This is a genomic window from Ohessyouella blattaphilus, from assembly GCF_024721265.1.
Taxonomy (GTDB): domain Bacteria; phylum Bacillota; class Clostridia; order Lachnospirales; family Lachnospiraceae; genus Aequitasia; species Aequitasia blattaphilus_A.
The window spans coordinates 1-57,671 of sequence record NZ_JAMXOC010000021.1 but is presented as its reverse complement, the minus strand read 5'-3'; the positions used below and the strand labels follow the sequence as shown (position 1 = coordinate 57,671).

Sequence of the window (57,671 nt, the reverse complement as noted above, 5' to 3'; positions counted from 1 at the left end):
ATTTGCGAACAAGTAAAGGGTTAACCCAAGAATTTGTGGCAAATAGTATGGGCGTTAGCCGCCAAAAATATGCACGAATTGAAAATGGTATTAACGATGTCACCTTAGATAATCTTCAGAAAATTAGCACCATTTTAGACGTTACAGTCAGTGATATCACCTGTGTTTTAGAGAAAAGGCAAGCAGTTTCGTATCGGAATGCAAGTTCTAAAGCGGATTCTGTAAACGAGGTTTTAGAAATGATTGATATTTTCTATGCCAATAAACGCGCATACATGAAGGTGACTAACCAAGAGTAATGGGGGTAAAATGTTAGATCAAAAGAAAAAAACAATCGAAATGTGTGCAGACAGGGAACGAGAGCAGTATATAAAGAACGCATACGGAATCGTCAATATTTTTCGTGATTGTAGAGATAGAGGTTATAAGTTAATCCGCTATCCTATTGGTGAGGAGAATGTTTTAGGGTTTGCTCAGTTACGAGACGGCGATAAGATAATATTCTCAAATTCTTCATCAAGACTTTCAAGGGAAATATTTACTGTTGCACATGAGCTGGGACATCACGTGTTGCATCTGAGTGAGGACAAAAGTGAAATCATTGATGACAATTTTGATGGTACAAGTGACGAGGAAGAAGAAGCAAATCATTTTGCGATTTCGTTTTTAGCTCCTAAGGACTTGGTTAGAAAGTATGTGGAATATGAGATGCCAAATAGCCAATCTGCATGGGCAGCATTAGACATTGCGAAGATGATGATTGCTTTTAATCTAAGTTTCGAAGCGTGCTTGAATCGTTTGCAAAATTTAAGTTTATTAGATAGTGTAAATCGTCACCGTTTGACACTAGAGAAATCTGCAAATAGTGTATCTAATTATGTTAGGATATTAGATGATTCTTGTAATATAAATAAAGCTAGCGAAGTGATTGCCATACCGGACGAGTTTTTAAAATGGGTGCTATATAATTATGAAAATCGTGTGATTCCACAGGAAACTCTTGAAAAGTCATTAAACTTCTTAAAACTTAAGCCCAGTGATGTCGGAATTGATACGACTAAAAAAATTGCAGAAGATTTGAATTTGGATGATTTGCTGGGGAGGTTGGATGATTGAAGGCGTCTTTAGATACGAATGTGATTATTCATTTATATCGTGCAGGCGAAAAAGAGCTCCTATTTTCATATTTTCCTCAAAAGCTATATGTGTATAGCCAGATACGTGACGTAGAAATGACAAATCACGGTAGGGATATTCTTGAAGAATTTGATACTGATGTTAGAGAAGGAAAAATAAATGTGGTAACGGATGAAGGCTTAAAGGAGCGAGGTGTCTTGTGTCTATTTAGAGAATACGTAAAGGAGAATCGTAGCCTTTATTCACCACAAGACTTAGGGGAAGTTTATGCGATTTCGCTAGCGCAAACATTAGGAATCTGGTCTCTTATTACAGACGACATCAAACAAGGCGGTCCATATACATCGTTGTTGCAATTCATGGATAATGAGATTGTGCCATTAAACTACGTTGATCTTTTGATATTGCTTTATCTAAGAGGGGACTTTAGCGCGAGTGTAACAAAAGCTAAATTTGATGTGATTAATAACACTTCAGATTTGAAATGGAGCATGAAATCTCACATTGCTCGCTTTATAAACCGTTTTGTAGTGAGTCCATTTCAAGCTTCAGAAAAAGAATGGATGAATGAATACGTCAAAACGTATAATATTAATAAGAAAGCAAAATTTAATGAATTACGCTCGTTGTTAAGTGAGGATTAAATTAGGCTATTTGGTCAACTGCATTATAGTTGACTAAATAGCCTTTTGTAATTACGTTCTTATATTAACTTCATGAAGCTCATAATCTTCTTTAGTTCAGGATCCCAGAAGTCCCAGTTATGTTCACCAGGTAGGCTTTGCCACTGGTAATCGAGATGATTACCAAGGGTTTCAAACTTATCTTTAAGCTGGCAGTTTAGCGAATATAATGGGTCTTGCTCGCCGCAGCTGTGATAAATCCGTGGAAACTTGGCACCTGAACTGGCCAAATGATCTATTAGATTGTAGACGTGGTTATCAGAAGCGAGAAACTCTTCTTCTGAACCAAAAATCCAAGAGGTGTTCGTCATAAAGTCTGGAACAGTAAACATCTTTCCGCTGAGACGAAATGCTTCAATCAGACGCGAATTTAGAGGAAATTGCATTTGAGTCAGGGTTTCCTAACAAAAAGTCATTTATTCAGCAATTTAAAGCGACCTATCAATTAACGCCCCATCAATATCGATTGATGAGGCGTAAAGAGGGAAGGGAGGGTTAGATTATTTCAATTTCTTCATTTCAATTAAAAGGAAATGAGCATCTTTTTCAGCTTCAATAGTAATCGCTTCTTCCGTAATCTCCATACCGTCCCGAGATTTCATCGGGATGCCATTTACGGTAGCGTTACCTTCAACTAAAGCAAGATAAGCTTGACGTCCTTTTTCGACAGTAAAGGACTGGCTATTACCAGCGCTTACTTCTGTTGCATATACATGAACGTCCTGGTGAATCTGAATTGGGAATTCACTGTTGCCATCACCAGAGGCGATCTTCATCCATTTATCCTTACGGTCGTTCCAGTCGAAGCGGAAGTCGCCATAGTTAGGGGTATGACCATTTTTATCCGGGAAAATCCAAATCTGGAAGAAGTGGAGCATATCTTTACCGTGGTTATATTCACTATGAGTGACACCGGTACCGGCACTCATATACTGCACTTGTCCTCTCGTTAAAGTCTGTTCACTTCCCATGCTGTCCTTGTGAGAAAGCTCACCATCTACTACGTAAGAAATAATCTCCATATCCTGATGAGGATGGGTATCAAAGCCTGTTCCGGGCATTACCAAGTCATCATTCATAACCCGAAGTACACCAAACTGGATGTTATCAGGATTATAATATCCGGCAAATGAAAAGTGGAAGTGGCTATTTAGCCATCCTAAGTCACTGGTTCCAAAATTGTCACTATCTAAGTATCTAAGCATATAAATCACTCCTTAATTTGTATTGTGTTTTTGTTATACTTATATTATAATACCAATAATTAAAAAAGCAACTAGGCACAATAAAGTAGCCTAGGTACCTTTTAGTAACTAACGGGATTTACCCCTGTGAATATTAGAGGAATGGAAAAGGAAGGAATTGACAATGGGTGTATGTGAGAATAAAGAGGCAACCTGTCCTATAGAGGTGACAGTGCAGATTATCGGGAACAAATGGCGACCGCTAATTATTTACTATCTTTTAGACGGTGAAAAACGCTTCAATGAGCTGAAGCGCTTGTTAAAGAATGTGAGTCAGAAAGTGTTAACCGATAACCTACGGATATTAGAGGAACAAGGGATTGTGATTCGTACGGTTTATCCCGAAGTGCCAGTGCGGGTAGAGTATAAGCTTTCCGAAAGCGGCATGGGCTTATCAAAGGTGATTGGCGAGATGCAGTGCTGGGCATCGGAGTACCAAGGGTGAAGCAGACAAATCTAAGCATAAAAAGTCGGGAAAGTCTCCCTCTAAAAGCAGATAATAGTGACACACATCAGGAGGTGAAAAGCGTGAGATGGACAGAATGTATCAGTGATGCAATCGGTTATATCGAAGAGCACATAACGGAAGAAATCACCATTGCCGAAATTGCTGGAGCGGTGAATCTTTCACCTTTCTATTTTCAGAAGGGCTTCGCAATGCTGTGTGACTTTACGGTGGCGGACTATATCAGAAGTCGCCGGCTAGCTCTTGCCGGCAGCGAGCTTATGGCGACAGATGCGAAGATTATCGAAATTGCTCTCAAATACGGTTACGATTCACCAGATAGTTTCACGAAGGCATTCACTCGCTTTCACGGAAGTACGCCATCTGCTGTGCGAAAAGGCGGTGCAAGTATTAAATCATTTGCGCCCCTTACTATTAAATTTGCACTAGAAGGAGGCTATTCAATGGATTATAAGATTGTAGAAAAAGGGGAATTTGCGGTAGTAGGGTTAATGCGGACATTTAAGTACGAAGAAGCGCAGACAGAAGTGCCGAAGCTCTGGGGAGAGTTCCAGCAGATGGCAGCAGGAAAAGAGATCTGCTCGCTATACGGCATCAATATGGATGAGTCCATGGCTGGTAACGAGTTTCAGTACCTAATTGCCGATAATTATAACCCGGCAAAAGATACCCCTGAGGGCTTCGAGACAAAGGTGATTCCTTCGTTTACCTGGGCCGTATTCCCTTGTAAGGGAGCGATGCCACGAGTTATGCAGGAGCTTAATAAGAAGATCTACTCGGAGTGGTTACCTAATTGTAAGGACTACGAAATTGCCGCGGGGTACTGTATTGAAATGTATGAGGACCCGGCAAAGTACGCAAAGGGCGTGCAGGATGAGAACTACTACAGCGAGCTGTGGATTCCGGTAAAGAAGAAAGCATAAGCGAATAGGGAAAGTGTAAGCGAGGAGCCTTAAGGGCTCCTTGTTTTGCGATACCTGTTTGTTTGTATTGTGGAAAATATGTTAATTATGGTAAAATCAATTCACAAAACGAATGGAACGGGGGATGGTTTTGTCAAAAAAGAGATCGGAATATATGTTGGTGGTGCTCTTGGTGTTCTTTGCCTTGCTGTGTTTGGGACTTTGGCAAGTGCAGAATATGAATCGCCAGGTGTTAGTTGAGTCTGATACGGGAACGTTTGATTTGCGTGAGCTTAATCTTGAAAGGCAGATGGCACAAATTTCTCGTACAGTAGAATACGTACCTGGGGCGTTTCTATCGCCAGAAGAGTTTGCCAAAAGCGAAAATATTCAAGTGGGGAATGTGCCAGAGGAGACAGGCATTTGTACGATGCGGATTCGGGTTTTGGTACCTGATAATCAGCAGTACGGGATTAGCGGCTATTCGGTTAATTATGCTAGCTCCTTATATCTGAATGGAAAGTGGCTCTTCGATGAAGGGAAGATTGGCTTAACAGCTGAAGAGGAAGAGGCCAGTGAGTCTTTCCGCTTGTTTAGTGCTGAACCTCATGACGGGGTGATTGAAATCCTTATTCAGACTAGTAGCTATGCAAATATTGATTCTTCTAGTGGGATGAGTTGGAAAATTGGTGATTACGAATACATGCGTACCAGCTATGTCCGCCAAACGCTGACAGCAGTGGTGGTAATGGCTTGGGATGTTATTTTGATGCTTATTGGTCTCCTGCTATTATTGGTCTTGCCTAGTTATAGGGTGAATGGTTGGCTTGCGCTTTTGGCAGTGGTATGGGGGATTCGGACAAGCCTAACGAGTACAAAACCGCTACTAACCCTGATGCCCTTCTTAGAATGGTCCTTGGTGTATAAGCTAGAGATTATTACGGGACCTTTGACGCTACTTTTGCTTGTGCTGATATATACGGAAGCTTTTCCGGGGACTATCCCTAAGTGGCTACGTCTAACGGAGATAGGTATTTGCGTGGTCGGCGTGGTGGCAGTTATCGTTCTTCCTTGGCGGACGTTCCTAGGACATACTCGCTACACGAACCAATTGATTCATCTGTTACTAGGTGTCTTAGTCCTAGCGATTATTCTAGCTATCAGGGGACGAAAAATCGATTTTTCCCAGAAAATCATGCTAGCAGGGGCAGGACTGGCTATCTTTGCTTTTGTCTGGGATACCGGTTTTTTTCGCTTGCGCCTGTCTTGGCTTCATTTCTCACTTACCCAGCCTCTGATGGTTGCCTTTTCCTTGTTTTTAATGACGGCTACTATTTTGGCTACGGTGGAGAAGCTAAAGAGTCAAGAAGCCGAGTTGACGCGGCAAGTAGAGCGACAAAAGTCAGAATTGATGGAAAGTCGAGTTTCGATTATGATATCTCAGATTCAGCCTCATTTTCTCTATAATTCGCTGCTAGCCATTCAAGATTTATGTAGTCGCGACCCGCAGCAAGCGGAACAGGCCATTGGCGAGTTTTCTAAGTACTTAAGAGTGAATCTTAACTCTTTGACAGATAAGCGTCTGATTCCTTTTACTAAGGAACTAGAGCATGTGCGTACCTATTTATCCTTGGAGGAGCGGCGCTATGAGGAGCGTCTGCAGGTGGAGTACGACATCTTGGCTAGTGATTTTATGCTACCAGCGTTGACGATTCAACCGATTGTCGAGAATGGGATACAGCATGGAATTATGCGCCGGACGCAAGGGGGCAGGATTCGCATTCGTTCATGGGAAGATAAAGAGGCTTGGCGGATTGCTATTGAGGATGACGGTGTCGGCTTTGACCCTGAGTTAGTTACGGATAATGACGGGATTCACGTGGGGATTAAAAACGTGCGTCATCGTCTAGAGGCTAAGTGCGGTGGCAGCGTTGAGATAAAAAGCGAATTAGGTAAGGGTACGCAAGTTGTAATTTCTCTTCCGAAAGGAGGCGTGTGATGAATTTTATTGCTGTAGATGATGAAAGACCGGCCTTAAGGATGTTAGAAAAAGCGATATGGGAGGCTAGACCAGAGTGCCAGCTTTCCAGCTTTTTGACAGCGAAAGAGGCTCTTCAATACGCCAAGGAAAACCGTGTCGACGTGGCTTTTTTGGATATTAATATGGCCGAAATCCACGGAATTGAGCTGGCAAAACGCTTGTTGGAGATTAATGAGAAGACAAATATTTTGTTTGTTACCGGCTATCAAGAATTTGCCCTTGAGGCATTTAGCCTAGCTGCTAGTGGGTATATTATGAAGCCGGCGGATGCTAGGGCTATCGATCTAGAGCTTACGAGGCTTCGCAATCCCCTTAAGGTATGGCCGGACAAGCAGATAAGGATTAAGTGCTTTGGTGGTTTTGGTATATTCGTTAACGGGGAAGCATTACTTATTTCCTGGGCAAAACCGAAAGAGCTGCTAGCTTACCTTGTGCATAAACGGGGGGCGGGAATCAGTAGTGCGGAAATAGCCGCTATTCTCTGGGAGGATAAGGAGTATAATCACTCGGTAAGAACTCAGACCCAACGGGTTATCTCTCAGTTGATAAAGCTCTTAGAGGAGGCGGGGATTGGCTACCTAATTAAGAGAAGCTGGAATAGCCTAGCGGTAGATACCTCAAAGTTCTCTTGCGATTACTATGAATGTTTAGAGGACGAAGACTACATGAAGCATCATGTGGAAGAGTATATGAGTGAGTATAGTTGGGGTGAAACGGTTACAGGGTATCTGAGTAGGCTTCAATAAGAGTAAAACATGTGAACGGGCTGAAATCTAAAGGGTTTCAGCCCGTTCGGTGTCTATTTTTGTTATATCTCGGCGTTTATAATAGAAGAATTAAGAGGGACAGTCTATAGGGAGTGAGGTTTTATGAGAAAAATAAAAAGTAAAGTGGTTATCTTGGGGGCGATTTTGATATTGGGAATCGTCCTATTAGGGTGCGGTTTTTACTGGAAAAACAGAGTGAGTTTTACCAGTGAGGATACGGCACTGGGGGTAATGGTTACGGCTTCAAATAAGAAGGTATTACCAGAGGACACTCAGGTGGTGGTTACCCCCCTTAAGGTAACATCTAGTAAAGCTAGAGAAGAAGTCGCACCTGTTAGTGGCGAGACGGTTGACGAAAGGAGTTATCAGGCTTTAATAAGCGAAGATATCTCGGTGCTTGATGTTGGTAGCGACGGTGGCGACAGTAATAGCGAGCAGAGCCTTGACTATGCCTCTCTTTTGGCGATTGCGGAAGAGGCCGGTGGTACTCAGGGCGGTCTTTGTGTGCCTTTAGATATAACACTAAAAAAGAACGATAAAGAAATTCAGCCAGCAGCTCAAGTGGCTGTGCGGGTGGCCATCCCAGAGGAAATGGCTAAAGAGAGCGTAAGAGTCTATCACATTGATGATACGGGGAAAGCTACCCATATGCCTGGAAGCGTTAAAGGCGATACGTATGAATTTAAAACGACTCACTTTTCTGTCTATACGATTTATGGAACTTCGCGAACGACTAGTGCTACTGTACTGACGTCAAGTAGCGCGGGTACTACTTTATCTGGAGGAAGGGTCTACACCATTAATGATACTGCCGTAACTATTCGGGCTTCATCTGGTGCTCACGGTTTAAGGGTGAATGCCACTTCTAGTACTAACCCAGCGGTTATTTTTATTCCTACGGGGAAAAGACTGTATGTCTATGGTGGGGCCGGCTCGGGTAGAACGGGCGGCGGCGCTGGTATCTATCTTCCTAATGGGCATTATCTGTACATTAGGGGAGGCGGTGAACTCTATGCTTATGGTGGGGCCGGAGCCGCCTCGGCGAGTGGCTCATCAGGCCTATATGATGCTTACTTTAATAAGGGTGAGAATGTAATTAACGGTAGCTCAGGCGGTGCTGGCGGCTACGGCGGCGGCGGTGGCGGCGCTGGTATCGGCGGTGGCGGCGGTAGTGGCGGCGCTAGTGGCGGAACAACGTATTATACGCGCGTGTATTCAGATACAGGGACAGCTAGACAAGACGGAAATCCAGGTGCAGCCGGTGGTAGTGGCGGCGGCGGTGGCTCAATCGGAGAGTTGCGTGTACTGGACAAGATGATTGTCTATGGTACTGGCGGAGCTGGTGGAGCGAGAGGCAGCTATGGCGGTAGCACCGGAAATACGAAAAACGATGCCGGTAGTGGCTTTAAAAATGATTATTCCGGTGGAGCCGGCGGCGGTGGTGGCGGCGGTGGCTATTCGGGAGCTGGAGCCGGGATCGGTGGCGGCGGCGGTGGCGCTGGCGCCGGTGGTAGCGGCGGAGCCGGTGGCACGTATTACAACAGCAGCGGCTACTCTTACTTAAATGGCGGTGGCGGCAGTGGCGGAGTTGTCGGTGGTTTTAGTGGTTCAGGAACAAAAGCTTATGTAGGTTCTTATTGGGGTGGCTCTGGTGGCTCTGGCGGTACAGCTGGTAGCGGCGGTTATGGTGGATTGATTTATAAATCGACGGAAGCGAGTGTTACCCACACAGCAGGCTCTGGCAGTGGCTATGGGGGGAATGCTTCGACTATTTATAGCAGTAGTTATACCTCCAACTCAGCTTATTATATAACTCTTAATGGCAATCGGCCGGCAGGTGTTAGCGAGACGGTTACTAGCCCTAGTGACTTTTTTGTAAGGTATTATCAGGCAGATACGGCTAGTCGTGTGCCAGTTCTTGTTGGCCACACCTTCCAGGGGTATTACAATACAACTTCAACGACCAGTGGCACTCAGGTAATCAAAGCAAACGGAGTATTTAATGCCACAGATGCGAGAACCTATATTGATTCCTCCGGGCATTGGATCTATTTTGACGACCTTACCCTATACGCTAGATGGACGAAGAAAGTAGCTACAGTCTCTTTTAGCAAACAAGGCGGAACTTCGGGAACTTCAGCGGTAAATGCCACCTATGGAAGTGCCATGCCATCGATTACGGCACCGACGCGAGTGGGTTATACCTTCGATGGTTATTGGGACGCGCTGACCGGTACGGCGAAGCAATACTATTCGGGTGCGGGAGAGTCAGTTAGAGCATGGGATAAAGACGTAACAAGTGCAACCCTTTATGCTAGATGGATACCGAAGAAAAGTACGATTACCTTCGACGGAAATGGCGGGGAGATTAGCCACGCCTCTTCTGTTACAGCGACCTATGCAGCTAATATGCCTGCAATTCCCAGCTTTAAAGCGCCGACGAAGAAAGGTTATACCTTTATTGGCTATTATGACAGCACGGGTAGTGATGGCAGCTGTTATTATAAGGCGGACGGAACCTCTGCGAAAGCGTGGAATAAAGACGTGGCGAGCGCAACTCTTTTTGCTAGGTGGACGATAAACACATACACGATTACCCCGCCAGCGGATATTAAAGAAGGAGGCTTAAGCGCCTATGTTGCATTTGCCCCAGGGTTATCTGCAGAATATCAGACCACGATGACTGCTACCTTGAGTCTAGGAAAAACCGGTGAGAAGCCAGAAGCAAGTGGTATTCACGTGGTGAAGTATGGGATTGATGGTACGCGGCTAGAGATCGTCTTCTCCGAATATATTCTTAGAAGCAATAATCCATATGCTGGCAAGAGCGGTTCCTCAAGCTTTACTCTTGAGGATAACATTACAAAGGATATGTCTCAGTTATCCCATGAATTTATTCCAATGCCGGATTTATTTAACCAGTCATACGTCTATGATGGCAGACCAAAGAGCTATGTGCTACCAATAGCTAGCGAAGGCACGAGTACCGAGGTACTAGGTTATGATGCGGCTAGTGGTAGTGAATTGACGAACGGAGTGCCAATCAAAGCAGGAAACTATAGTGTTCAGATAAAAGTGACTCCAGAAGGCGCGGATGCGATTATCATTAACAAAGAATTAGAGATTCGTCCGAAGGAATTGACCTGGAACAAATCAGGGCTTACAGCTTTATCTAAAGATTATGATAGTACTACGGGGGCTGCTATTACAGGAAGTCTAGCCATAACCGGTGTGGCAGCTTCAGATCTTGGTAAAGTGGGACTTACAGCCGGTGTGCTAACGGGAACTTTTGATAATGCCTTACCGGGTACAGCGAAACTTGTTACGGTGGATGTCTCAGGGGTTTCTTTAAGAGATGAGTTAGGTGACGGTAGCATTCGCAATTATACTCTGCCCCAGACAGGACCGACTTTGCGCGCAAATATCTATGGTCTTGAGCCGTTTGTTGAATTTGGACTAGCTAAAACGGCGGTCTACAACGGCGAGGTGCAAAAGGCAATGCCATCAGTAGGCGACTTTTTGGTTACATTTAGAGACCCAGTGATCACTTCAATCGTTCTTAACCAAGTGGATGAAGCGAATATTCGCTATACGTATTATACGAATGAAAATTGTTCGGCGATGACTACGGCAGCAGACGGAATTGCTCTGGGAGCAGCCGATGGTTCGGCTCCGGCGAATGCGGGTACCTATTATGTCTGCGCAACATTTACACCGGGAGATGGTCAGACTCATTACGAAGCAATTACAACCGGGAGAGAGACAGCGGTTAAGTATGTTATCACCCCGGGCCCTCTTGCAGAGAACGAGCTTCAGCTTAGCTTTACCGAGATTACACCGTCTTATGTGTATTCAGGACTTCCTTATTACCCAGAAGCGCAAGTCTTTTTGGTAAAAGACGGAAATAAAAAGCTTCTAGCGCCGGATGAGTATACTCTTGAGTACATCAATAATGTGAATGCCAGCTCAGAAGAAGTAAAAGCCGGTGTGAAAGCTGTCCTAAAGCATAATTATCGGGGCGAGAGTAGTTTGTATGATTTTCAGATTGAGCGAGCAATTTATCAGCTTGATTCCATCGATTTTCCGAAGAAAAGCGTGGATTTAGAGTATAATACGTTCTCGCAGAGCGGTGAGGCGCAGCTAAATCTCTACGAATTATTAAAGATAGATCCGCTATTAAAGGTAAGTTATCGCTACCAAAGCCGAGACGGTGGCGGTTACGATAGTGATCAGCCACCGGCAGCAGCCGGGCAGTATACCGTAACGGCAACCGTTACCACGGATAATGGAAATTATCGTTTTCCAAATCCGACACCTACCTATACGACTAGGGTGGCAGAGCTCAACATCAATAACGTTCCCGTGCAAATCGGTTTTGATCCAAGTGGTGGTTCGATTAGCGGAAGCGAAGAAACCTTGCTATGGGTGGATGCCGCTCGCTATATGAAGCTAGAAGACTATCCGGAAGCAATTCCGACACCAGTAAAGGCCGGCTATGAGCTGGTCGGTTGGACGTTTGAAGGGATCACTTATGGAGTGGGTAGTATTGGTAAAGAAGAGGTACGCATCATTGACCAGCAAGACGGCGTAAATATTGGGCGAACGTATCAGGCGGTTTGGCGAGAGGCAGCAGTTTCAGTCGTGTTTGCTGGAAACGGCGGCAGTTATGGAGATGGCGATGAAAAGACGTATAGCCAACCTTTTGGTACAGAGTTTGAGTTTTCTAAGATTAAGATACCTGAAAGAAGTGGTTATCAGTTCCTAGGCTGGGCGATAAGCGAAGAAGCAGCGGCGACCGGTGAGGTTATCGGTGACGATGAGCGGACCTTTACCTTTGAGAGTAATACTACTTATTATGCTTCGTGGGAGATTACCGAGTATCCAGTTACCATCTTTTATAACGGCGGCTTAGCGGATGAAGTTGAAAAAATAGAGCTTAAAATTCCCTATCAGGTTAGCGTGGCGGAGTTTTTACAAAATAGCTTTACAGCTCCCACACTACAAGGGCATGATCTTTTAAATTGGATTAACTTGAATGTAGACGATGCTGCCGCTGTCAGTACAGAAGAGATGCTAGAGACCGTGATTCAGGCACCAGCTTTCTTTGTAGCTATATGGGATGGGCAGGTGGCAGAAGTTGCCTACTCTCATCATTTAGACGGAACAGGAGAAGCCAAATACCAGATACCAAAAACAGAAGGTGGCATTTCGGTAGCCTATCCCCAGGTGAGTGGTGAAGCAGGCAAAGAGTTTTGTTGTTGGAAAGTGGTAGCCACTGGTGAAAATAATGGTTTTGCAGTGGGAACGGAGTTCACCCAAGAACAGATGGAAACCCTTAAAATAAAGGATGATGTTACTTTTGAAGCCGAATTTGCAACCGTTACTCAGCAGGTGGTATTCGAAGTGAATGGGGCGACTAGCCAGAGTGGTAACCTAACCCAGACGGTGGGGTACGGAAATGTGCCAACGCTTGTAGAAGTGAGCAAAACCCATTATCAGCTGAGTGGTTGGCTAGATGTGGGAACAGGGATTATTCATAGTCAAGAGAGTATCTTTGCACCAGAAGGTGCGGAAGAAAGAATACCGATTACCAAGGATACAACCTATATTGCCCAGTGGGCTCCAGATACGAAGACCGTTACGTTTAATCATATGAATGGTTCGGCGGGCGCAATAGAACAAGGAACAAGCAAAGAATTGACCCTTCTAAAAGACGAGCAATTAATTATCGAAAATGTACCGGAGCCATTGTTTGACAATTATAATTTCTTAGGCTGGGCTACGACGAAAGAAAAGGCGCTAGCAGGAGAGGTGGATATTCCGGAGGATTCCCGGCAGACAATTACGGAAGATGTGACCTGGTATGCTGTATGGAGTCAGGTGAAACACACCGTTGTCTTTAAGGATCAGAAAGGATCGCCGATACAAGGGGCAGAATATAGTATCGCTCATAATACCACCTTAGGTGATAATCAAGTTTCAGAAGTACAGCCCCCTGAACAGGCGGGTGAACGTTTTGTATACTGGAGTATCTCGAATGCCGAGCAGACGATCAATCTGGAGACGTGGCAACAAGTCGCTTCTTATCCGATTACGAAGGATGTAGGCTTTACAGCCGTTTACGAGGAGGTAAGGTATCGTTTAGAATTTGAAGCTTTCCCTGGGGTTAGTGGTACGGGACCGTCTATCCAGACGCGGAGCTACGGGACAGAGGTTTTATTATCAGAATATCGACAGCCCACCCCGCGAATGGGTTACGAGTTTAAATACTGGGCGGATGCGCCGATTAGCAAAGAGAAGCCTGAAGGCGGAGCGCCGGTGACGGTTCATGATTTTAAAACGGACTTGACGGTGTACGCAATTTATGCCAAGGGCGAGGTAGAGTATGAGCTGATTCATATGCAGGAGGCGAGTGAGTATACCAGTGAGGATGACCGCTATGCTGTCAATGAAACAGAAGTGAAGAAAGGTCGTCTAGACGAGTTGGTGGATATTGTCAACGAGATTCGCACGTATAGTGGGTTTACAACAGATTATACCAAGACCGTGTACCAGACCAGTGGCTTGCTACCAGGTCAGTGGCTTGATGAACCCCTCAGTATTCAGGCGGATGGTTCACTAAAAATCCGCATATATTATCTAAGAAATACTCATCCGGTAATTTACCAAGTAGCGAATGAGGATAGTATTCAAGGAGCGCCAACCTATGATAAGACCCAGGAACACGCATACGGGACGACGGTGGTGGTGCAAGGAGAACCGAGTGTGGGCGGCAGCCCCTTTAAAGGCTATACCTTCTCAGGCTGGCAGACCACCGATGATATCTACATAAAGGGTAGTGGCGGTAGCGAGATGCAGAGTTTCCTTATGCCGGATGAACAAGTAGCATTTAGCGGTATGTGGCAAGTCAATCTAGGTAACATAGTCTTTGAGTTAAATGGCGGTAGTGGAGACTTTGGTGATATTGAATGTGGAAGTGACACATCGGTGACCCTTCCGACTGCTGTACCGACTAGAGAAAGTGCAACCTTTACCGGGTGGCTCTATAAAGATACGAGCGGAAACGAGCAGGTATATGAGGCAGGGGAGCAGTTTGTTATGCCGAGAATTGATCCAGGCGAAAAGGTGACGCTAAAAGCGACCTGGACTTATGTTCAAGGTAGTCTTGCTTTTGACCTGCGGGGCGCTGTGGACGAAATTGGTGATTTTGCACCGTTAGTGGTAGGTAGCGAGGAAACGGTTACGCTACCACTTGAAGAACCTGTGCTAGCCGATGCAGCTTTTGCTGGATGGCTTGACCGAGACGGAAGAGGAAAAGATGGCGAAAACGGAGAACCTTGGCTTCCAGGAGAGATCTTCACCTTGCCAGTCCTAGCAGAGGGAGAGACGTATACATTAATTGCCAAATGGGAGCGAGAAGATCGATCATACCGAGTGTATTATGATGCAGAGGGAATTCAAGATGAGACGCCTTATCAGGAGAATGACAAGGTGCAGATTACGAGTCAAATACCGACGAAAGAAGGATATGCTTTTGTCGGCTGGAGCGATGTGGCCGGAAATCGTTTTGCCCCTGGAGCAGAATTTGCCATGCCAAAGGGCGATGTAAATTTCCGAGCGGTATGGTTTGAAGAGAACCAAGTCTATAAGATTACATATAATACGAACGGTGGCTCGCCAGAAGTGATTGAAGAAGGACTCTTTTATGAAGCCGGAACGACAGCGACAGTTACCCAGACTACACCAGAGCTTGCCGAGTATCTATTTAGCGGCTGGTTGGATCCGGTTAGCAATACCGTTTACCAAAGCGGTGCCAGCTTTTTGATTGGCGGACAGACGGAGCTGATTGCTCAGTGGGAAAAGGCACCGGTGCCCGTGGTTATTAGTTACGATACAGAGGGTCTGGGGACACCACCGATACCGGAGAATGCTGTAGCCGGCCAAAGAATCGTGCTACCAGATATTGATGTGGAGAAAGAAGGTCATGTCTTTACTGGGTGGTGCGAAAAGGTCTTAGAGCCTATTCATGCCGCTAGTGTAATGGCAAGAAGCGAAGAACCTCAGGGGACGATTTATGCAGTTGGTTCTAGCTATGTAGTGCCAGAGTATAATGTAACCTTTTACCCGGTCTGGAGAACCGAGGGCTATACGGTCAAATATGTTTTAGATGGCGGGTGGTTACCAGAGAATGCCCCTAGTGGCTATATCTACGGTGAATATGAGAACGGCTTTTCGATACCGCTACCAGAGCGACCGGAGTATACATTTGCCGGGTGGTATGCCGATGCGAGCTATGCCCTTGCCAAAGGGCGAATAGAAGCGACGGATGCGGAGAACCTGGTGTTCTACGCAAAATGGGACTATACGCCAACACCGGTACCGACGCCGGAGACGACACCGGTACCGACTCCAGCACCAAATGCCAGTACCAGTAGCGGGCAAGTAGAGACGACGACCCAGGCGAATGGAGATGTGCTTAATAAAGTTACTATCACCAGTGACGAAAGTCCTGAAAAGGAAACGGGAGACAAGACGGATAAGCTAGTCTTAACCCTTCGCCTAGAAGGCGGATTATTGAAAGTATGGTTAACGCCAGCAGGTCAGCGGCTGGTAGAAGTAAGCGCTGATAAAGGCTATAAGCTTAAGACGGTTGCCGAAGAGGGGAAAACTCTTAAGCAGAAGTCAGATGGCTATTATTATCTAGGTGAGGACGCCGAAGGGGTGGTCGAGGTAGCATTTGCTAAAAGTAGCGTAAGCTTTTCTTGGCACTGGCTTATCTATATTCTTTGCCTAGTTATTGGCTATTTACTTCATATAATTAAAAACAAAGTTTTAGTGAAGATTGGAGATAGAAGAAAATCTCAATAGTAAAAAACGAATGCCTCGCTAGTTGTATATGACTAGTGAGGCATTCATTTTTATTAAATGTTTATAAAAAAAAAGATTGTGTTTATTGTGAAGCAGTATCCCATAAAGTATAATTTGTGTAATGGTGGGATTATGTGGAGGATGAGACATGAGGAAAAAAGTGTTGTTTTTACTATTGGCGACGGGGCTATGCCTTCTGTTAGCAAAAACGGACGCAGAAGCAGCGCCTACGACCTATGAAGTAGCAACGTATCAGGAGTTAGTAGATGCGCTTGGTAAAGTTAATGACGGTGATGTAATCAGTATCAGTTATGATATTGTGGTAACGAGCCAAGTGAATTTGAGCAAGTCAGTAACCATCCAGGGAAATGGTAACTGGATTCGGGTACCAGAACCAGGTCTTCACGACTCGGGGATTCTTAATTCAAAGCCTTCAGCGTTTCGTGTCTTTTATGCGGCCACCGCGGGAAAGAATATTTCGATTAATAACCTTAAAATTTCCGGTGGAAATGTTCAAGGTGGTGGTATTTATGTTGGCAGTAGTGTGGAGATGTCACTAAGTCAAGTCACTATCACCAACTGTGGTGGAAGTGGAAGTACAGGGGGCGGAATATACAATGCAGGTGTTACACGGATTATAAATTCGGTTATTAACCGCAATGGGGCGAACTATGGCGGTGGTTTCTTAAATACTGGCGGTGCAACTATGGTAGTTGAGAACTCGAGTATGAGCGAGAATCGTAGCTTGAGTGCCGGTGGCGGTGGTGGCGCGGCTGAGAACCAAGGACAACTTTATGTGAATAGCTGTACCTTTGCCAATAATAAGAGTACCGAACTTGGTGGTGCTATTAATGATTATTTCGGTATGGCTTATATCATGAACTCTACCTTCTCGGGAAATGTTACTTATAATTCATCTCGTGATGGCGGTGCTTTAAGAGGAAGTAAGTCGGTATTGGTTAATTGTCTTTTTGCCTATAACTACCGATTATCAGACGGAACGTATATACTTGATGACTTTTCGACTTATGCTAGTGTCTTTGGCACTTCTTTATCGAATTACAAGGTGGTTAGCTCGGTTACTCATGAAGCGAGCGCGGAGATTGCAGGCTATAACCTGATTTCATACTCCGGGAAAAAAGATGGTTCAGACGATATAATCTTTAGTGGCGGCGCCACGGCAAAAGTATTAGCAGCTGATGGCAGCGAAACGGGAACCAGTACTGTGTTTCAGCCCTATAACTACCAACCAGCAGGTGCGTATACGGCGGTGCCAGCACTCAAAAGTCCAACAGCCGGCTTTTTAACACAAGGGGTACCAACGGCTTTTGATCCTTTTGCAGAGACGCCGATTTTTGCCTATAGAAACGAGGATGGATCCTGGTACAGCAATTACGAAGGGATATGGAGCAAGAGTACTTTGACTGATGAGACGGCCAAAAGGGTGACAACAGATCAGCTCGGAGGGGCTCGAGGTGATGGAATTGGTAGCACGGTGTTTAGCACAACGGATCTTTATATGGTGAAGTTGGTTCATAATCCGGCGACAGCTCACGGTCTCGTTCACGGAGCTACGGTTTATGGAGATGTATATAAGGCTGGCGATAAGGTTGAGATTATTACAACTCCCGATGCGGGATACTATTTTGATGAATGGAAGAACGCTGATGGAAGCGCTCATACGGAAGATAAATCTAAGGATAACCCCTTAAGGTTTGAGGTTACCAAGGATGTTGTTATCTACCCTATATATGGAAAAGCGTCAGACGAGCAAAAGCCTACAGAATTACAAATAAAGGCAGAAAAGGATGAAGAAGGCGCCTTTATTATAGAAGCGATTTTAACAGGTGATGGCAATGTTAGCGAACAACCGGTTACCTTTTATGTATGTGACGAAAGTGGGAAAATTATTTATTCACAAACGATACCGACAGATGAAAAGGGAAAGACAAAATTTGATCGCTGGATGCCACCAGATGATAGTATCTATGAGGCCTTTGTAAGTTTCCCGGGAAGTCAAGCGGAGGAAAGTAGTATCTCTGATAATATTATTCTGACCAAGAGACTTGTACCTGCAGACATTACGTGGGCAGATAGGGTGGTATCAACTTACGGCGATGCCTTGACATACATCGCTCTAACAGGGGAGAGTTCAGGAGATGTCAAGGGTGAATTTTCATTTGTCGTAGCAGAAGGGGTATCTATAGATAGATTGCCAGTTGGAACGCATACACTTACTAGAAAGTTTGTGCCCGAAGATACTTCGACATATAGAGAGTCTACTCATGACGTGACCGTGACGGTTGCTAAAAAACAGTTAAGTGCCTCTGGTATCGCAGCTGAGGATAAAATATATGATGGAACGACTTCAGCGACATTGACTAGTCCGGTGACGATAACGGGAAAGCTAGCAGGAGATGATGTAGGCGTGACTCCAAGTGTTGCCTTTGAGTCTGCAAGTGCAGGTGTAAATAAAAACGTAACGGTTAATTATTCTTTATGGGGGGCGGCAAGCAATAACTATGCGGCGCCGGCAAGTAGTACGGTAAAGGGCAGTATAATCAAGAAACCTATAGCAGCGGATATGATTGCTGCGATTAGCGATATTACCTATACAGAATCAGCGATTACGCCAACTCCTGTTGTTACAGATGGTGACCCAACAGTGATTTCTAATAACGACTACAGTGTAAGTTATGAGAATAACACCGATGTTGGTCAAGCAAGTGTAATTCTAACAGCCACGGAAGGCGGGAATTATTCTGGCACAGCAACACGGACCTTTTTAATCGTACCAGCGGACCAAACCGTTACACCTACTTCTTATGAGGCGGATTACGATGGCGAAGAGCACAGTATTGCTGTGAGCGCTGAAGGCGCAAGCATCTTTTACAGTCAGGATGCTAGTATTATAGAAGCGGCAGAAGCGGCAGAAGCGGGGACTTTGGATACTACTACGTTAGCGATAACTCCGGCTAAATTTACCAATGTGGGGATTTATACCACATATTATTATATTACTCGAAGCAACTATAATCCTGAGTGGGGAAGCGCCTCGGTTACCATTACGAAGAAGTCTCTTGCAGACGATATGGTAGATATTAGCACAGCACAGACTTATACTGGGGAAGCGTTAACGCCAAGCGTGACGGTAACAGACGGAAGTCCGTCGTTAATTACAGAGAGTGATTACGAGGTGAGCTATAAAGATAATATTGTGGTAGGTGAGGCAAGTGTCATGGTGCAAGCGACAGAGACTGGGAATTATTCAGGCAGTATTACGAAGAATTTCGCGATTAATCCAGCAACGCAAACAGTAAATGCGACTGGGTTTACTGGGGAGTACGACGGCGCAGAACACACGATTACGGTTGAGCCGGAAGGGGGAACAGTATACTATTGCTTAACGGCAGACGAGAAGGAGCTATCTGAGGAATGTCCTGATTTTTCTCGAGCAGGAACTCATACCGTCTTTTACCGAGTGGTGAGAGAAAACTTTGAAGATGTCAGCGGCAGTGAAACGGTGGTCATTGACAAGAAGCCATTACAAGGATCTATGTTTGGCAATGTTCCAGATCAGCAATACACTGGCGATGTGATTAAACCTACACTTACTAGCTTGGAGCCGTTGTTACAGCCAGACGACTACCGTGTGGAATATACAAAAAACGTGAAGGGTGGCACGGCAGAAGTAATCGTTAGTGCTACCGAGGCTGGGAACTTTAGCGGTACAGTTATTCTTCCGTTTAATATTATAGAAGAAAAGCCAGTAGCGAGCCCTAGTAAAACTACGAAAACGAAAGCTGGTCAGGTGGCTTCTGGAGACGGTGCAGTCTTTACTGGATTAGTCTTTTTGCTTCTCTCTTTGCTTTCAATCTTCTCAGTGCTTTTATATAAAAGAGTGAGACATTAAAGAGCGGGCGATACCATCGCCCGCTCTTTATATACCCATTATCCTTCCCTGCACCATTTAAGAGCAGTCTCTTTCAGGTGAAACGCCTTGGTCTCCTTAGAGCGAGAGTCCATGGCGATATAGACTTGCTTACCAGAAGCGGGTCTAAAGTACTTAAAGAAAAAGCGGCCTTTTAGAAAAAAATCCTCTGGAAAATCCGTAAGGAGCATCTTTCCCAGAAAGCTACTTACTTCGTAGAAGGGCTCTTCTTTAAGGTAGTTCTCTAGTGTTTGTTGTATTTTGTAGTTCATAACTTTCCCCCTCTCAATTATTTACCCTTTCGCAATAGACCACATAACGCTTGTAATTATACATATACGGGTGGCAACTCAGTAGAGTTATCATATCCCTTTGCTCCCTGATTAGTACTTCGTTGATGGCGTCAGGGTTGATAATCTTGGTTTCCACTACTTGATAGGTAAGGGTTTCGCGAAAGTTTTTGATATACACATTATCCCCAATTTCTAATTTATCTATGTGGCGAAACATATTCGCCTGGTAATATCCCCGATGGGCAGCGATGACTACGTTGGTATTGTTGCCGCCAATGGGATAGGATGTCTGCGTTAAGTGAACGGCGCCCTTTGTCATGTTTTGTTCGTTGGCCCCTAGGTACAGAGGCAAGGTCTCTTCTATTCGCGGAATCGTTAGAAAGCCAATTAAGTTATCGGTGATTCCAAAGGCGCTCAAATTGATGCCGGGTATCTCGTAGGAGAAAGGGTCTTTCAAATCCTTTTGCTTCTCAGCGTATAGCCGTTCGTTTTCGGCTTTTAGGAATTCGTACAAAGCGTCTGATTGGACGCTTTCTTCTTTTTCGGTAAAGTTTTGTTCGAGTTTTCTCGTGGTTTGTACGAAGCGCTGCTGAAAAAAAGTAGGTAGTAATAAGAATAATAGGCCAAGTGAAAGGGCAAGGATACCGATTATTCTGATGATAAGTTTTCCTTTTCTCATTCGTCTTCACCACCCAATCTTTTTAGGTGACGTTTCCGGCGGGTTACCTTGATAATGATGATTAGTAGTAGGAGCAAAGCAACCGAAATGGCGATAATCAGCCAGAGGGTTATTGGCTCCTCTTTTTCTTGGGCTTTTACTTCTTCCTCGACTGCGATCCGTGAGAACTTACCCCTTACTAACAGACGGTGGGAATTGATGCCATAAGGCGTACAGGTAACTAAGGTTACGAAGTAGCCACCGTTTATATCGTATGCGGAGAATTCTTCCGGCAGGATGGTTTTGATATCGTCCACCTGATACACAAAGGTCTGATCGAGAATGGTAATAAAGAATTCATCGCCTGGTTCTAGCTTGATTAAGTCGTCAAACATCTTGGCAGAAGGCAGACCGGTATGCCCAGTTAGAAGGGCGTGGCCGTCATCGCCAATAGGAAACGTGGTGCCTTCGATATGCCCGACCCCTTTCTTTAATACTTCATCACTAGTTCCGTGATAGAGAGGGAGGTCCACATTGATAGTGGGAATCTGAATCTTCCCCATAACACCATCGATGTTTAGGACTTCTAAATAGTTATCCGGGAGAGCCCGGCCACTCCCTGGGATAAAAGGGTCTTTGACCGGGTCGCCGCGGAGACTGTTGTTGTAGTCGGTGGCCTTGTGCCATTCGCTTTCAATCATTTCCTCATTTAGGCCAGTGACTTTACTAGTATACGTGTTGCCAACGGATACAAAATGTCGATTGTTATACCAGGAGGCGACAAAGGGATACGCCATTATACAGAGTCCTAGAATAATGATAAAAACAATTACAATTTTTGATTTTGCAACCTTTGGCATAGTATCATCCTTTTTTTATTTCATTTCACTTTTACGGGTCTTACGTAGGGCAATGATGCCGATAAGAACAAGTAAGATACCTCCTAAGACGAAGATTACCGAACCGATGCCACCAGTAAGTGGTAGACCGAAGATTGGTCCCGGGCCATCATCGCCTAAGCGGGTGTTCTCTACCGTTACTTTGGTACCATTATTGTTAGCAGGAATGGTAACTTTAATGGCATCTGGTCTCATTACGTACTCCCAGTCTTTGCCAGCAGGTGCATTCGGTGCTTTTACCTCGCAGAGGTAGTAGCTAACCTCGCTGTCGCCACTTCTTGGTAGTCCAGAGATAGCGGCATATCCATGGGCATAAACAGTACTGTCTTTGCCAGTTCCGGCGCCGGTAGTAACGACGATATCGTTTCCAGCGGCATCTTTAATAAAGTCACCAGCGGTAGCTTTAGCAGCGGAAGTTGCTAACTTAAACTGAGCGCCATCAAGGAAGATAGTTGGATCTTTAAAGTCTACTTTTTCAATTTCGATGTAGCTAAGCTTAACGTCTGGCTTATCTTCTGGTTTTGCTGAAGAGCCTTCGCTATCGTCAGCATTTTTAAATTCTATATCTACATCATTGATAATGGTTAGATCATCATCGCCTGCGCTTGGTTTTGTTGCTTTGCTGTTTACATTAGTAGCAAGTTTGATTTCTACACGACCAGCGTTGTTATCCACTAAGTTGTCCATACCATCCCTTGTGAAGTCGATGGTAATCTTGTTAGTTGAGGAGTCTTCGGTAATTGTATAATCGGTGGTCGGTGTTAAAGCGGTTTTTGTTCCACCAGCTGTAATCATGGATACTACGGTGTTGGTTTCATTATAAGTAAGGCGTTCGTCTAAGATATCGACAAAGCGTAGGTGACCATAGGTGTAGGCACCAGGCTCGCCTAAGCGAAGTTTAACAGGTACACGACCATTGATTGTCCAGATGACTTCATCGCCAACTTTGTAGCCGTCGGGATTAGTAGGACCAGTCTTGGTTACTTTTTCACTATTGATGTTTTTAGGATAGACGTGAACGTCGTAATTCCACTTGCTATTTGCGCCAGCGTGGTTATAGCCATAAGGTACAGAAATAATGGTGGGTTCCATGATTTCATATTCACCAGTTGGCGGTGCGGTCTCTACGAGGACGTAGTATCTAACGGCATCTAGTTCATCCCAAGTAATTACTCCTTGAGCGTTGGTAAATTCTTCAGCTTTTGCCAGAGTAGAGTTAGCTAGGGCATCCGCTGCGGTAGTGGTATGGGTAATAGGATAGTTTTCATCAATTATAAAAAGGGTAAAGCCGACACCTTGAAGAGGCGTTCCGAACTTACTGAGCACCGCGTTATCGGTAATCTCGAGGCCGTTAGCCGGTGTGGTCGGTTGGTGATCGGTGCCGTACTTGTGAACAGTAATGCTTCCCTTAATGGAAGCATCGGGTACGTCATCTGTGGCAGCGCTAACGCTTAGGACGGTGCCGACAAGTACAGATAAAGCCAGTAATAATGCCGATAGTTTCTTGAATGATTTGGTAAATAATTTCTTATTCATATGTATTCCTCCTAATTTTATTTTTTTTAAAGCGATATGCGAGAATACCGCTGATGGTAATAATAAAGCCGGTAACTAAGAAGATGAGAATCCCTTTTTGGCCGCTTAGTGGCAGGCCGTAAAGGTAAAAGTTAGGGATTCGGAATTTGCCGTTGCTATCGACTTTGATCGCTGGTGGCATGCTACCATTTGTGGCATAACCTTTGAAAGAAAAGTCGTTCATCCCGTAGATAGTGACAATCCAGTAGCCGTTAGGTCGCTGGAAGCCGAAGGGGGCTTCGGTTTCTTTCAGTAAGTATTGGCCAGTCCGCAACGTGGGAAAGACCACGAGACCGTCTTGTAAGGATACCTTTTCGGTGGCCTCGCTCCAGCAGTTGCTGGTGTCGGTATGGACATGCTGGTAAGGATTGAGACAGCGTCTAAGCTCGAACTTAGCACCTTGGAGAGGCTGTTCGTCGCCCTGATGATCGGTATAGAACTTTGTGAACATCAAATCCTCGTAGGTAATTCTGACAACGGCTGGCACTAAGATATCTTGCTCTTTCCGAGTGCTGTTCTGCTCGTAGGATAAATAGGTACGGGCGTTAGTAATTACGCCGTCGGTACCCCACTCAGGGTAGTTGCCGTTTGTCTGGTCCTTGTGTATGCGGACGTCTAAGTACTCTTCTTTTACCATTACCGTGTACTTCATAAGATACACATAGTCATCGTCATACGTATTTCCTAGTGCCCAGCTGATAGTTCTAGAATTCATTTCATAGATGGGCTGTGCATAGGTTAGCTCCCAACTAGCGGTGCCCTTTTTCGCGCGCATACCTACAAGCTCGGGAAAGTCGCCAGAGGCACTGGAGCCCGGTACGTATTCTACGTAGTCGCTCATGGGGTCGTAAAGGATGACATCCGTAATGGGTAGCTTCTGATCGTCGTGATCGTCGTTAAAGGTTAACGAGATTCCCCAGAATCCTAGGGACGGGTCAAGATCTTCCCGCTGAAGGTCAAAGGCCACCTTCTTCGTAGTCATCTTCGTTACTTCGGTGAGCGGTGTATAGACAGTTGGTACCATGACTTCTTGCTGGGTTACTAGGTCTGAAGATAAATAAGTGTAACCATTGGCAATAACCCCGGATTTGCCGGGTGCTGGATATCTACCGCTTGTTTGGTCTTGATGAATAGCCTTACCGTAATGCTCAGACTTTAATTTTACGTGATACACAAGGCGGTACTGGTAGTCAGAAGTATAATTACTAATGGTGACGTGAAGCGCCTGGGGATTGGGATAAATATACATATTCCAGTCAGTAGTAGGTAGTGAATCCCAGGATAGACCATGGTTCTTCGTAACTTCCATATGGATGCGTTCACCGCCATACCCATTTTCTAGTAGGGTGACGTATTCGCTCATAGGGTCGGTAATCGCGACGTGGCTGTGATCGGTAACCCACCGGGTCTCCTTGATCTCTTGCCCGATATCGCCTAGCTTCTCTTGCAGATTGTCTCTTGGAACCGCACTAAACTTTGAACTATCTGAGGCTGCTGCCGAAAGTAAAGCGACAGCTTCGCTTGGTAGGGCGTTATACTTGGATTCGTAAAAGCCAACGGTGTAAATGGTACTGCCGACGCTTTTGTTCTGATTTGCGACAGCTAGCGCTTGCGAAATATCAGAACTGACCACTTCGTTATAATACCCACCGCTGCTAGGAGTGCTAGAATAATGGCGCTCGGTCATGCCGTCGGATAAGAAGATAATAATCGCTTTCCGCTTATCTTTGTCGGTAGCGCTTCGCTGATCGAGCATCTCCTGAGCGGCCATAAAGCCACCCTGGGAGTTGGTTCCAGTTCCTAATTGAATCCCGCCGATATCGCTACTTCTTAAACTTCCGGGATGGGTTAGCATCCCATTATAGGTTAGGTTGAAGAGCGAGGTTAGATCTTTGTGATCTCTCGTCAAGCCGTGAAGGGGCTTATGGGCGATAGTGCCACGGACGTCGGTAAAGCTGGCATAGCCTACCATACCCACCCTAATGTCTAGGTCTGCATCTTCTGGATTAGAGGAATCTAGTAGCATTTGGATGATCGACTTAGATGATTTTGCTAGATAATCCCAGTTACTAAAAAGTCCAGAGCCCATGGAACCGCTTAGGTCAAGGGCGAGGACTACGTCTACCGGTACCCGCTCCTGAGTAGAAGTGATTTTGGGTGTTCCGGTAACGTCTAAGGTGACTTTGAACGTGTCGTTTTCCCCACTTACACGTTCGGCTTTCTTATATCCAGTTAATGAAGCAGGGCCGGTACTGGCAATGCCAAAGCTCCGATTGCTTCTTCCTGAATTAAGCGAAGCGACTCCTGTTGTATCTGTATCTGTTTCAATTTCTTCCCTCTCAATAGGCACATCGTTGCTTGGATTTTCTGTATTCTCTTCTGGATTGCTGCCTGATGTGTCCTTTTCATTACCTGATGTAGTCTCATTTTCGGTTTCACTAGGGTTTTCTGGCGTCTGTTGGTAGTTGTCGATCTTTAACTCACCAATTTGGGCCTGAAATATACTATCTTTTTTTAGCGAAAGCTTGTCGACTCCATCATCTACAAGGCTTTCTTCCAGTAATGTATCCATGGTTTTTATCCAGTTCAGTACGATACGTTCCCCAAATTCATCTCTTAGCACGTATTCAAAATCGGTAGTTCCAGAATTAACTCCTGTTAGATACCACTGCGCGCTTTGGTGATGATACGTTACCCAGATATTGCCTTGATTATCATCTAAGGCTCTGGCTTCGTAGACGAGAGCTTCGGCATTCCATTCTAATAACTGGTCTTTAAGGGCCTCGTGCTCTGCTAGCGAAGGTATTTCTTCTAAGGTTTCAGCGCTAAAAGGCGTACCTGTATGTGCCTCCTTTTGCTGAAGCAAGCTAGTAAATGAAAAAGGCAAGTCGTGTATATCATTAGGCGACGTTGCCAAAGCAGAAGAAATATGAACGGTAAAAAGAATACAAATAAGTCCAATGCACAATAAAAATCGAAGTAACTGATTTTTAGTTTTCATGATTCACCTCCTCAGTATTTGCTTAGCATTGTACTTGCTTTTGATTATAGAATTGTCGGATAATCTTAATACTGCTCTTTAGAGTAGTAATTAGGTTTTAAATACTGTTCGATTGAGTACTGTACTTTTGGGAAAAATGGATTATAATACTGTAATGTTAGATTTGGAGGGTGAATATGCAAAAAAGAAATTATTTACCGGGGCTACCTTTGCCACGAGGCTACATAAAGCGACCACGGCTGCAGGAGATCCTAGCACGGTCGTTAGAGAATACGGTAACCACTGTATCGGCGCCACCGGGATATGGGAAGACGACTTTAGTTTCCGCGTATGTGCAAAAGCTTAGCGTGACGCTGGTGTGGCACAATTTCTCGGACTTAGATAACGAGACTTCCCACTTTTGGCGAAGTCTCGCTAGAGCCGCTAGGAAAGAATTTACGGTGATGGCAGAGGTGATGGAGAGGCAGGAATTCCCCGAGAGCGCGGCGGCGATGTCGGAATTTCTGCAGGAGCTTGAAAGCCAAGAAGAGTTTTTAGGTAAGGAGCACCGAGTAGTTATGGTGTTTGACAATTTTGAGCTTATAAAGAACCAGCAGGTGTTAGATTTTCTGAACTTGATGCAATCTCTGAATCAGGTGTATCATTCTCTATCGGTACATGTCATTATGATTTCTAATGAGGGGATTATGAACATCTCGGTGCAGCCGCTTCATTTGCTTTATGAGAGCACCCATAAGTACAGAAGCCTTAATACTGTGGATTTGGCCTTTACAGAAGAGGAGGTCCAGCACTTATTCCGCATCTATGGGAAGGAGCTAGCTAGTGAGGACTTGCAAGACGTGATGGAGACGATGGAAGGGTGGCCTCTCGTGGTTCATGCCTATGCTGCATTAGGCGAAGACGAGCGAGAGGTTATCTTCCAGAATACTTTTAACATGATGTCAGCGAATTATTATGGCAATTACGAGCCGGCTATCCAGACGCTACTAATAAAGCTTTCTGGATTTAAGGCCTTTAACTTGGAGATTATTCTAAAGCTTTTAAGCAATCATGGGAGCGAGAAGACCAGTGAGATTACGCGGCAGTTAGCAACGAACCCTTTTATCGAGGTTTCGGTGAGAGATCAAAGCTTTCGCTTCGTCAAGCCTTACCATCATTTTTTGAGCTCAAAGTTTTTGCTTTTAGATGAGAAGAAACAGTCAGAGACGATGGATATCCTAGGCGATTATCTTTTTGACTATACAGATATGCGTATGGTCATTGAGCTTTATATTAAAGCCAATCACTATGACGGGATTACTCGGTGTCTGACCATGCTATCTCCCTATAATTTGGGGATTCCTTATACTCAGAGGATTCTTAAGTATTTGCAGTCTTTGGGAGAGGATTTGACGAAGACAAATCCTTGGATTCGCTTTTTTACGGGGCAGGAGTATTTTAAATATAACCGGGTCGAGCAAGCGGTAACTCTTATCGCCGAGCTAGTGGCAGAACTCGAGGAGAACCAGGAAGAGAATCAAAGGATTCTAGGGGAGTGTTATCTCTTGCAGGCAATTATGAGTTTGCGGCAAGAAGAGATATTTGATTTGTCTTTGCTTGAGAAGGCGGTAAAAAGCTTGCCTGGAGGGAGTATTTTGACTAACCAGCAGAGCTACTTGGTAAATGAAAATGAAATTTTCTTTTTGCCAGCGGATGGGAGCAAGAATGCCGAGGAGATGGCGGCGTATTTCTATCAGTTTATTGAGCTTTTCTCTCAGGTAAGCAATGGGTGCTTATCGGGCTTTGATTATCTTTTCGATGCGCAGCGATACCTTGGCCTTTGCAATTATGAAAAAGCCGAATTCCGAGCGAATCAAGCCATTTTTAAGGCCACCTTATCGCATCAACACGACATTGTTATCAATGCTTATAATGTCCTTATCAATGCTGCTTTTGGCAGGGGTGAGAATAAAGGGATTCGCAAGTATTTGCAGAGCTTGGATGCCTACTGTGAAGAGAATGATACGGAGAAATTCCGGGATTTAAGAGATGTATTAGCGGCCAGTTATTCCTTCTATATTAATGAAAGAGATGGCATTGCTCAGTGGATTCGGGAGGCAGATCTACACCGCTATTATAATGAAAAGCGGTCGTTTGTCGGCAAGAATATTCTGGTGTGTGCCATGTGTGCTTATCAAGAAGAAAACTATTCGCTATTCTCGGCGCTAGTGGATGAGATTGATGAACTCCTGTCTCAGCGCAGTATTTGGACGCTTAACGTAGACCGTCATCTCTTGCATGGGCTTGATTATCTCCAGCAAGAGGAGCCGGAAAAGGCGAGTGCCGCTTTCGTGAAAGCGTATCAATTAGTGCGCCGGGAAAACTTGTTCTATCCTTTGATGCGTTATGGAGGCTACTTAACGCCCCTTCTTAACCTTGTTAAGGAAAAACAACTAGAGGAAATTGACTATCAGTGGTTGGGTGAATTGGAGAGGCTGTGCAACTTGCATAGTAAGAATTTACGATTGATTCGGGCAGAATATGGAAACGTTAAAAAAGGTTACACCCAGTCAGCGACAAAACTTACGCCAAGGGAAATGCAGGTTCTGAAGTTGCTGGCAGGGGGGCTGTCACGCTCAGATATTGCGTTTAACCTAGGAGTATCGATTAGCGGAGTACAGAAGTTTTTAAGTAACATCTATGCCAAGCTAGGGGCAAAAAATAGTGCGGATGCCGTATCTATTGCCCATAGCAGGCAGATCATTTAAAGGGTTATTCTTTCGGCAGGACTTCCCAGTTGCGTACGGTAGCGCTATCGGGAATATGTTCGTCTAGTCCTGTACCGGAAAGCCATTTGCGGAGCGTGTTTTTAACTTTTCTTTTGCTTGTCCATCCTTTATGTAAGCGTCCCCAGACGTGAGTGATGGCATTGGTAAAGCCGACGCAGGTTGCCGCGTCGTCGGTTAAGAGACTTTCACTTAGGTCTGGTAGCCAGCCGAGCGCTAGGCGTGGTTGCCAGCAGATGAACTCTAGGTTAAGTTTTTCGAAAGCGCTCTTAGGCATTAAGGCCACCTGAAAAGCGGGATTTTGATCGATAGCGCTTAGAATCCGTTCTAATTGAGACGCCAAAAGTTCCCGAGGAATCGGTACGTCCTGACCGGCGAGCGCACTCAAAGGCTCGTTGATTCGGTAAGGCTTAGCCAGGCCTGCTTGGACATCTTCTCGGCAAAGGATAATTGTATATTCGCCGTTAAGGTAATCCTGGGGGTCACTAAAGAGGTAAGCTGGTAGTTTGGTATGGATACCTTCTAAGAGGGTTGTACCTTCTGCCGCCGTTAAAAGGCCAAGGGAAGGAACCCTTTGAATTACCGAAAATTCAGTTATTAAGGGGGGAGTTAACCAGTTTTTATCTGAAGCATCCTTTAAAAACCCAAATTGCCCTATCGCGGCGCTGCGTTCGCTAAAATCAGCGCAATGGGCTTCGTCTGGGCGGATGTTGCGAGGATCGGTGTAGAGGGTGGTGATGAGACCATCAGCGGCGGTGTCATCGTGTTCTAAGCGACCGCTCCAAAAGCCTTTTATACTAGCGACGAAATCCACGGCGGGTGCGTCGCTGTCATAGTAACGAATGCGAATTAGCCCTTTTAGCTGGAGGACGAGCCAGTAGACAGAAAAATAAGGACTGCCATCAAAGCCTTCGGCATTGTGAGTGATTAAAGTAATCTGGGCTTTTTTCTGGAGAACCTTAGGTAGTCTTTTGAGGAAGCGTAGGGCAAAGGCGAGATTGCCGTGCCAGAGCTCAAAGTTATGATGGGCACAAATCGTTAGGCTTTGTCCTGGGGGTAATTGGGCGAGATAGTCTAGCATGAGAAGCGCGGCCTTGCGGAAGCCTTCTACTCCGAGTAACACGCGTTGCTGAGCTACGTATTCACCGCTGCGCTGAATTGTCGGTGGCGCCATCTGCAGGGAAAGACCGGGCATTTCGGTACCTAGAAGATATCGCTCAATCATTTGTTCCTTGGAACTGCCATCATTGTAAGCAGTTAAGAGGTCGTCAAGCTTCCCCTCTTTGTCTAAGGAAGAGAGAGCGGCCGCTAAGTCTTGGAGAGTGTGCCCTTTCGTGGGAATGGGTCTTGCTCCTTTTTGCCAGCGGGAGATTAGAGAATTGGAAAGGCCGGATTCTTCGGCAAGAGCAACTGCGGAAAGGCCGAGGGCAGTCATGGCGCTTGCAAGCCTGGAAGGATCTGTGCTACTCATGTTTTATCTACTCCTATTATATCTGTATCTGTGTTATCATAGCATATTATAGGTCATTGTATCGAGATTAAGGGAAAAAAGCAATATTTTGTAGAAGAATTAAGATTTGCGAAAGGCAGGAACTATGGGGAATACAGAGATATTTGATCGCATTGCGAGGGCGTATGATAACGAACAGCGAATAGAAATAGGCAAACTCTGCGCCGAGGAAGTCCGCCGCGTTATTGTGGGAGCGGACACAAGGGGCAAGGTAGCGCTTGATTTTGGGTGCGGAACGGGGCTTATCGGCATGGAATTCCTTGAGGATTTCCGTAGTGTTCTCTTTCTCGATTCTTCGGAACAGATGATTGAAGTGACGAAGGAGAAGCTACGTCAATTACAGACAGAAAGAGGACAAGCAATCTGTCTCGATCTTGAGCGGGAAGAAGCAAGTGAGATTAGAGGGGATTACATCTTTATCGTCCAGACCTTGCTCCATATATCAGATACGACAGGGATTCTTGAGAAGCTATTTCAGCTATTGAATCCTGGCGGGCACCTAATCATTATTGACTTTGATAAGCAGCCGGCTATTACTGCCGAGAATGTCCATAATGGTTTTGAACAAGAGGCGCTTAAGCAAATGCTAGAACAAGTCGGCTTTACGGAGGTGGTGAGTAGAACCTTTTATCAGGGCGAGAAGCTTTTTATGAATATGGATGCGTCGATGTTTATTATGAAAGGAAAAAAATAGGCGTTTACATACAACCTATTGACGTGTGCACGTAAAGCGGGTATAATGTAATTATGATAAAAAGCTTTGCTGATAAAGAAACGGAAAAAATATATAACCAAGTGTTCTCCAAGAAACTTCCTCAATCAATTCAACGTATAGCGCTGCGCAAGTTGATTATGATTGATAATGCAGAGGGTTTAGAGGACTTGCGTGTTCCACCAGCAAATCGATTAGAGCTGCTACAAGGTAATCGGTCTGGTCAATACAGTATAAGAATAAATGATCAGTACCGAGTGTGTTTCAACATAGAAAAAAAAGATTTTTTTAATGTTGAGATTGTAGATTACCATTAGCATTCATATGGAGAGGAGGATTCTCATGGTTGATTTTATTATTACTACAACAATGGGGGAGATTCTGCAGGAGGAATTTATGAGCCCATTAAATATTTCGGCATATCGCTTGGCCCAAGAGATACATGTGCCGGTATCAAGAATTCAAGACATATTACATAACCGCAGAAAGGTAACGGTAGACACATCTTTGCGTCTTGCAAAGTTTTTCCAGGTTTCAGATAAATATTTCTTGGATATGCAAAATGATATTGATTTAAGAAATTTAAAAGTGAGCATGAAGAAAGAACTTTCTGAGATAAAGGTATGTCAAGTTGTATAATTAAGCATTTGACTAAGGCCAGTTTGCGTGTTAACATAGAGAAAATAAATCAGAATAGAAATTTAGATAGAGGTTGCACCTTTAATCAGTAGAAATGTGGATGTCCGGGGACAGATGAAGCTTTTTGAAAGGGAAGGGTGCCGAAGGAGATTATGACCTGGCATAGTTGTCCTGGGCGCAGCGTGAAGAATGCTGCGACTGTCATCGCAAGGTGGAGTGCTATCATAATATATTGGTAAAGTATATTTGAAAGCAGGACACGTGTATCATGTATCTGCTTTTTTTCGCGTTAGCAACGAGCCACGCAAGCGTGTACGCTTATGTGGCGACTGCTCGCGAACCGAGGCGGTCGCGTAAAGCGCAACGCCTTCGGTATTGGCTAGAAAAGTCTAAAGGACTTTCTAGCCAATGAAAAATCACTTCGCGTTAGCAACGAGCCACGCAAGCGTGTACGCTAGGGATGCTATCTATTTCAAGAAGGAGGTCATATTATGGCGATTTTTAAAGGTGCCGGAGTAGCTATTGTTACACCTATGAACGAAGACAGAAGTATCAATTTTGAGAAACTTGGGGAGTTGATTGAGGATCAAATCGCGGGAAAGACGGATTCTATCATTATCTGCGGAACCACAGGAGAGTCCTCAACGATGAGTCACGAGGAACATATCGAGACGATTCGCTATTGTGTGGAGAAGGTAGCGGGAAGGGTGCCAGTTATTGCTGGTACTGGTTCTAACTCCACTAGCGAGGCGATTTACCTATCAAAAGAGGCTGAGCGAGTTGGCTCCGACGGTCTTTTGGTGGTTACCCCTTATTACAATAAGGCCACCCAGAATGGTTTGTATGAGCATTTCCGAGTGATTGCGGAGGCAGTTAGCATTCCTATTATTCTCTATAATGTACCGGGAAGAACCGGATGTAATATGTTACCGGCGACGACAGCACGTCTCTTTAACGATATTGATAATATCGTGGGCATGAAAGAAGCGTCAGGAAATGTTGGGCAGGCGGCTGAGCTGATGCATTTGACAGAGGGAAAGATCGATCTGTATTCTGGTAATGACGATATCGTTGTACCCCTCTTATCCCTTGGCGGCTCAGGGGTTATCTCTGTAGTTTCTAATATCGCTCCTACATTTATGCACGACATGGTAGCTAGCTACTTAGCAGGCGATGTGGCGAAGGCGACGAAATTACAGCTTGACTGTATTCCGCTATGCGGCGCTCTCTTCTGTGAAGTGAATCCGATTCCGGTAAAAGCGGGGCTTAACTTACAAGGCTTCCAGGCAGGACCACCGCGTCTACCACTAACGGAGATGGAGCCACAGAATCAAGAAAGACTAAAGGCGGTTATGGCCGATATGGGTCTGTTATAAAAAAGAATTTGGGCGTAGCTACCTAGGTGGCTGCGCCTGTTTTTTATGGTATACTACTAAGGAGAATTCTAACATCAAGGAGGACGAAAATGGTAGGTATAGGTTTGTTAATTCCGTTTCTGGGGACGACTTTAGGCGCTGCCCTAGTGTTTTTCCTAAAGGATCAGATTAATCCCCGGGTACAGAAAGCTCTACTGGGCTTTGCCTCTGGAGTCATGGTAGCAGCTTCGGTATGGTCGCTGCTGATTCCGGCGATGGATATGTCAGAGGACATGGGTAAGTTTGCCTTTGTACCGGCGGCGGTAGGACTGCTCTTAGGCTTTGCATTTTTGCTACTTTTAGATGAGGTGATTCCTCATTTGCATAACGGGGCGACGGTGCCAGAAGGGCATCAGCCCAAGAAGAGGCTGAATAAGAACACCATGCTAGTACTAGCGGTGACCCTTCATAATATTCCTGAGGGAATGGCAATTGGAGTGGTGTACGCAGCGGCGATTTACGGGCATTCTCAGATGTCCATGGCTGGGGCGCTAGCCCTTAGTATTGGAATTGCGATTCAGAACTTTCCTGAGGGGGCGATTATTTCGATGCCACTTAGAAGTGATAATAAGATGAGCAAGGGGAAGGCCTTTCTCTACGGCGCTGGTTCAGGTGCAGTAGAGCCGGTAGCGGCAGTGATTACCATTCTTTTAACGAGTATAATCACCCCGATTTTACCGTATCTTTTGGCTTTTGCCGCCGGGGCTATGCTGTACGTGGTGGTAGAGGAGCTGATTCCGGAAGCCAGTCTCGGAGAGCACAGCAATATCGGAACCATCGGTTTTGCCGTGGGCTTTGCCATTATGATGATTCTCGATATCGCTTTAGGCTAAAACTAAAAGAGTTAAAATTTTTCAACGACTGTCAGGAGGTCGGAAAAGGACTTGATTACCCCGTCTGGGTTTGCTACTTCTTCAAAGCCGTAGGCGGCGTGAATGAAAGGGGTACCTGACTTGAGCGAAGCATCATGATCGCCGTTTGTGTCACCAACGTAGACACAAGCTTCGAGATGGTGCTTTTCTTTTATAATGGTGATGTTTTCATTCTTTGGTAGGTTGGTATCACCGGCGCAGAGGTGATCTTTAAAGTAGTGATGAAAGTCGAAGTCCTCTAAAAAAAGCTCAATGTAGCCTGCTTGGGAGTTACTGACGATAAAAAGGGGATACTTTTCCTGTAGAGTCTTTAAGGTGTCTTCAAGCTCAGGGTATAAGGTGCCAGGAGTAAGCCTTAATTGGCGGTGCTCTTCTTCCACACAGAGGTCCATCAGCTCAAGCTGGCGCTTAGTACTTTCCTCAGGGAAGAGGTTAGCAGCAATTACCGGCACTAACTTGCCAAACTGGGCTTTTAGGGTAGCGGCAGTAAATCCTGGGTTCTTTCCGGTGGCTTTTTCTACGGCGTGGTTCCAAGCCTTTGCACAAACCCCAGTCGAATCCCAAAGTGTGCCATCTAAATCAAAGATAATTCCATCTATCATTTCTCATAAAACTCCTTTTTTCTTTCTAAGATATCACAATTAGCGAAAATATGCTAAACTTATCACAAAGAGAGAGAGGTGGTTTGGTGATTCAAACATACGTAGCAGATATTCGTGTGCTTTTAAATAATGAAACCTATGAGACCTACTATCAGATGATGCCGGAATTTCGGAAAAGCAAAGCGAATGCGATTAAGCCAACCCTTAAGAAAGCTCAGAGCATAGGGGCTTATGCCTTGTATCAAAAAGTCAATACGGGCGGAAATTTTAACCTATCCCACTCAGGAAATTACGTCCTTTGCGCTATCGGTAAGGAAGCAGAGACGATAGTAGGCTGTGATGTGGAGCACATTAGGCCGGTGCCTATGAGTCTGGCGAAGCGCTATTTTACGGAAAAGGAGTGCGCCTTTGTGTTTGCTGGAGAAAGCGAGGAAGCACGTCTTTACCGGTTCTTCAGACTGTGGGTCCTAAAAGAAAGCTACATGAAAGCCACCCGTCTTGGAACCAATCTGGGGACGCAGACCTTTGAAATCCTGTTCAATGAGAAGAATAAGCCGTATTTAAATATTCAGCCAGAAGCTTATGCTGGGGAATACGAATTTCGAGAGTTTAGGGTTAGCGACGAAGCCCTTTGTGCCACCTGTGGACTAGGGGAGCGGATTAAGGATAGCTTAGAGCAAATGTTGATGTAAAGGAGAGGCAGACAAAAATGGACTTAATGACCACTTGGGGAAAGAATCTAGATAAGGAGCATGTACTGCCCGAGTACCCTAGACCAGGGCTTTGTCGGGACAGCTACTTAAATCTAAATGGTTATTGGGATTATGAGATTACAGAGGCAGATAAGAAGCCAGGGCACTATTCAGGACGGATTCTGGTACCTTTTTCGCCGGAAGCGTCTCTATCGGAGGCAAAAAGGGCACCAAAGGCCGGGCAGTTTTTGTGGTATCGCCGGTTTCTTAAGTTGGATGTAGAAGAAGAGAATAAGCGCTACCTTCTGCATTTTGGTGCAGTAGATCAGCTAGCAAAGGTCTACCTGAATAACCAGCTAGTGGGCAGCCATCTGGGAGGCTATGGGTCTTTTACCTGTGAGATTACCGATCAGCTAAAGCAGGATGCAGACAACGAGCTGATTGTTAAGACATTAGATTTAGGAGAAGATAGCTTCTTTGCTAGCGGTAAGCAAAGTATTAAGAGAAAGGGCATGTTCTATACGGCTCAGTCCGGTATCTGGCAGAGCGTCTGGTTAGAAGCGGTGCCCAAAAATTACGTGAAAAAGTTGAAGGTAACGCCTCTTTACGATGAGGGCGCGGTGTCCCTTGAGGTGGTGAGCGATGTTAGAGAGCGCCTAAAGGTAAGCTTTGCCAATGAAGAAGCCCTGGCGGTTCCTTTTATCCTTGGGGAGAGCAATGAGCGCCTGGTGATCAAGCTTCAGGAGAAGCGCAGCTGGTCACCGGAAGAACCTTATCTTTATGAGTTTAAGGTGGAGATGGGCAAGGATGTTATTACCAGTTACTTTGGCCTGCGCAAAATCAGCGTAGCCAAAGATGAAAGGGGCATTCCCAGACTATTCTTAAACAATGAGCCTTATTTTCAAAAAGGGGTCATTGATCAAGGTTACTGGCCGGAGAGCTTGATGACACCTATGGCGGACGCGGCTTTGATTTACGATATCCAGCAGATGAAGGACCTAGGCTTTAATATGATCAGGAAGCATGCGAAGGTGGAATCAGCGCGGTTTTATTATCACTGCGACCGCTTAGGAATGCTGGTTTGGCAGGATATGGTTAGCGGCGGTGACCACTTTAAGCCTTGGTTTGTGACGTACGCGGCGACGCTGATGGAATGGTTTAAGATTAAGAAAAAGGATAATTTTCGGTGGCTAACCGGTAGAGGGAAGCCTTTAAGCAAGCTGTGGTTTTTGAAAGAAGCAAAGGAGACGATTAATCAGCTCTATAATTACCCGAGTATTGTAGTTTGGTCGATTTTCAACGAGGGCTGGGGACAGTTCGCAGGCTATAAGGTAACAAAGCGGGTAGCGGCTCTTGATGGCAGCCGGCTTTACGATACGGCCAGTGGGTGGTTTGATCAGGGGTGTGGCGATATTCGTAGCCATCACAATTACTTTTTGCCCCTTAAGATAGAGGCCGAGCCGGAGAGAGTAGTAGCGCTTTCCGAGTATGGCGGTTTTTCCCTATCGATTCCGGGGCATAGGTACTGTGAGAAGGTGTATGGATATCGGATTTTTAACGATGAGAAGAAGCTCTCAGCCGGGTATGAGAAGCTCCACCGGACCCAGATTTTTCCGAATATAGAGCGAGGATTATCGGCGACTATTTATACCCAGTTATCGGATATCGAAGAGGAAGTAAATGGACTTTTGACGTATGATCGGAAGCTTCTTAAGATGGACAAAGAGACGGTGCGGAAGATGAATCAAGGTTTGACCTTGAGAAACTAATTTGTTACAATTTACATTAATTAAGAGGAGGTTGGAGTATGAGTAGTTTAACGTTTGCAGAACAAGTGAAGATTATTTTGAAAAGACGAGGAATGACGATTAAGCGCCTGGCGGAGATTATCGAGGAAAAAACTGGTAAACCGATGTCCAGACAAAACTTAACACAGCGCCTCGGTAGAGATAATTTTCAGGAAAAGGATATGCGAATGATCGCCGATATTTTGGGGTGTTCATTTGCTTTAGATATTTTAGGAGAAGAAGAGGAAGTTGCGGCTCCTGTTAATAAAAAAGTTGACGAAATCACCGTTGGGGAGTTAGCTAAGCTAAATGCGGCGGTAGATGAAGCGGCGGCTAAAGTGCAAGCGAAGAAAGAAGAACAGAGGAAAGAAGAACAAAAGAAAGAAGTGGTGGCCGAACCAGTACCGGAATCAATACCGGAACCAACACCGGAACCAACACCGGAACCGGCAGTAGAGCCAGAGCTTAAGATGAGCCCTGAGGAGATTGAAAGTTTATTGAATGAGTCTTTAAATGGAGTTGCGGAAGCTAGTGATGAAGCGAAAGCTGAAGAGGAGCAACCAAAGAAGGGGCTCTTTGGCGGTCTGCTTTCCCGTTTCTCTAAGAAGGAAGTAAAGGATGTGGAGGCAGCTTACGAGCTGACAATCGATGAGGAAGAAGTAGCCGAGGAAGAAGTGGCTGAGGAAGAGGTTATCACTGAGGAAGAAGAAAGCACCGAGGTGATGGAAGAGACTCCCGCTCGTGTGGCAGAGGAGAGTGAACCAGAGGAAGAAGTTATCATTGGGGAGCCAGAGATTAATCCGTATACTGGCCTTGAGTACGAGACCAACAGTGTGCGCATGCATCCGACTAAGGTAGGCTATGTGCAAGTGTATGATCGCCAGATTCACAACTGGACGGAGATGACAGAATGGGCATTCTTAGGCTATCAGGAGCGCCAGAAGGTGCTGCTGGGACACAAGTATAAAGAACCTACGTATCTAGATTAAGGATAGGTTTAAGGGAAAGGATGAATGCTCTTGAAATGGGAAGAGTTATTATGTGATAAGCGCAGACGTAGTTCTGCGAAGAAGAAGGGAAAAGAAGGACTGAAGGATTTGCGCAGTGAGTTTGAAAAGGACTATCACCGCATTATCGGCAGTGCTTCTTTTCGGCGTCTACAAGACAAGGCTCAGGTCTTTCCGCTAGACCGTAGTGATTTTGTCAGAACCAGGCTGACGCACTCGTTAGAGGTAGCCTCTTTTGCTAAGTCATTAGGACAAAATATCGGTGAGAGCCTTACCATTCGGCAACGAGATGATATTTGCAGTATTTTAGAGTGCGCGGGACTGATTCATGATATCGGTAACCCGCCCTTTGGCCATTTTGGTGAGACGGCGATTAGAGAGTGGTTTACGGAGCACTTAAGTGAGTTAGAGCTAGACGGCGTGCCCTTAACCAAGCTTTTATCACCGCAGATGCAGGAGGATCTGTACCATTTCGAGGGGAATGCTCAGGCCTTTCGCCTAGTAACGAAGCTTCATTATCTAATTGACGAGTACGGGATGAATCTGACCTATGGGCTTCTTAATACCATTGTTAAGTATCCGGTGTCTTCGCTAGCGATTGATGAGCACTCCGGGGATATTAAGACGAAAAAGCTAGGCTATTACTTAGCCGATGAAGAGATTTTTAAAGATATTACTAGCAGTACAGGAGCTTTTGATAATCGTCATCCTCTGACCTTTATTCTCGAGGCGGCTGATGATATTGCCTATCGCACGGCTGATCTTGAAGATGCGTATGTAAAAGGCTTTTTAAGCTATGGGTTTATCTTAGAGCAGATGGAAGCCTTAGAAGAGGGCGCACGTGAGCAGGATTTTCGCCCAGGGAGTGTTCTTAAAGACCTATATACGCGATGTGCCGGGCAGAAACTAGGAAACCCAGAAGAGTATGGGATTAAGAACTGGATTATTCGCCTTCAGGGATATTTGATCAATATAGCTACGGAGAACTTTACCCAGCACTACGACGAGATTATGGCGGGAACGTATAAAGAGGATCTTTTTGCCGGGTCTTTTGCCGGGAAGATTATGACAGAGCTTGGCCGGATTGCCTATGACGAAGTCTTTACTTCTCAGGCGATTTACGGTATGGAGGCGACGGAGGCCGTAATCATTGATTTTTTAATGGAGCGCTTTGTAACCGCTGCCGTCAAATACGATACGGGCGTCCATATGAATGCTATTGAAAAGCGGATGATTACCTTTATTTCCAGCAACTATAAAAGGGCGTATCATCACCATGGTCAGGGGAAGAGCTCTGAGGAGAAGTTATATTTGCGACTTTTGTTAGTGACGGATTACGTGTGTGGGATGACCGATAGCTTCGCGAAGAAGCTGTATCAGGACTTAAACGGAATTACCATCGATACAATTTAGGAGAGCGTATGAAGACCTTAGATGAAAAGTATATGGAAAAGGCGCTGGCCCAAGCGGAGAAGGCCCAGAAGCTAGGAGATGTGCCGATCGGCTGCGTGATTGTCAGAGATGATAAGATCATCGCTAGAGGGTATAACCGGCGGATGGCCGATAAAAGCGCCCTTGCCCATGCAGAGATAAGCGCCATTCGAAAAGCCAATAAAAAAGTGGGTGATTGGCGCCTGGATGACTGTACCATGTATGTGACCTTAGAGCCTTGTCAGATGTGTGCGGGAGCGATTGTCCAGTCCCGGATGAAACGGGTGGTAGTGGGCGCGATGAACCCGAAAGCGGGGTGCGCCGGATCGATTTTTAATTTGCTGCAAGAAGAGCGGTTTAATCATCAAGTGGAATTAGAAACCGGTGTTCTCGGAGAGCAGTGCAGTGAGATGATGAAAAAATTTTTCAAAAAATTAAGACAACCATAGGTTGTCTTTTTTTCGTGCGTTACGCTTCGAAAATGAGTTCATAAACGTTTCTTTGGCAGTTGACTGGACCCCGGCACCCTCACGGCACCCGGAAGGTTCTACTTAGTGCTGCTGTATTCCTACCCTGACACGATTCATAGATTTCCGTCGCGTGAGACCAAAGTCATAAACGCCACTTACCAAAGGCTGCTTTACAAAACCAAGCCCTCTGCGTAACATCACCCCTGCTATAGCGGATTGCAGGTACAAGGCACCGCTAACGCCCCGGCTGCACGAGTATTAATTGTACAATTTTTTTGCTTTAATGTCAATCGATGATATAATAGCAAGTATGAAAATACTAATGATTGCCCTTAATTCAAAATTTATCCATTCCAATCTCGCTGTTCATAGCCTAAGTGCTTACGTAGCGCCTCTAATCGCGGAGACGGAAACCCCGTTAGAAATAGAAATCTTGGAGCTCACGATTAACCAGCAAGAAGATGAGCTATTGCGGGAGATCTATGAAGCCCGCCCTGACCTTTTGTGCTTCTCTTGCTATATCTGGAATATCGAGAAGGTTCTTAATCTAACTCGGGAATGTCGCAAGGTGATGCCGGAGATAGACATCTTTCTTGGAGGTCCCGAGGTTTCTTACGACGGCCGGAAGGTCTTAGAAGAGCACCCAGAGATCACAGGAGTGATGGTCTATGAAGGGGAAGAAACCTTTCAGGAAGTGGTAGAAGTGTATCTCCACCGGAAGGATTTTTCCCAGGTGCAAGGGATTGTCTACCGGGACGGCGGTGAGATCTGCGAGAACCCAAGCCGAGAGGTGATGGATTTATCGAAGGTGCCCTTTGTGTACCAAGACGCCAGCGCGTACGAGCATAAGATTATCTATTACGAGAGTAGCAGAGGCTGTCCTTTTGCTTGTAGCTACTGTCTTTCTTCTCTGGATAAAAAGTTGCGATTTCGGGATTTGTCGCTAGTGAAGGAAGAATTAGCGTTTTTCCTAAAGAACCGCGTACGTCAGGTGAAGTTTGTGGACCGTACTTTTAATTGCAATAAGGAACACGCTCTTAGCATCCTAACCTTTATTAAAGAGCACGATAACGGATATACGAATTTTCATTTTGAAGTGAGTGCCGATTTGCTGGATGAGGAGTTTTTAAGTCTACTGAAAGGCTTTCGCCCGGGGTGTATTCAGTTTGAGGTGGGCGTCCAGTCGACGAATCCCCGGACTCTCAGAGAGATTCGGCGTCAGATGGACTTTCATAAAGTGGCTTATGCAGTGAAGGCAATCGGTGAGATGGGCAATATCCATCTTCATCTAGATTTAATCGCAGGACTACCCTTTGAAGACTTCGCTTCTTTTCGAAATTCCTTCGATATGGTCTATCACTTAGAGCCAGAGCAATTACAGCTGGGCTTTTTGAAGGTTTTAAAAGGAACGTATATGGAAGAGAGAGCCGCTGACTACGGTCTTATCTATAAGTCTACGCCGCCCTATGAAGTATTAGGGACTAAGTGGCTAAGCTACGAAGAGATTCTACTTTTAAAGCAGGTAGAGGAAGTGGTAGAACTTTATTACAATAGCGGCCAGTTTTTAAATTCCGTGAAAGCCTTAGCACGTCACTACGAATCCCCTTTTTCCCTCTATTTAAAGCTGGGAGCCTTTTACCACCAGCGGGGACACGACCGGGTGGCTCATAAAAGGAGCGCGGTTTACGAGATCTTTCTGGACTTTACCCGGGCGTATCACCAGGAAGAGGTACCTCTTTTTAGAGAGCTCCTAACCTTAGATTATTACGCTAGAGAGCAGGCCAAGAGTCGACCGGATTTTGCACCTGCTTATGCTCTAAGTAAGGAGCAGGTAAAGGGCTACTTTAAGGACCAGGACCGGCGTCAGTTACACCTAGAGTATTTCCCGGTTATGAAAAAAGTATTAATATTTGATTACAAAAGAAGAAACCCTATGGACGGAAACGCCTATTTTACAGAGGTTTCCCCGGATTTGCTAGGGATATAACCCACTTGCAAAATGGGGATAAAAAATGTAGAATAAACGAGAAATAAAGGAGTTAATAGAAGATGAACAAAAAAGAGAAGCGCATGCGAAGAATTATTGCGATTATTGCCCTTGTTGTTATTGCCGCAATGTTAGTTACGGGTATTGTCCCCTATATAATGTAAGTAGGTGTAGAAATTGGGGTCAGAGAATCAATTTACAAATAGGATGGCCGAGAGGCAGGCACGAATAAAGAAAAAAAGACTGAAAAGGCAGTTATTCCTTTTTGGTCTTTTTGTAGTTGCTGCTTTGGTTATCTGGATTATTATTTTTGCGAATATGCATCACTATGTAAAGCAGTTTCCAAAGGATAAGATTGCGGATAATATCATTATCGCGAGCCTGAATGTGAGTGGCATGACGAAAAAAGAAGCCACAGAACTTTTTGCTGCCAGCCAGACCCGGGTCGACCAAGTGGTCATCACTGCGAAAGTGAACGACCAGGAAGTGCAGATGCAAGCAGCTGCTCTAGGACTAGCTTATAAAGACGTGGATAAGGTGATCGATGAGGCGTTAGCTTACGGTAGCCGAGGTGGTACGGTCTCCCGGTACTTTCGCCTAAAGAAGCTTGCGAAAGAAGGGAAGACCTTTAAAGAAGACCTACAGCTAGATAAAGACCTTGCGGATGCCGTCTTCGCGGAACAGGTTGCTCCCCTTTGCTTGCAACCAAAGGATGCGGCGATTACCCACGTCGATGGTAAGTTTGCCATCGAAGAAGAGCAGACCGGTTTTACTCTAGACTTAGAGAAGACGAGAGCGGCTCTTGAAAAAAAGGTAAACGATAAGTGGGACTACGGCGATATCGTGGTAGAAGTGGTGGAAAAGAAGCAGGAACCTAGAGTAAAGAAAAGCGATTTAGAAGGAATTACTGATCTTTTAGGCAGTTCGAATACCGCTGCTGGTAGTGGCGCTAGGGTTCAGAATATCCAAGTAGGTACAGAAAAGCTTAACGGCAGTATTATTATGCCTGGAGAAGAATTATCCTTCTTAAGTAAGGTAGTACCCTTTACCGCCGAAAATGGCTATGCGCAAGCAGGCGTATACGAGGAAAACCGGGTGGTAGATGATTATGGTGGCGGGATTTGCCAGGTTTCTACTACCTTATATAACGCAGCGATTTATGCCGAACTGGAGATTGTTGAGCGCTACCCTCATTCCATGACGGTAGCCTATGTCTATCCGTCGATGGACGCAGCTATCGCTGATGATATGTTGGACTTAGTGATTAAAAATCCGTACGATCAGCCGGTGTATGTAGAAGGCTTTCTGGACGGGAATGGGTTAATCAACTTTAATATCTATGGCAAAGAGACGAGAGAAGCCGGTCGGGTGGTTAGCTTTGAAAGTGAGACTCTTAATACCGAAGCGTCAAAAGCGGTCTACGAAGAAGATCCTAGTATGAATTTCGGCACGATGAAAAGCGAAGGCCACGCTTCCGATGGGAAGGACGCCCAGCTCTGGAAGATTGTGACGATTAACGGTGAGGAAGTAAGCCGGGAAGTCTTTAACACCAGCCACTACACCACCTCTAATGTGAAGATTAAGGTAGGTTCAGCCGGGGCTTCTAGCAGTGTCTTAAGCGCTCTCCACGGGGCCATTGCCCGCCAGAGCGAGAGTGAGATTAACGCCGTGATTGCCGGAGGTTCAGGAGGGTCTAGCGATGCCAGCGAATAAGATCGTTATGACCGGAACCGCCGGAGCCTATGGTGCAAGCCTATTATTTGCCCTTAAGGAAGCAGAAATTAGAGAACGCTTTTTACCGGAATTTGTGAAAGGACTTGAAGCTACCTCGCAAATCCAGGTGGAAAATATAGATGATTTTTTAAGTGAACAGGAATCATTCACCGTGCCTATTGGGAAAAGAGGAGTGTTGGGGGCATTTTTCGAAATGGGTAAGAAGCTTAAGGTGGGCTTCGATATTTTTCAGGAGGCAATCCCTTTGTCTCAGGAAGTCATTGAGATGTGTGAAAAATACGATATCAATCCTTATCGGTTAGAGGATCGGGGGAACTATCTAATCGTTACTAGCAGTAGCGAAGACTTGTGCGCACGCTTCCAGGAAGCCGGCATCCAAGCGACGGTAGTAGGCGTGCAGCGCCCGGATAAGGAAAAGCGCATCATTATTGATGCTGAAGAAGTGACTTACTTGCAAAGACAACAGGAATTGGAACTAGAAAAATTGTAGCTAAGGTGAGGAGTAAAGGTGGAAAAATTTAGAAAAGAGATTCTTAAATTTTTGGAGCGCCACGGGAACGTGGATTTGGAAGAACTAGGAGTGCTTTTAGGTGTCTCCGGAGCAGAGGTGGCCAATGAGGTGGCAACTTTAGAAAAAGAGGGGATTATCTGTGGTTATCACACGGTGATTAACTGGGATAGTGCCGGGGTAGATAAGGTAAATGCCCTAATTGAAGTGCGGGTGACGCCTCAGCGAAACGAGGGCTTTGATAAAATCGCCAGACGGATTAGCAATTACCGGGAGGTTTCCAGTGTGTATCTCATCTCTGGTGCGTTTGACTTATTGATTACGATTGAAGGGAAGACGCTTTTAGAAGTGTCCCGCTTTGTCTCGGAGCGGCTATCGCCTCTTGAAGACATCGTCAGTACTTCAACCCATTTTATTTTGAAAAAGTATAAAGACTTCGGGACTTGTATGGAAGTGCCAAATAAAGACGAAAGGATGTTGGTGACGCCGTAATGAGAAATCCTTTGTCAACGAAAGTACAAGAACTGAAGCCGTCTGGCATTCGGAAGTTTTTTGATTTGGTTAGCGAGATGCCCGATGCCATCTCCTTAGGTGTAGGGGAACCGGACTTTGAGACGCCTTGGCGAATCCGGGAAGAGGGCATCTACTCTTTAGAGAGAGGACGCACCTTCTATACCTCTAATGCTGGGTTAAAAGAACTAAAAAAAGAGATTACGAAGTATATGAAACGGACCATTGGCGCCAAGTACTCTTTAGATGAAGTGCTAGTAACGGTGGGTGGTAGTGAAGGAATTGACCTAGCCTTTCGGGCCATGCTTGATCCTGGCGACGAGGTGCTAATTCCTCAGCCAAGCTACGTGTCTTACGAGCCTTGCGCCCTTCTAACGGGAGCGAAGTCGGTGATTATTGAACTAAAGAACGAAAATGAGTTTCGCTTAACCGCGGCTGAACTGGAAGCTGCGATTACGCCTAAGACGAAGATGTTGGTCCTACCTTTTCCTAATAACCCCACCGGCTCCATTATGACAAAAGAGGATTTAGAACCGATTGCGAAGCTCTGCATAGAGCACGATATTTATGTCCTATCGGATGAGATTTACTCGGAGCTTACGTATGGGACGAAGCACGCATCTATTGCCGCGCTTCCAGGAATGCAGGAGCGCACCCTAGTGATTAACGGATTTTCGAAAGGCTTTGCTATGACCGGATGGCGCCTTGGCTACGTCTGTGGTCCCGAGGCGATTGTGGCGCAGATGGTCAAGATTCATCAGTATGCCATTATGTGTGCACCGACGAATTCCCAGTATGCCGGGATTGAAGCACTTAGAAATTGCGAGAAGGACGTGAAAGAGATGCGTACCGCTTATAATCAGCGGCGCCGGTTTCTCGTCGACGCGTTTAAGAAGATGGAGATCCCTTGCTTTGAACCTTTTGGCGCCTTTTACGTATTCCCTTGTATTAAGGAGTTTGGCTTAAGTTCAGAAGAGTTTGCCACAAAGTTTTTAGAGGATCAGAAGGTGGCGGTGGTGCCAGGAACGGCTTTTGGCGACTGCGGCGAAGGCTTTCTGCGGATTTCTTACGCCTATTCCATCGAGGATTTGAAACTGGCGATGAGTCGCTTTAGAGATTTCGTAGAGGCACTTAGAGGAGAGAAATAAAATGCTTAATATTGTGTTACTAGAACCGGAGATTCCGGCGAATACAGGGAATATCGGCCGGACCTGTGTAGCTACCGGGACCAGGCTTCATCTTATTGAGCCTTTAGGCTTTCGCCTAAATGAAAAGAGCATTAAGCGGGCCGGAATGGACTACTGGGCCGATTTAGACGTGACCACGTATATCAACCTTGAGGACTTTATGGAGAAGAACAATCATCCCAAGTGTTATATGGCAACCACTAAGGCAGAGCAAAACTACGCCCAGGTTGCTTATGATGAGGATGCTTATATTATGTTTGGCAAAGAAAGTGCCGGAATTCCAGAAAATATTCTCGTTCAGAATAAGGAGCGGTGTATTCGGATTCCTATGGAAGGGGACATTCGTTCCCTGAATCTGGGGAATTCAGTGGCGATTATTCTCTACGAAGCCTTGCGACAGCAGGATTTTGCGGGACTTAATGAGGTGGGTCATCTTCACGAAAATAAATGGTAAGGAAAGGACAGGTTCGCCTGTCTTTTTTCTTTATCTATTATTAATAAGAAGAGATGTGTGACAAATGTCCGAATTTTTTGAAATTATCGAAATTTATAGTGTAGACTTTTAAAAAGAAACATATTATAATTTGAATATTGAGTCAAACAGTACTCGGGAGGTGATGGAAAAGTGGTAGTGGAGACGATTAACGAGATTAAAAAAGCGGAAGAAGAAGCAAACACCATTATCAAGGAGACAGATGTAAAATGTCAGGAGATTTTGGAAAAGGCCAAGGCGGATGCGAGTGCTCTCGTGGAAAATGCAAAAAAAGAGAGTGCAGCGAAGTTGACTCAGGCCTTAGACACAGCCAAAGAAGCTAGTGACAAAGTCGTTTCAGAAGCGAAAGAAGCAGCCCAGAAAGAAGCCATGGCGCTTCAGGAGTTAGCCGGAGCTAAAATTTCGCAGGCGACCCAGCTAGTGATAGATTCGCTGTAGAAGGAAAAAGGAGAAGGAGGAAAAGGAGGACAAGTTTATGGCAAAACTGCAGATGCAACGAGTGAGTATCTGCGCACTGAAACGAGACCGAAAAGCGATTCTAGAGAAGTTGCAAAGCCTCGGGACCTTAGAAGTGAACGTCATTGAGGATGAGAGTCTGACAAAGATGGACACTAGCCCAGCTAAGCAGCGGTTTGACCGTAAGGTTCATCAGACCCAGACGGCTCTAGAAATCCTAAATACTTATGTCCCAGAGAAGAAATCGATGTTTGCATCCTTAGAAGGACGACGGGATGTGGAGAGTCATGACTTTAGTCAGGCGGTTTTTTCTAGGAAGAAGGTAGTGGATACGGCTAAGCGGGTTGCCGCGGTAGACAAAGAGATTGCGGAAAAGAAGGCGACGATTCTAAAAATGGAAGCCCAGATAGACAGCATGCAGCCGTGGCTGAGTCTTGAAGTTCCTTTAGATTTTAAAGGGACCGAGAAGACAGGGATGCTAGTAGGCACCATGGACCCAGAGACGACGCTAGAAAATATCTACACCTACCTTAAGGAATTTGACGATTCTTTAGAGGCGGTGGAAGTGGATATTATCAGCAAGGACCGCAATGCGACGTATGTTTCGGCAATCGCCTTAAAGGAGATTCTTGGGAAGGTGGAGGAAGCCCTGCGTCTAAATGGCTTTACGAAACCAGCAAATCCAGTAAATATGGTTCCTAAGGATTATGTAGAGCAATTAAAGGTCGATATTCAATCATGTGAAGCAGAAATAGCAGATAGTAAGAAAGAAATGGAAACACTAGCGGCGACCCGGCGAGAAATCGAAATGGTAGCTGACTATTACCGGATGCGTAAAGACAAATACGAAGTATTGGGATTGCTTCCGCAGTCGGAGCGGACGTTCTTCTTAAGCGGCTATATGCCGGCGGAAGAGGTACCGAAGATTGAAAAGGAAATTGCGAGTAAGTATCAGTGTGTTGTTGATATTGAGGAAATAAAGGAAGAGGAAGAACCACCAGTTGTCTTAAAAAATGGAGCGTTCGCTTCAAGTATAGAAGGCGTGGTTGAATCATACGGCCTACCGGGCAAGAATGATATCGATCCGTCCAAGATTACGATGGTATTTTTTATCATCTTCTTTGGCCTGATGCTCTCTGACGCAGCTTATGGAGCAATCGTGTCCATCGTTTGTTTTATTCTGTTAAAAAAATTCCCTAAAATTAGTGAAGGAATGCGCAAATCCCTTAGACTATTCATGTTCTGTGGATTATCCACTTTAGTGTGGGGTCTCCTATTCGGAGGTGTCTTTGGAGATTTGGTTCAGATTGTGACGAAGACATTCTTTGATCACGAAATTATTCTCAAACCGATCTGGTTTGCCCCTCTTGATAAACCGATGCTTCTTTTGACGCTGTCGTTACTATTTGGCGTTATCCACATGTTTGTGGGATTAGGCATTAAAGCTTACGTGTGTATCAAGGATAAGCGTTACTTAGACGCTTTTTGCGATGTTGGATTATGGTATCTGATGCTGACGGGACTTATCCTGATGCTGTTACCGACAGACATCTTCGCTTCGATTTCCCAGATGACTTTTAGCTTTCCACCGGTGGTCAACACCATTGCGAAGGTTATGGCAGCAGCTGGCGCCATCGGCATCTTCTTGATGAGTGGTCGCAGTTCGAAGAACCCTGTTCTACGTCTCGGTCTAGGGGCGTATGACCTGTATAATATTACCGGTTGGCTAAGTGATATCTTGTCTTATTCAAGACTACTAGCTCTTGGTCTAGCGACGGGAGTTGTGGCTTCTGTTATCAACCAGATGGGTAGTATGGCTGGCAAGAGCGTGGCCGGGGTAATTATTTTTATCTTCGCCTTTGTCTTCGGACATTTACTAAATATGGCGATCAACTTATTAGGCGCGTACGTGCATACAAGCCGTTTGCAGTACGTGGAGTTTTTTGGAAAATTTTATGACGGGGACGGGAGACCGTTTAACCCCTTTAAAACAAATAATGAATATGTAGATATTAAGGAGGATTAGGAAATGAATGGATTAACTTGGGCACTACTTGGAGCAATGTTGGCGGTAATTTTAGCCGGATGTGGTTCGGCACTGGGCGTAGGTCTAGCAGGACAGGCAGCCGCAGGAGTTGTAACCGAAGATCCTAGCAAATTTGTAAAGGTACTAGTACTTCAGCTTTTACCTGGTACACAGGGAATTTACGGTCTGCTGATTGGCTTTATCGCGCTTTCAAAGATCGGTCTTTTAGGTGGCGGTGCAGCGGATATCTCAAAAGGTACAGGCATGATGATTTTTGCCGCATGTCTACCAATCGCGATTGTTGGTCTTATCTCTGCTTATCATCAAGGTAAAACTTCAGTTGCTTCTATCGGTATTATTGCGAAGAAACCAGATCAATTCGGTAAAGCGATGCTTTTCCCAGCGATGGTTGAGACTTATGCAATTTTAGCACTTCTGATTTCCTTTATGGCAGTTAGTGCAATTCCGGTATAAAGGAGAATGTTATGGCAGGCGGATTAGAGAAAGTAAAAGAACAGATTTTACTAGAGGCAAAAGAAGTTGCCGAAGGTAAAATTAAAGAAGCCCAGCGCGAGGCTCAGGAAATTATTGATGAGGCCGAGGCAGAAGCGAAGAAGCTAAGTGAGGAAGCCCAGCAAAAATCCGCAGACGAAACCGCGAAGTATAAAGAACGAAGCCATGCCGCTTCCGATATGGAACGGCGGACCCAGATTTTAAATGCGAAGCAGGAGATGATTGCTTCTGTCTTTCGTGAGGCTCTTAAACGAGTGGACGAGATGGACGCTCCTGAGTATTCAGCGCTACTTTTGCGAATACTGAAAGGACATTTAAAACCAGAGGCGGGGGTTCTGTATTTTAGCGAGGCGGATTTGGGACGTTTGACTTCTGAATTTACGGAAGCTGCAAAGGCAGAAGCAATTAGTGCCGGCGGTAGTCTAGAGATTGGCCTAGAACCGAAGAATATTAAGAACGGTTTTGTGCTGGCTTATGGAGAAATTGAAGAAAACTGTACAATTACGGCTTTATTAGACGATAAAAAGGATGATTTAAGAGACGAATTAAATAAACTCTTATTTGCTTAACCGAAGGAGGATTTTAATGAGTGAACTTTATACCTATGCGGTAGCTAGGGTACGAGCAATGGAAGACTCTTTATTCTCCGACGGGATCATCGAGCAATTGATAAACTGTAAAGATGAAAGACAAGCGCTGACTTTTCTTGAGGAAAAGGGCTGGGGTAGCGGTGACGGGAATCCGGATGCCGAGGTGATGCTCCAGAAGGAAGAAGAGAAGACCTGGTCTTTCATTGATGAACTGGGAATCGATAAGAAGATTTTTGATGTTTATACCCTTCCCAAATGCTTTCATAATCTGAAGGCAGCGATTAAGGCCGTTGGTCTTAATAAGGAAGATGCGCAGTTTTTCTATGAAGATGAGCATTACGGACAGACCGAAATGCTGCAGATTATCCGTGAAAAGAGCTATGAAGATTTACCGGAGATGATGAGAGAGGTAGCAAGTGAGGGCTACGAGGCTTTCATGCAGACTGGGGACGGTCAACTGCTGGATGTGATTATTGATAGAGCGACGCTAGAGGCGATTCTAGAGGCAGGGAAGAAGACGAAAGAACCGCTAATTGAGAGCTACGCCGAGACGACAGTGGCGGTAGCTAATATCAAGATTGCCGTGCGTTCGGAAGCGACGAAGAAGAATCTAGGGTTTGTTGAGCGAGCATTAGCGCCTTGTAAGACGCTGGATGTAACGGCTCTTGCGAAAGCGACCCAGATCAATCGGGATGCGATTATCGATTATCTTAGCGGTACTATCTATAAAGAAGGCGGCGAAGCGCTTGCAGAATCAGCGTCTGTTTTTGAGCGCTGGTGCGACAATCAGATGATTGCCACGATCGCCGGGGAAAAATATAACCCCTTTACCATCGGACCGGTATTTGCTTACGTTATCGCTAGGCAGAATGAAATAAAAACGGTACGAATTATTCTTTCAGGAATCAGAAATGATTTGCCAGAAAAGGAGATTCGGGAAAGGGTAAGGCGAATGTATGTATAAGATCGGCGTTCTAGGAGATTATGATAGTATATATGGGTTTGCAACCCTAGGTATCGAAACTTTTCCGGTAGATGCAAGTGGTGCGGGAGAGAAGATTAAAGAATTAATTGCCGGAGATTATCGGGTGATTTATATCACCGAAGCTTTGGCAAGTGAGATACAACCGGAGCTGGAGAAATATGAAGAACAGATAACACCGGCCCTGATTCTGATTCCGGGTATCACCGGGAACACAGGGGATGGCGTAGCGAATGTAAAGGCTTCCGTGGAAAAAGCGGTGGGTTCTGACATACTATTTGGCGAAGAATAAAACGAAAGGAACGGTGATTTGTAAAAATGAGTACGGGAACGATAAAAAAAGTAGCCGGACCTCTGGTTATCGCTAGCGGTATGCGGGACGCCAATATGTTTGACGTGGTCCGTGTAAGCGAACAGAGACTCATCGGTGAAATAATTGAAATACATGGAGACGAAGCTTCTATTCAGGTTTACGAGGAGACTTCAGGACTAGGCCCAGGCGAACCGGTAGAATCTATGGGTGTACCGATGTCAGTAGAATTAGGCCCTGGCCTGATCACCAGTATTTATGACGGTATTCAACGTCCGCTAGATGAGATTATGAAACAATCTGGCAACCTCCTTAAGCGAGGGGTGGAAGTTGATTCTCTAAATAAAGAGAAAAAATGGCAGTTTAACCCAGTGGTAAAAGTCGGCGATGAGGTGACCGAAGGCGATATTATCGGTACGGTGAAAGAGACGATTATCATTGAGCATAAAGTGATGGTACCCTTTGGTATCAGTGGTACTGTTAAAGAGATTAAAGACGGCGAGTATACTGTTACCGAGACGGTAGCGGTGATTACTACAGAAGATGGGGATAAAGAGGTTACTATGATGCAGAGATGGCCTGTTCGTAAAGGTCGTCCTTACGTTAAGAAATTCCCACCTCAGATGCCGCTAGTAACGGGACAGCGAGTAGTCGATACCTTTTTCCCCATTGCCAAAGGTGGTGTAGCCGCCGTACCGGGACCTTTTGGAAGCGGTAAGACGGTGATTCAGCATCAGCTAGCGAAATGGGCAGAGGCGGATATCGTGGTTTATATCGGTTGTGGTGAGCGTGGAAATGAGATGACCGACGTTCTGAATGAATTCCCAGAACTGAAAGACCCGAAGACAGGCGAGTCCCTGATGGAGCGGACAGTGCTAATCGCTAATACTTCAGATATGCCGGTAGCCGCCCGTGAGGCGTCTATCTATACAGGTATTACCATTGCTGAGTATTTTAGAGACATGGGTTACTCCGTAGCCCTCATGGCAGACTCGACTTCAAGATGGGCAGAGGCTCTTCGTGAGATGTCAGGTCGTCTAGAAGAAATGCCTGGTGAAGAAGGCTATCCGGCTTACCTAGGTTCACGCTTAGCTCAGTTCTATGAAAGAGCCGGAATGGTGCAGACCTTAGGAAGCCAGGAGAGAATCGGTTATCTATCGGTAATCGGCGCCGTATCACCTCCAGGTGGTGATATTTCGGAGCCAGTATCCCAAGCGACTCTACGAATTGTAAAGGTGTTCTGGGGACTGGACTCAGCTCTTGCTTATAAGCGGCATTTCCCAGCGATTAACTGGCTTACGAGCTATTCCCTTTACTTAGATGATATGGGCAAATGGTTTGATAAGGAAGTATCGCCAGAGTGGATGGAAGATCGTCAGAAAATGATGAATCTCCTAACGGAAGAGGCAGAGTTAGACGAAATCGTAAAGATGGTTGGTATGGACGCCTTATCGGCAGCAGACCGCCTAAAAATGGAAGCAGCCCGGTCGATTCGTGAGGACTTCTTACATCAGAACTCCTTCCACGAAGTGGATACGTATACTTCCCTGCCGAAGCAGTTCTTATTGATGAAACTAGTACTGGCGTACTATGAAAAAGCCAATGAAGCGCTGAAAGAGGGTGCGAGTATTAATCAGCTAATCGGTCTTCCGGTAAGAGAAAAAATCGGTCGTTATAAGTATACAGATAACGCCGATATTGAGACTGAATACGAGAATGTTATGAAAGATTTAGATAATGAAATCGGACACGCACTAGGAAAGGAGGGCAACTAAAAATGGCTAAAGAATATCGCAGTATCCAAGAAGTCGCCGGCCCTTTGATGTTGGTGCGAGGTGTAGAAAACGTCACCTTTGACGAGCTAGGAGAAATCGAGCTAGCTAGCGGGGAAAGAAGACGTTGTAAAGTACTAGAAATTAACGGCAGTGACGCTCTCGTACAGCTTTTCGAGAGTGCTACCGGTATTAACTTAAGTAACTCTAAGGTTCGTTTCTTTGGACGGACGATGGAACTAGGAGTTTCTGAGGACATGCTAGGCCGAGTGTTTGACGGTCTTGGTCGTCCTATCGATGATGGCCCGGAAATCCTTCCAGATGAGCGCCGAGACATCAACGGCTTGCCGATGAATCCGGCGGCTAGAAGCTATCCTCAGGAGTTTATCCAGACGGGAGTATCGGCGATTGATGGACTAAATACCTTGGTTCGTGGACAGAAGCTGCCGATTTTCTCAGGCTCTGGTATGCCTCATGCCAACTTAGCAGCGCAAATCGCTAAGCAGGCGAAGGTTCGGGGAAAAGACGAGAAGTTCGCCGTTGTTTTTGCCGCCATGGGTATCACTTTCGAAGAATCAAACTTCTTCGTCGAGTCCTTTAAAGAGACGGGAGCTATTGACCGAACGGTATTATTCGTCAACTTAGCCGATGACCCGGCTATCGAGCGTATTTCAACGCCCCGGATGGCGCTGACAGCCGCTGAATACTTAGCTTTTGAAAAGGATATGCACGTACTGGTTATCCTCACTGACATTACGAACTATGCAGACGCTCTTAGAGAGGTCTCTGCGGCTCGTAAGGAGGTGCCGGGACGCCGTGGCTATCCTGGATACCTATATACTGACTTGGCGACGTTATATGAGCGCGCTGGCCGGCAGGCGGGACATGACGGTAGTATCACCATGATTCCGATTCTATCGATGCCAGAAGATGATAAGACTCACCCGATCCCTGACTTAACCGGTTACATTACCGAGGGTCAGATTATTCTAGGAAGAGATCTGCATCGTAAAGGCATTCAGCCACCAATCGATGTCTTGCCGTCCCTTTCTCGTCTAAAGGATAAGGGTATTGGTGAGGGTAAGACGAGAGCGGATCACTCTAACGTGATGAACCAGTTATTCGCGGCTTACGCTCGTGGTAAGGAAGCGAAGGAATTGATGGTAATCTTAGGTGAAGCCGCCCTTACCGAGATGGATATTAAGTACGCTCACTTTGCCGATGCTTTTGAAAAAGAATACGTTTCTCAGGGGTATGACACCGATCGCTCGATTGAAGAGACCATGGATATCGGTTGGGAGCTTCTGCGGATGCTACCGCGTAGCGAGCTGAAACGTATCGATGAGAAGTACCTAGATATGTACTATGAAGGGTAGGTGATTAGATGGCATCTACTCAGGTAATACCTACCAGAATGGAGCTTACGAGACTGAAGCGTAAGCTGGTTACAGCTCGTAAAGGTCATAAGCTGCTGAAGGATAAGCGAGACGAATTGATGCGCCAGTTCTTAGAAATGGTAAAGGTCAATATGGACTTGCGAAAAGGTGTAGAAGCCGGGATTCACGCAGCAAATAGAAACTTCGTTATCGCGAAAGCCGGGATGGACGAAGCGACCTTACATACGGCGCTAATGGCGCCTAAGCAAGAAGTCTCTCTCGAGGTGGGGAAGAAAAACGTCATGAGCGTTAATATCCCCGTCTTTGAGACGAAGACCAGAACGGCGGATGAGAACGATATCTACTCTTATGGGTTTGCGTTTACCTCCAGTGATCTTGATGGCGCGGTAAAGTCCCTTGCCGATATCCTACCGGATATGTTAAAATTGGCAGAGATTGAAAAAGCGTGTCAACTGATGGCCGCAGAGATTGAAAAAACCAGAAGACGGGTAAATGCTCTCGAGCACGTAATTATTCCGCAGACGATGGAAGATATTAAATATATCTCCATGAAGCTAGATGAGAATGAGCGTTCCTCTCAGGTTCGCCTGATGAAAGTAAAAGACATGATGCTGAAAGAGGCGCATGGTTGGGAATAGCAGATGAGAAGAGAGGGCGCATGCTTTGCATGTATCCCTCTCTTCTTGATTTGCTATCTGAATCCCTTGCTGGGGACATGGTCTACGTGTCCCCTGCAAGAACAAAAAGGAGACTTATGAGTAATATAATATTAATCGGCATGCCAGCCTCTGGCAAGAGTACCATCGGCGTGGTCGTTGCCAAGCGACTAGGCTATCAGTTTATCGATACGGATCTTCTGATTCAAGAGCAAGAAGGGAAGCTGCTGCGGGAGATTATCGATGAACAAGGAATAGAAGGCTTTCTCGCCATTGAAGACCAAGTGAATACTGACGTGCAGGCAGAAAGGACCGTGATTTCTCCCGGTGGCAGCGTGGTTTATTGCGAAGGCGCAATGAATCACTATAAAGAAATTGGTACTGTAGTTTATCTACAAGTTCCTTTTGTCACTATCGATGAGCGCATCAATAGCGCCACTGGTCGGGGAGTGGTCTTAAAAGAGGATCAAAGTTTGAAAGATTTGTACGAAGAACGGGTGCCTTTATTCGAGAAATATGCAGATGTAACGATCGCTGCCGAAGGCCTTTCCATCGATGAAATAGTTACAAAAGTATTACGGAAATTTAAAAAATAGTTTACAAACCCTAATCCTATGATATAATATCACAGAGTATGTAGAGCGAGAAAAGAATCGTAAGAGGTGTGATTAATGGATCAATATGTGATTAAAGGTGGTTCGCCGCTAGTCGGAGAAGTAGAGATAGGTGGCGCAAAGAATGCGGCACTAGCTATCATTGCTGCGGCGATTATGACGGATGAGACCGTGTTGATAGATAATCTTCCGGATGTGAATGACATAAATGTATTGCTACAGGCGATTGAAGGAATTGGTGCTACCGTTACGAGAGTAGACTGCCATACCGTTAAGATCAATGCTAGCAATATTTCTGATTTTAACGTAGAGTATGATTATATCAAGAAAATAAGAGCTTCTTACTACTTACTAGGAGCGATGCTCGGTAAGTATAAGCGAGCCACCGTGGCTTTACCAGGCGGTTGTAATATCGGGAGCCGTCCAATCGATCAGCATTTGAAAGGCTTTCGGGCACTAGGTGCGGATATCGATATTGAGCACGGGAAAGTGGTAGCGGATGCCGAAGTCTTTAGAGGCAGCAACGTGTACTTTGATGTAGTGACCGTAGGCGCGACGATTAACGTGATGATGGCAGCGACCATGGCGGAAGGTTTGACGGTAATGGAGAACGTTGCCAAAGAGCCCCACGTGGTGGATGTGGCCAACTTCCTCAACAGCATGGGCGCCAACATTAGAGGTGCTGGTACCGATGTGATTAAGATTCGCGGTGTGAAAAGACTGCACGGAACTCAGTATTCGGTGATTCCGGATCAGATTGAAGCTGGGACATTCATGTATGCGGCAGCGGCAACTCGCGGAGACGTAACCGTCCTTAACGTGATTCCTAAACATTTGGAATCCACGATTGCTAAGCTAGAAGAGATTGGCTGCGAAGTAGAGGAATTTGACGATGCTGTGCGCGTTGTCTCCAAGGGTAACTTAAAAAGCACTCATGTAAAGACTTTGCCGTATCCCGGATTCCCGACGGATATGCAGCCCCAGATGGGCGTTGTGCTTTCCCTTTGTAACGGCACCAGTACGGTGACGGAGAGTATCTTCGAAAACCGTTTCAAATATTTAGACGAGCTTTCTAGAATGGGTGGTGTTTCCAAGATTGAAGGCCATTCCGCCACTATCGAAGGTGTGAAAGGCTTAAGCGGCGCCAGAGTTAGCGCGCCTGACTTGCGAGCCGGTGCAGCCCTTTGTATCGCCGGGCTAGCGGCCGAGGGAATTACCATTGTGGACGATATCGTCTACATCCAAAGAGGCTATGAGCGCTTTGAAGAGAAGCTGAAAGGCTTAGGTGCGATTATCCAGAAAGTCTCTAGTGAAAAAGAGATTCAAAAGTTTAAATTTAGAGTTAGTTAATTGAATAGAAAAACCTTTTATTAAGAGCGGTGGAGATACCAGGATCTGTGAAGCCGCGGCAACCCCCTAACCGGAAGGTGCCAACCGAAGCGATTTAGTCGAACAATAAAAGGATTGGTTGTAAAGAAAAACAGGCAGTCCTTTATTGGACTGCCTGTTTTGCAGTGCGCCTGGCGGCGCACGTTTCTAACCGGTGTAAGTCCGCAATCCGCCCGGTAG

Annotated in this window: 47 protein-coding genes, 1 other RNA gene and 2 riboswitches (1 of these 50 running past the window's edge); of the genes, 38 read left to right on the top strand and 10 right to left on the bottom strand. The window is 45.5% G+C overall.

Annotation, left to right across the window (positions count from 1 at the left end):
• The 3 genes in view from NHH16_RS12295 to NHH16_RS12285 are tightly spaced (at most 10 nt apart) and all read left to right on the top strand, a layout consistent with a single transcriptional unit that may run on beyond the window.
• Nucleotides 1-299: the 3' portion of a helix-turn-helix transcriptional regulator gene (locus NHH16_RS12295; protein ID WP_262069907.1), read on the top strand. The gene continues 31 nt to the left of window position 1, outside the view; the window shows 299 of its 330 coding nt (coding positions 32-330); the start codon falls outside the window, past its left edge; it ends in the stop codon at nucleotides 297-299.
• Nucleotides 300-309: 10 nt separating this feature from the next.
• Nucleotides 310-1,116 carry an ImmA/IrrE family metallo-endopeptidase gene (locus NHH16_RS12290; protein ID WP_262069906.1) on the top strand — a complete coding sequence of 269 codons (807 nt, stop codon included), beginning with the start codon at nucleotides 310-312 and terminating at the stop codon, nucleotides 1,114-1,116.
• Nucleotides 1,113-1,781 carry a PIN domain-containing protein gene (locus tag NHH16_RS12285; RefSeq protein ID WP_262069905.1) on the top strand — a complete coding sequence of 223 codons (669 nt, stop codon included), beginning with the start codon at nucleotides 1,113-1,115 and terminating at the stop codon, nucleotides 1,779-1,781. Before NHH16_RS12290 ends, NHH16_RS12285 begins: the two co-directional genes overlap by 4 nt.
• Before the next feature lie 59 nt (nucleotides 1,782-1,840).
• Here the strand turns inward: NHH16_RS12285 and NHH16_RS12280 are convergent, their stop codons facing one another.
• Nucleotides 1,841-2,206: an alpha/beta hydrolase gene (locus NHH16_RS12280; RefSeq protein WP_262069904.1), complete on the bottom strand. Its 366-nt coding sequence runs from the start codon at nucleotides 2,204-2,206 to the stop codon at nucleotides 1,841-1,843.
• On the opposite strand from NHH16_RS12280, the gene NHH16_RS15775 reads away from it, so the two are divergent.
• The gene (locus NHH16_RS15775) at nucleotides 2,170-2,319 is read left to right on the top strand and encodes an AraC family transcriptional regulator (RefSeq protein WP_416389393.1); all 150 of its coding nucleotides are present in this window, start codon (nucleotides 2,170-2,172) and stop codon (nucleotides 2,317-2,319) included. The genes NHH16_RS12280 and NHH16_RS15775 overlap by 37 nt on opposite strands.
• A 1-nt stretch (nucleotide 2,320) precedes the next feature.
• Here the strand turns inward: NHH16_RS15775 and NHH16_RS12275 are convergent, their stop codons facing one another.
• Nucleotides 2,321-3,025: a pirin family protein gene (locus NHH16_RS12275; RefSeq protein ID WP_262069903.1), complete on the bottom strand. Its 705-nt coding sequence runs from the start codon at nucleotides 3,023-3,025 to the stop codon at nucleotides 2,321-2,323.
• Nucleotides 3,026-3,188: 163 nt separating this feature from the next.
• Between NHH16_RS12275 and NHH16_RS12270 the strand changes: the two genes are divergently transcribed.
• The 6 genes from NHH16_RS12270 (at nucleotide 3,189) to NHH16_RS12245 (ending at nucleotide 20,021) form a co-directional block, all read left to right on the top strand.
• Nucleotides 3,189-3,509, top strand: coding sequence for a winged helix-turn-helix transcriptional regulator (locus NHH16_RS12270; protein ID WP_262069902.1), 321 nt, complete (start codon nucleotides 3,189-3,191; stop codon nucleotides 3,507-3,509).
• A gap of 83 nt (nucleotides 3,510-3,592) precedes the next feature.
• Nucleotides 3,593-4,453 (top strand): AraC family transcriptional regulator, encoded by an 861-nt coding sequence (locus NHH16_RS12265; protein WP_262069901.1) that lies wholly within the window; start codon nucleotides 3,593-3,595, stop codon nucleotides 4,451-4,453.
• A 130-nt stretch (nucleotides 4,454-4,583) separates the two neighbouring features.
• Complete coding sequence (locus tag NHH16_RS12260) at nucleotides 4,584-6,431, top strand: sensor histidine kinase (RefSeq protein ID WP_262069900.1); 1,848 nt, start codon at nucleotides 4,584-4,586, stop codon at nucleotides 6,429-6,431.
• A complete protein-coding gene (locus NHH16_RS12255) occupies nucleotides 6,431-7,219 on the top strand; it encodes a response regulator (RefSeq protein ID WP_262069899.1) in 789 nt (262 codons plus the stop codon). Before NHH16_RS12260 ends, NHH16_RS12255 begins: the two co-directional genes overlap by 1 nt.
• A 123-nt stretch (nucleotides 7,220-7,342) precedes the next feature.
• On the top strand, nucleotides 7,343-16,108 hold the full coding sequence (locus NHH16_RS12250; RefSeq protein WP_262069898.1) for an InlB B-repeat-containing protein: 8,766 nt from the start codon (nucleotides 7,343-7,345) through the stop codon (nucleotides 16,106-16,108).
• A gap of 148 nt (nucleotides 16,109-16,256) precedes the next feature.
• Nucleotides 16,257-20,021 carry a YDG domain-containing protein gene (locus NHH16_RS12245; protein WP_262069897.1) on the top strand — a complete coding sequence of 1,255 codons (3,765 nt, stop codon included), beginning with the start codon at nucleotides 16,257-16,259 and terminating at the stop codon, nucleotides 20,019-20,021.
• Between the two features lie 38 nt (nucleotides 20,022-20,059).
• Here NHH16_RS12245 and NHH16_RS12240 read toward each other — a convergent pair whose 3' ends face one another.
• Genes NHH16_RS12240 through NHH16_RS12220 form a run of 5 tightly spaced genes read right to left on the bottom strand, consistent with a single transcriptional unit; the run spans nucleotide 20,060 to nucleotide 26,465 of the window.
• Nucleotides 20,060-20,311: a hypothetical protein gene (locus NHH16_RS12240; protein WP_262069896.1), complete on the bottom strand. Its 252-nt coding sequence runs from the start codon at nucleotides 20,309-20,311 to the stop codon at nucleotides 20,060-20,062.
• A 13-nt stretch (nucleotides 20,312-20,324) separates the two neighbouring features.
• Nucleotides 20,325-21,011, bottom strand: coding sequence for a class C sortase (locus NHH16_RS12235; protein ID WP_262069895.1), 687 nt, complete (start codon nucleotides 21,009-21,011; stop codon nucleotides 20,325-20,327).
• A complete protein-coding gene (locus tag NHH16_RS12230; RefSeq protein WP_262069894.1) occupies nucleotides 21,008-21,850 on the bottom strand; it encodes a class C sortase in 843 nt (280 codons plus the stop codon). Before NHH16_RS12230 ends, NHH16_RS12235 begins: the two co-directional genes overlap by 4 nt.
• Nucleotides 21,851-21,865: 15 nt before the next feature.
• The gene (locus tag NHH16_RS12225; protein WP_262069893.1) at nucleotides 21,866-23,425 is read right to left on the bottom strand and encodes a SpaH/EbpB family LPXTG-anchored major pilin; all 1,560 of its coding nucleotides are present in this window, start codon (nucleotides 23,423-23,425) and stop codon (nucleotides 21,866-21,868) included.
• Nucleotides 23,418-26,465: a SpaA isopeptide-forming pilin-related protein gene (locus NHH16_RS12220; RefSeq protein ID WP_262069892.1), complete on the bottom strand. Its 3,048-nt coding sequence runs from the start codon at nucleotides 26,463-26,465 to the stop codon at nucleotides 23,418-23,420. Before NHH16_RS12220 ends, NHH16_RS12225 begins: the two co-directional genes overlap by 8 nt.
• 176 nt (nucleotides 26,466-26,641) lie before the next feature.
• Here NHH16_RS12220 and NHH16_RS12215 point away from each other — a divergent pair, with 176 nt between their 5' ends.
• Nucleotides 26,642-29,212: a helix-turn-helix transcriptional regulator gene (locus NHH16_RS12215; protein ID WP_262069891.1), complete on the top strand. Its 2,571-nt coding sequence runs from the start codon at nucleotides 26,642-26,644 to the stop codon at nucleotides 29,210-29,212.
• Nucleotides 29,213-29,216: 4 nt separating this feature from the next.
• On the opposite strand, the gene NHH16_RS12210 is transcribed toward NHH16_RS12215, so the two are convergent.
• Complete coding sequence (locus tag NHH16_RS12210; RefSeq protein WP_262069890.1) at nucleotides 29,217-30,701, bottom strand: helix-turn-helix domain-containing protein; 1,485 nt, start codon at nucleotides 30,699-30,701, stop codon at nucleotides 29,217-29,219.
• A gap of 124 nt (nucleotides 30,702-30,825) precedes the next feature.
• On the opposite strand from NHH16_RS12210, the gene NHH16_RS12205 reads away from it, so the two are divergent.
• From NHH16_RS12205 to NHH16_RS12185, 5 genes are all read left to right on the top strand, one after another.
• Complete coding sequence (locus NHH16_RS12205; RefSeq protein WP_262069889.1) at nucleotides 30,826-31,434, top strand: class I SAM-dependent methyltransferase; 609 nt, start codon at nucleotides 30,826-30,828, stop codon at nucleotides 31,432-31,434.
• 53 nt (nucleotides 31,435-31,487) lie between these two features.
• Nucleotides 31,488-31,769 (top strand): type II toxin-antitoxin system RelE/ParE family toxin, encoded by a 282-nt coding sequence (locus NHH16_RS12200; RefSeq protein ID WP_262069888.1) that lies wholly within the window; start codon nucleotides 31,488-31,490, stop codon nucleotides 31,767-31,769.
• A 25-nt stretch (nucleotides 31,770-31,794) separates the two neighbouring features.
• On the top strand, nucleotides 31,795-32,091 hold the full coding sequence (locus NHH16_RS12195; protein WP_262069887.1) for a HigA family addiction module antitoxin: 297 nt from the start codon (nucleotides 31,795-31,797) through the stop codon (nucleotides 32,089-32,091).
• Nucleotides 32,092-32,150: 59 nt separating this feature from the next.
• A riboswitch (Lysine riboswitch) is annotated at nucleotides 32,151-32,321 on the top strand.
• Nucleotides 32,322-32,582: 261 nt separating this feature from the next.
• Nucleotides 32,583-33,467: a 4-hydroxy-tetrahydrodipicolinate synthase gene (gene dapA, locus NHH16_RS12190; protein WP_262069886.1), complete on the top strand. Its 885-nt coding sequence runs from the start codon at nucleotides 32,583-32,585 to the stop codon at nucleotides 33,465-33,467.
• An 89-nt stretch (nucleotides 33,468-33,556) separates the two neighbouring features.
• Complete coding sequence (locus tag NHH16_RS12185) at nucleotides 33,557-34,339, top strand: ZIP family metal transporter (RefSeq protein WP_262069885.1); 783 nt, start codon at nucleotides 33,557-33,559, stop codon at nucleotides 34,337-34,339.
• 11 nt (nucleotides 34,340-34,350) lie between these two features.
• Here NHH16_RS12185 and NHH16_RS12180 read toward each other — a convergent pair whose 3' ends face one another.
• Nucleotides 34,351-34,980, bottom strand: a complete 630-nt coding sequence (locus tag NHH16_RS12180; protein ID WP_262069884.1) for an HAD family hydrolase — start codon at nucleotides 34,978-34,980, stop codon at nucleotides 34,351-34,353.
• 86 nt (nucleotides 34,981-35,066) lie between these two features.
• On the opposite strand from NHH16_RS12180, the gene NHH16_RS12175 reads away from it, so the two are divergent.
• From NHH16_RS12175 to tadA, 5 genes are read left to right on the top strand one after another with little or no spacing between them, the layout of a single operon-like run.
• On the top strand, nucleotides 35,067-35,672 hold the full coding sequence (locus tag NHH16_RS12175; protein WP_262069883.1) for a 4'-phosphopantetheinyl transferase superfamily protein: 606 nt from the start codon (nucleotides 35,067-35,069) through the stop codon (nucleotides 35,670-35,672).
• A gap of 17 nt (nucleotides 35,673-35,689) precedes the next feature.
• Complete coding sequence (locus NHH16_RS12170) at nucleotides 35,690-37,441, top strand: glycoside hydrolase family 2 protein (protein ID WP_262069882.1); 1,752 nt, start codon at nucleotides 35,690-35,692, stop codon at nucleotides 37,439-37,441.
• A gap of 38 nt (nucleotides 37,442-37,479) precedes the next feature.
• Nucleotides 37,480-38,448 (top strand): helix-turn-helix transcriptional regulator, encoded by a 969-nt coding sequence (locus tag NHH16_RS12165; RefSeq protein ID WP_262069881.1) that lies wholly within the window; start codon nucleotides 37,480-37,482, stop codon nucleotides 38,446-38,448.
• Nucleotides 38,449-38,478: 30 nt separating this feature from the next.
• Nucleotides 38,479-39,879 (top strand): deoxyguanosinetriphosphate triphosphohydrolase, encoded by a 1,401-nt coding sequence (locus NHH16_RS12160; RefSeq protein ID WP_262069880.1) that lies wholly within the window; start codon nucleotides 38,479-38,481, stop codon nucleotides 39,877-39,879.
• Between the two features lie 8 nt (nucleotides 39,880-39,887).
• Nucleotides 39,888-40,346, top strand: coding sequence for a tRNA adenosine(34) deaminase TadA (gene tadA / locus NHH16_RS12155; protein ID WP_262069879.1), 459 nt, complete (start codon nucleotides 39,888-39,890; stop codon nucleotides 40,344-40,346).
• A gap of 12 nt (nucleotides 40,347-40,358) precedes the next feature.
• Here tadA and ffs read toward each other — a convergent pair.
• Nucleotides 40,359-40,622, bottom strand: an RNA gene (gene ffs / locus NHH16_RS12150) — signal recognition particle sRNA large type.
• A gap of 55 nt (nucleotides 40,623-40,677) precedes the next feature.
• Between ffs and NHH16_RS12145 the strand changes: the two genes are divergently transcribed.
• The 17 genes from NHH16_RS12145 to NHH16_RS12065 all read left to right on the top strand — a co-directional run bounded on the left by NHH16_RS12145 (nucleotide 40,678) and on the right by NHH16_RS12065 (nucleotide 57,452).
• Nucleotides 40,678-42,354, top strand: a complete 1,677-nt coding sequence (locus NHH16_RS12145) for a B12-binding domain-containing radical SAM protein (protein ID WP_262069878.1) — start codon at nucleotides 40,678-40,680, stop codon at nucleotides 42,352-42,354.
• A gap of 177 nt (nucleotides 42,355-42,531) precedes the next feature.
• Nucleotides 42,532-44,067, top strand: a complete 1,536-nt coding sequence (locus tag NHH16_RS12140; RefSeq protein WP_262069877.1) for a VanW family protein — start codon at nucleotides 42,532-42,534, stop codon at nucleotides 44,065-44,067.
• On the top strand, nucleotides 44,054-44,578 hold the full coding sequence (locus tag NHH16_RS12135) for an AIR synthase-related protein (protein ID WP_262069876.1): 525 nt from the start codon (nucleotides 44,054-44,056) through the stop codon (nucleotides 44,576-44,578). Before NHH16_RS12140 ends, NHH16_RS12135 begins: the two co-directional genes overlap by 14 nt.
• Before the next feature lie 18 nt (nucleotides 44,579-44,596).
• On the top strand, nucleotides 44,597-45,088 hold the full coding sequence (locus tag NHH16_RS12130) for an Lrp/AsnC family transcriptional regulator (protein ID WP_262069875.1): 492 nt from the start codon (nucleotides 44,597-44,599) through the stop codon (nucleotides 45,086-45,088).
• On the top strand, nucleotides 45,088-46,254 hold the full coding sequence (locus NHH16_RS12125) for a pyridoxal phosphate-dependent aminotransferase (protein ID WP_262069874.1): 1,167 nt from the start codon (nucleotides 45,088-45,090) through the stop codon (nucleotides 46,252-46,254). Before NHH16_RS12130 ends, NHH16_RS12125 begins: the two co-directional genes overlap by 1 nt.
• A 1-nt stretch (nucleotide 46,255) precedes the next feature.
• Entirely contained in the window at nucleotides 46,256-46,747 is a 492-nt protein-coding gene (locus tag NHH16_RS12120) for a tRNA (cytidine(34)-2'-O)-methyltransferase (protein ID WP_262069873.1), read from the top strand.
• A 171-nt stretch (nucleotides 46,748-46,918) separates the two neighbouring features.
• Entirely contained in the window at nucleotides 46,919-47,224 is a 306-nt protein-coding gene (locus tag NHH16_RS12115; protein WP_262069872.1) for a hypothetical protein, read from the top strand.
• Nucleotides 47,225-47,261: 37 nt separating this feature from the next.
• The gene (locus tag NHH16_RS12110) at nucleotides 47,262-49,268 is read left to right on the top strand and encodes a V-type ATP synthase subunit I (protein WP_262069871.1); all 2,007 of its coding nucleotides are present in this window, start codon (nucleotides 47,262-47,264) and stop codon (nucleotides 49,266-49,268) included.
• A gap of 3 nt (nucleotides 49,269-49,271) precedes the next feature.
• Complete coding sequence (locus NHH16_RS12105) at nucleotides 49,272-49,742, top strand: V-type ATP synthase subunit K (protein ID WP_262069870.1); 471 nt, start codon at nucleotides 49,272-49,274, stop codon at nucleotides 49,740-49,742.
• A gap of 11 nt (nucleotides 49,743-49,753) precedes the next feature.
• Nucleotides 49,754-50,350 carry a V-type ATP synthase subunit E gene (locus NHH16_RS12100; protein WP_262069869.1) on the top strand — a complete coding sequence of 199 codons (597 nt, stop codon included), beginning with the start codon at nucleotides 49,754-49,756 and terminating at the stop codon, nucleotides 50,348-50,350.
• A 16-nt stretch (nucleotides 50,351-50,366) separates the two neighbouring features.
• Nucleotides 50,367-51,335 (top strand): V-type ATPase subunit, encoded by a 969-nt coding sequence (locus tag NHH16_RS12095; protein ID WP_262069868.1) that lies wholly within the window; start codon nucleotides 50,367-50,369, stop codon nucleotides 51,333-51,335.
• On the top strand, nucleotides 51,328-51,645 hold the full coding sequence (locus NHH16_RS12090; RefSeq protein WP_262069867.1) for a V-type ATP synthase subunit F: 318 nt from the start codon (nucleotides 51,328-51,330) through the stop codon (nucleotides 51,643-51,645). The genes NHH16_RS12095 and NHH16_RS12090 overlap by 8 nt, the downstream gene beginning before the upstream one ends.
• 26 nt (nucleotides 51,646-51,671) lie before the next feature.
• Entirely contained in the window at nucleotides 51,672-53,438 is a 1,767-nt protein-coding gene (locus tag NHH16_RS12085; RefSeq protein WP_262069866.1) for a V-type ATP synthase subunit A, read from the top strand.
• A 2-nt stretch (nucleotides 53,439-53,440) separates the two neighbouring features.
• Nucleotides 53,441-54,811: a V-type ATP synthase subunit B gene (locus NHH16_RS12080; protein WP_262069865.1), complete on the top strand. Its 1,371-nt coding sequence runs from the start codon at nucleotides 53,441-53,443 to the stop codon at nucleotides 54,809-54,811.
• Between the two features lie 8 nt (nucleotides 54,812-54,819).
• The gene (locus tag NHH16_RS12075) at nucleotides 54,820-55,470 is read left to right on the top strand and encodes a V-type ATP synthase subunit D (RefSeq protein WP_262069864.1); all 651 of its coding nucleotides are present in this window, start codon (nucleotides 54,820-54,822) and stop codon (nucleotides 55,468-55,470) included.
• A 116-nt stretch (nucleotides 55,471-55,586) separates the two neighbouring features.
• Complete coding sequence (locus NHH16_RS12070) at nucleotides 55,587-56,084, top strand: shikimate kinase (RefSeq protein ID WP_262069863.1); 498 nt, start codon at nucleotides 55,587-55,589, stop codon at nucleotides 56,082-56,084.
• Between the two features lie 75 nt (nucleotides 56,085-56,159).
• A complete protein-coding gene (locus tag NHH16_RS12065) occupies nucleotides 56,160-57,452 on the top strand; it encodes a UDP-N-acetylglucosamine 1-carboxyvinyltransferase (RefSeq protein ID WP_262069862.1) in 1,293 nt (430 codons plus the stop codon).
• A 14-nt stretch (nucleotides 57,453-57,466) separates the two neighbouring features.
• Nucleotides 57,467-57,564: riboswitch (SAM riboswitch) on the top strand.
• Nucleotides 57,565-57,671 lie beyond the last annotated feature (107 nt).

Excerpts from the sequence above, each read along its gene's own strand:
- NHH16_RS12290 (WP_262069906.1), top strand. The coding sequence starts at position 310 with ATGTTAGATCAAAAGAAAAAAACAATCGAAATGTGTGCAGACAGGGAA.
- NHH16_RS15775 (WP_416389393.1), top strand. The coding sequence starts at position 2,170 with ATGCTTCAATCAGACGCGAATTTAGAGGAAATTGCATTTGAGTCAGGG.
- NHH16_RS12280 (WP_262069904.1), bottom strand. The coding sequence starts at position 2,206 with ATGCAATTTCCTCTAAATTCGCGTCTGATTGAAGCATTTCGTCTCAGC.
- NHH16_RS12275 (WP_262069903.1), bottom strand. The coding sequence starts at position 3,025 with ATGCTTAGATACTTAGATAGTGACAATTTTGGAACCAGTGACTTAGGA.
- NHH16_RS12270 (WP_262069902.1), top strand. The coding sequence starts at position 3,189 with ATGGGTGTATGTGAGAATAAAGAGGCAACCTGTCCTATAGAGGTGACA.
- NHH16_RS12255 (WP_262069899.1), top strand. The coding sequence starts at position 6,431 with ATGAATTTTATTGCTGTAGATGATGAAAGACCGGCCTTAAGGATGTTA.
- NHH16_RS12250 (WP_262069898.1), top strand. The coding sequence starts at position 7,343 with ATGAGAAAAATAAAAAGTAAAGTGGTTATCTTGGGGGCGATTTTGATA.
- NHH16_RS12245 (WP_262069897.1), top strand. The coding sequence starts at position 16,257 with ATGAGGAAAAAAGTGTTGTTTTTACTATTGGCGACGGGGCTATGCCTT.
- NHH16_RS12240 (WP_262069896.1), bottom strand. The coding sequence starts at position 20,311 with ATGAACTACAAAATACAACAAACACTAGAGAACTACCTTAAAGAAGAG.
- NHH16_RS12235 (WP_262069895.1), bottom strand. The coding sequence starts at position 21,011 with ATGAGAAAAGGAAAACTTATCATCAGAATAATCGGTATCCTTGCCCTT.
- NHH16_RS12230 (WP_262069894.1), bottom strand. The coding sequence starts at position 21,850 with ATGCCAAAGGTTGCAAAATCAAAAATTGTAATTGTTTTTATCATTATT.
- NHH16_RS12225 (WP_262069893.1), bottom strand. The coding sequence starts at position 23,425 with ATGAATAAGAAATTATTTACCAAATCATTCAAGAAACTATCGGCATTA.
- NHH16_RS12220 (WP_262069892.1), bottom strand. The coding sequence starts at position 26,465 with ATGAAAACTAAAAATCAGTTACTTCGATTTTTATTGTGCATTGGACTT.
- NHH16_RS12215 (WP_262069891.1), top strand. The coding sequence starts at position 26,642 with ATGCAAAAAAGAAATTATTTACCGGGGCTACCTTTGCCACGAGGCTAC.
- NHH16_RS12210 (WP_262069890.1), bottom strand. The coding sequence starts at position 30,701 with ATGAGTAGCACAGATCCTTCCAGGCTTGCAAGCGCCATGACTGCCCTC.
- NHH16_RS12205 (WP_262069889.1), top strand. The coding sequence starts at position 30,826 with ATGGGGAATACAGAGATATTTGATCGCATTGCGAGGGCGTATGATAAC.
- NHH16_RS12200 (WP_262069888.1), top strand. The coding sequence starts at position 31,488 with ATGATAAAAAGCTTTGCTGATAAAGAAACGGAAAAAATATATAACCAA.
- NHH16_RS12195 (WP_262069887.1), top strand. The coding sequence starts at position 31,795 with ATGGTTGATTTTATTATTACTACAACAATGGGGGAGATTCTGCAGGAG.
- dapA (WP_262069886.1), top strand. The coding sequence starts at position 32,583 with ATGGCGATTTTTAAAGGTGCCGGAGTAGCTATTGTTACACCTATGAAC.
- NHH16_RS12185 (WP_262069885.1), top strand. The coding sequence starts at position 33,557 with ATGGTAGGTATAGGTTTGTTAATTCCGTTTCTGGGGACGACTTTAGGC.
- NHH16_RS12180 (WP_262069884.1), bottom strand. The coding sequence starts at position 34,980 with ATGATAGATGGAATTATCTTTGATTTAGATGGCACACTTTGGGATTCG.
- NHH16_RS12170 (WP_262069882.1), top strand. The coding sequence starts at position 35,690 with ATGGACTTAATGACCACTTGGGGAAAGAATCTAGATAAGGAGCATGTA.
- NHH16_RS12165 (WP_262069881.1), top strand. The coding sequence starts at position 37,480 with ATGAGTAGTTTAACGTTTGCAGAACAAGTGAAGATTATTTTGAAAAGA.
- tadA (WP_262069879.1), top strand. The coding sequence starts at position 39,888 with ATGAAGACCTTAGATGAAAAGTATATGGAAAAGGCGCTGGCCCAAGCG.
- NHH16_RS12145 (WP_262069878.1), top strand. The coding sequence starts at position 40,678 with ATGAAAATACTAATGATTGCCCTTAATTCAAAATTTATCCATTCCAAT.
- NHH16_RS12135 (WP_262069876.1), top strand. The coding sequence starts at position 44,054 with ATGCCAGCGAATAAGATCGTTATGACCGGAACCGCCGGAGCCTATGGT.
- NHH16_RS12125 (WP_262069874.1), top strand. The coding sequence starts at position 45,088 with ATGAGAAATCCTTTGTCAACGAAAGTACAAGAACTGAAGCCGTCTGGC.
- NHH16_RS12120 (WP_262069873.1), top strand. The coding sequence starts at position 46,256 with ATGCTTAATATTGTGTTACTAGAACCGGAGATTCCGGCGAATACAGGG.
- NHH16_RS12110 (WP_262069871.1), top strand. The coding sequence starts at position 47,262 with ATGGCAAAACTGCAGATGCAACGAGTGAGTATCTGCGCACTGAAACGA.
- NHH16_RS12105 (WP_262069870.1), top strand. The coding sequence starts at position 49,272 with ATGAATGGATTAACTTGGGCACTACTTGGAGCAATGTTGGCGGTAATT.
- NHH16_RS12100 (WP_262069869.1), top strand. The coding sequence starts at position 49,754 with ATGGCAGGCGGATTAGAGAAAGTAAAAGAACAGATTTTACTAGAGGCA.
- NHH16_RS12095 (WP_262069868.1), top strand. The coding sequence starts at position 50,367 with ATGAGTGAACTTTATACCTATGCGGTAGCTAGGGTACGAGCAATGGAA.
- NHH16_RS12090 (WP_262069867.1), top strand. The coding sequence starts at position 51,328 with ATGTATAAGATCGGCGTTCTAGGAGATTATGATAGTATATATGGGTTT.
- NHH16_RS12085 (WP_262069866.1), top strand. The coding sequence starts at position 51,672 with ATGAGTACGGGAACGATAAAAAAAGTAGCCGGACCTCTGGTTATCGCT.
- NHH16_RS12080 (WP_262069865.1), top strand. The coding sequence starts at position 53,441 with ATGGCTAAAGAATATCGCAGTATCCAAGAAGTCGCCGGCCCTTTGATG.
- NHH16_RS12075 (WP_262069864.1), top strand. The coding sequence starts at position 54,820 with ATGGCATCTACTCAGGTAATACCTACCAGAATGGAGCTTACGAGACTG.
- NHH16_RS12070 (WP_262069863.1), top strand. The coding sequence starts at position 55,587 with ATGAGTAATATAATATTAATCGGCATGCCAGCCTCTGGCAAGAGTACC.
- NHH16_RS12065 (WP_262069862.1), top strand. The coding sequence starts at position 56,160 with ATGGATCAATATGTGATTAAAGGTGGTTCGCCGCTAGTCGGAGAAGTA.